Source organism: Paenibacillus glycanilyticus, from assembly GCF_023715145.1.
In the GTDB taxonomy this organism is placed as follows: domain Bacteria; phylum Bacillota; class Bacilli; order Paenibacillales; family Paenibacillaceae; genus Pristimantibacillus; species Pristimantibacillus glycanilyticus_A.
In genome coordinates this window covers 55698-113368 of the sequence record NZ_JAMBNP010000001.1, presented here as the reverse complement: position 1 = coordinate 113368, position 57671 = coordinate 55698, and the positions used below count along the sequence as shown (strand labels likewise).

The 57671-nt window shown below is 53.0% G+C and carries 55 protein-coding genes and 1 riboswitch (2 of these 56 cut by a window edge); of the genes, 52 read left to right on the top strand and 3 right to left on the bottom strand.

Going from position 1 to position 57671, the window contains the following annotated elements; all coding sequences use genetic code 11:
• The 13 genes from M3194_RS00585 to M3194_RS00525 all read left to right on the top strand — a co-directional run.
• Positions 1-62, top strand: the 3' portion of a protein-coding gene (locus tag M3194_RS00585; RefSeq protein ID WP_251651096.1) for a YbjQ family protein. 250 nt of this gene lie to the left of the window's left edge; only the last 62 of its 312 coding nucleotides appear in the window; the start codon falls outside the window, past its left edge; its stop codon occupies positions 60-62.
• Between the two features lie 107 nt (positions 63-169).
• The gene (locus tag M3194_RS00580) at positions 170-550 is read left to right on the top strand and encodes a DnaJ family domain-containing protein (protein ID WP_251651095.1); all 381 of its coding nucleotides are present in this window, start codon (positions 170-172) and stop codon (positions 548-550) included.
• A 1-nt stretch (position 551) separates the two neighbouring features.
• Positions 552-860 carry a rhodanese-like domain-containing protein gene (locus M3194_RS00575; protein ID WP_251651094.1) on the top strand — a complete coding sequence of 103 codons (309 nt, stop codon included), beginning with the start codon at positions 552-554 and terminating at the stop codon, positions 858-860.
• A 155-nt stretch (positions 861-1015) separates the two neighbouring features.
• The gene (locus M3194_RS00570; protein WP_251651093.1) at positions 1016-3250 is read left to right on the top strand and encodes a heavy metal translocating P-type ATPase; all 2235 of its coding nucleotides are present in this window, start codon (positions 1016-1018) and stop codon (positions 3248-3250) included.
• Positions 3251-3281: 31 nt separating this feature from the next.
• A riboswitch (cobalamin riboswitch) is annotated at positions 3282-3501 on the top strand.
• A gap of 148 nt (positions 3502-3649) precedes the next feature.
• Positions 3650-4654: an ABC transporter substrate-binding protein gene (locus M3194_RS00565; RefSeq protein WP_251651092.1), complete on the top strand. Its 1005-nt coding sequence runs from the start codon at positions 3650-3652 to the stop codon at positions 4652-4654.
• A gap of 1 nt (position 4655) precedes the next feature.
• Complete coding sequence (locus tag M3194_RS00560) at positions 4656-5693, top strand: FecCD family ABC transporter permease (protein WP_251651091.1); 1038 nt, start codon at positions 4656-4658, stop codon at positions 5691-5693.
• On the top strand, positions 5690-6499 hold the full coding sequence (locus M3194_RS00555) for a heme ABC transporter ATP-binding protein (RefSeq protein WP_251651090.1): 810 nt from the start codon (positions 5690-5692) through the stop codon (positions 6497-6499). The genes M3194_RS00560 and M3194_RS00555 overlap by 4 nt, the downstream gene beginning before the upstream one ends.
• 29 nt (positions 6500-6528) lie before the next feature.
• Positions 6529-7593 carry a nicotinate-nucleotide--dimethylbenzimidazole phosphoribosyltransferase gene (gene cobT, locus M3194_RS00550; protein WP_251651089.1) on the top strand — a complete coding sequence of 355 codons (1065 nt, stop codon included), beginning with the start codon at positions 6529-6531 and terminating at the stop codon, positions 7591-7593.
• An 11-nt stretch (positions 7594-7604) separates the two neighbouring features.
• Complete coding sequence (gene cobU / locus M3194_RS00545; RefSeq protein ID WP_251651088.1) at positions 7605-8213, top strand: bifunctional adenosylcobinamide kinase/adenosylcobinamide-phosphate guanylyltransferase; 609 nt, start codon at positions 7605-7607, stop codon at positions 8211-8213.
• Positions 8210-9190, top strand: coding sequence for an adenosylcobinamide-phosphate synthase CbiB (gene cbiB, locus M3194_RS00540; RefSeq protein ID WP_251651087.1), 981 nt, complete (start codon positions 8210-8212; stop codon positions 9188-9190). The genes cobU and cbiB overlap by 4 nt, the downstream gene beginning before the upstream one ends.
• Positions 9178-9984, top strand: coding sequence for an adenosylcobinamide-GDP ribazoletransferase (gene cobS / locus M3194_RS00535; protein WP_311289162.1), 807 nt, complete (start codon positions 9178-9180; stop codon positions 9982-9984). Before cbiB ends, cobS begins: the two co-directional genes overlap by 13 nt.
• Before the next feature lie 22 nt (positions 9985-10006).
• Positions 10007-11098 carry a threonine-phosphate decarboxylase CobD gene (cobD, locus tag M3194_RS00530; protein WP_251651085.1) on the top strand — a complete coding sequence of 364 codons (1092 nt, stop codon included), beginning with the start codon at positions 10007-10009 and terminating at the stop codon, positions 11096-11098.
• Positions 11095-11805 carry an adenosylcobinamide amidohydrolase gene (locus M3194_RS00525; protein WP_251651084.1) on the top strand — a complete coding sequence of 237 codons (711 nt, stop codon included), beginning with the start codon at positions 11095-11097 and terminating at the stop codon, positions 11803-11805. Before cobD ends, M3194_RS00525 begins: the two co-directional genes overlap by 4 nt.
• Before the next feature lie 62 nt (positions 11806-11867).
• Here M3194_RS00525 and gluQRS read toward each other — a convergent pair whose 3' ends face one another.
• Positions 11868-12836 carry a tRNA glutamyl-Q(34) synthetase GluQRS gene (gene gluQRS, locus M3194_RS00520; RefSeq protein ID WP_251651083.1) on the bottom strand — a complete coding sequence of 323 codons (969 nt, stop codon included), beginning with the start codon at positions 12834-12836 and terminating at the stop codon, positions 11868-11870.
• Positions 12837-12961: 125 nt separating this feature from the next.
• Between gluQRS and corA the strand changes: the two genes are divergently transcribed.
• From corA to M3194_RS00455, 13 genes are all read left to right on the top strand, one after another.
• A complete protein-coding gene (gene corA, locus M3194_RS00515) occupies positions 12962-13909 on the top strand; it encodes a magnesium/cobalt transporter CorA (RefSeq protein ID WP_251651082.1) in 948 nt (315 codons plus the stop codon).
• 30 nt (positions 13910-13939) lie between these two features.
• A complete protein-coding gene (locus M3194_RS00510) occupies positions 13940-14761 on the top strand; it encodes a hypothetical protein (protein WP_251651081.1) in 822 nt (273 codons plus the stop codon).
• Positions 14762-14845: 84 nt separating this feature from the next.
• On the top strand, positions 14846-17335 hold the full coding sequence (gene hrpB, locus M3194_RS00505) for an ATP-dependent helicase HrpB (RefSeq protein ID WP_251652071.1): 2490 nt from the start codon (positions 14846-14848) through the stop codon (positions 17333-17335).
• Between the two features lie 30 nt (positions 17336-17365).
• A complete protein-coding gene (locus tag M3194_RS00500) occupies positions 17366-17656 on the top strand; it encodes a DUF1294 domain-containing protein (protein ID WP_251651080.1) in 291 nt (96 codons plus the stop codon).
• A gap of 61 nt (positions 17657-17717) precedes the next feature.
• Positions 17718-19799, top strand: coding sequence for a HelD family protein (locus tag M3194_RS00495; RefSeq protein ID WP_251651079.1), 2082 nt, complete (start codon positions 17718-17720; stop codon positions 19797-19799).
• 202 nt (positions 19800-20001) lie between these two features.
• Positions 20002-20727 carry a DsbA family protein gene (locus tag M3194_RS00490; RefSeq protein WP_251651078.1) on the top strand — a complete coding sequence of 242 codons (726 nt, stop codon included), beginning with the start codon at positions 20002-20004 and terminating at the stop codon, positions 20725-20727.
• Positions 20728-20731: 4 nt separating this feature from the next.
• A complete protein-coding gene (locus M3194_RS00485) occupies positions 20732-21178 on the top strand; it encodes a disulfide oxidoreductase (RefSeq protein ID WP_251651077.1) in 447 nt (148 codons plus the stop codon).
• A 190-nt stretch (positions 21179-21368) separates the two neighbouring features.
• Positions 21369-22037, top strand: coding sequence for a molybdate ABC transporter permease subunit (gene modB, locus M3194_RS00480; protein WP_251652070.1), 669 nt, complete (start codon positions 21369-21371; stop codon positions 22035-22037).
• A gap of 94 nt (positions 22038-22131) precedes the next feature.
• Positions 22132-23229, top strand: coding sequence for a nitric oxide synthase oxygenase (locus tag M3194_RS00475; protein WP_251651076.1), 1098 nt, complete (start codon positions 22132-22134; stop codon positions 23227-23229).
• A gap of 27 nt (positions 23230-23256) precedes the next feature.
• Complete coding sequence (locus M3194_RS00470) at positions 23257-24393, top strand: DUF3900 domain-containing protein (protein ID WP_251651075.1); 1137 nt, start codon at positions 23257-23259, stop codon at positions 24391-24393.
• A 14-nt stretch (positions 24394-24407) separates the two neighbouring features.
• Positions 24408-24767 (top strand): Lin0512 family protein, encoded by a 360-nt coding sequence (locus tag M3194_RS00465; RefSeq protein WP_251651074.1) that lies wholly within the window; start codon positions 24408-24410, stop codon positions 24765-24767.
• Positions 24768-24907: 140 nt separating this feature from the next.
• Entirely contained in the window at positions 24908-26206 is a 1299-nt protein-coding gene (locus M3194_RS00460) for a hemolysin family protein (RefSeq protein ID WP_251651073.1), read from the top strand.
• A gap of 150 nt (positions 26207-26356) precedes the next feature.
• A complete protein-coding gene (locus M3194_RS00455; protein WP_285889028.1) occupies positions 26357-27145 on the top strand; it encodes an undecaprenyl-diphosphate phosphatase in 789 nt (262 codons plus the stop codon).
• A 75-nt stretch (positions 27146-27220) separates the two neighbouring features.
• Here M3194_RS00455 and M3194_RS00450 read toward each other — a convergent pair whose 3' ends face one another.
• Positions 27221-28633 (bottom strand): hypothetical protein, encoded by a 1413-nt coding sequence (locus M3194_RS00450; RefSeq protein WP_251651072.1) that lies wholly within the window; start codon positions 28631-28633, stop codon positions 27221-27223.
• 216 nt (positions 28634-28849) lie between these two features.
• Between M3194_RS00450 and M3194_RS00445 the strand changes: the two genes are divergently transcribed.
• On the top strand, positions 28850-29128 hold the full coding sequence (locus M3194_RS00445) for a hypothetical protein (RefSeq protein ID WP_251651071.1): 279 nt from the start codon (positions 28850-28852) through the stop codon (positions 29126-29128).
• Positions 29129-29188: 60 nt separating this feature from the next.
• Here M3194_RS00445 and M3194_RS00440 read toward each other — a convergent pair whose 3' ends face one another.
• Positions 29189-29815: a DedA family protein gene (locus tag M3194_RS00440; protein ID WP_251651070.1), complete on the bottom strand. Its 627-nt coding sequence runs from the start codon at positions 29813-29815 to the stop codon at positions 29189-29191.
• A 196-nt stretch (positions 29816-30011) separates the two neighbouring features.
• Here M3194_RS00440 and M3194_RS00435 point away from each other — a divergent pair, with 196 nt between their 5' ends.
• From M3194_RS00435 to M3194_RS00315, 25 genes are all read left to right on the top strand, one after another.
• Complete coding sequence (locus M3194_RS00435) at positions 30012-31436, top strand: MDR family MFS transporter (protein WP_251651069.1); 1425 nt, start codon at positions 30012-30014, stop codon at positions 31434-31436.
• Positions 31437-31443: 7 nt separating this feature from the next.
• A complete protein-coding gene (locus M3194_RS00430) occupies positions 31444-32424 on the top strand; it encodes a serine hydrolase domain-containing protein (RefSeq protein ID WP_251651068.1) in 981 nt (326 codons plus the stop codon).
• An 82-nt stretch (positions 32425-32506) separates the two neighbouring features.
• Complete coding sequence (locus M3194_RS00425; protein WP_251651067.1) at positions 32507-34465, top strand: stalk domain-containing protein; 1959 nt, start codon at positions 32507-32509, stop codon at positions 34463-34465.
• A gap of 277 nt (positions 34466-34742) precedes the next feature.
• Positions 34743-36329 carry a PucR family transcriptional regulator gene (locus M3194_RS00420; protein ID WP_251651066.1) on the top strand — a complete coding sequence of 529 codons (1587 nt, stop codon included), beginning with the start codon at positions 34743-34745 and terminating at the stop codon, positions 36327-36329.
• A 45-nt stretch (positions 36330-36374) separates the two neighbouring features.
• On the top strand, positions 36375-37700 hold the full coding sequence (locus M3194_RS00415; protein WP_251651065.1) for a 5'-deoxyadenosine deaminase: 1326 nt from the start codon (positions 36375-36377) through the stop codon (positions 37698-37700).
• Between the two features lie 126 nt (positions 37701-37826).
• Positions 37827-38909, top strand: a complete 1083-nt coding sequence (locus tag M3194_RS00410) for an XdhC family protein (RefSeq protein ID WP_251651064.1) — start codon at positions 37827-37829, stop codon at positions 38907-38909.
• Entirely contained in the window at positions 38791-39432 is a 642-nt protein-coding gene (locus tag M3194_RS00405; RefSeq protein WP_251652067.1) for a nucleotidyltransferase family protein, read from the top strand. The genes M3194_RS00410 and M3194_RS00405 overlap by 119 nt, the downstream gene beginning before the upstream one ends.
• Positions 39433-39625: 193 nt before the next feature.
• Complete coding sequence (locus M3194_RS00400) at positions 39626-40783, top strand: BMP family ABC transporter substrate-binding protein (protein WP_251651063.1); 1158 nt, start codon at positions 39626-39628, stop codon at positions 40781-40783.
• A 249-nt stretch (positions 40784-41032) separates the two neighbouring features.
• Positions 41033-42580, top strand: a complete 1548-nt coding sequence (locus M3194_RS00395) for an ABC transporter ATP-binding protein (RefSeq protein WP_251651062.1) — start codon at positions 41033-41035, stop codon at positions 42578-42580.
• 86 nt (positions 42581-42666) lie between these two features.
• Positions 42667-43698 carry an ABC transporter permease gene (locus tag M3194_RS00390; RefSeq protein WP_251652065.1) on the top strand — a complete coding sequence of 344 codons (1032 nt, stop codon included), beginning with the start codon at positions 42667-42669 and terminating at the stop codon, positions 43696-43698.
• A gap of 16 nt (positions 43699-43714) precedes the next feature.
• Positions 43715-44644: an ABC transporter permease gene (locus tag M3194_RS00385; RefSeq protein WP_251651060.1), complete on the top strand. Its 930-nt coding sequence runs from the start codon at positions 43715-43717 to the stop codon at positions 44642-44644.
• A 17-nt stretch (positions 44645-44661) separates the two neighbouring features.
• A complete protein-coding gene (locus tag M3194_RS00380; RefSeq protein WP_251651058.1) occupies positions 44662-45555 on the top strand; it encodes an FAD binding domain-containing protein in 894 nt (297 codons plus the stop codon).
• A 167-nt stretch (positions 45556-45722) separates the two neighbouring features.
• Positions 45723-48035 (top strand): xanthine dehydrogenase subunit D, encoded by a 2313-nt coding sequence (gene pucD / locus M3194_RS00375; RefSeq protein ID WP_251651056.1) that lies wholly within the window; start codon positions 45723-45725, stop codon positions 48033-48035.
• Positions 48032-48559 (top strand): (2Fe-2S)-binding protein, encoded by a 528-nt coding sequence (locus M3194_RS00370; protein ID WP_251651054.1) that lies wholly within the window; start codon positions 48032-48034, stop codon positions 48557-48559. The genes pucD and M3194_RS00370 overlap by 4 nt, the downstream gene beginning before the upstream one ends.
• Positions 48534-49034, top strand: a complete 501-nt coding sequence (gene uraD, locus M3194_RS00365) for a 2-oxo-4-hydroxy-4-carboxy-5-ureidoimidazoline decarboxylase (protein ID WP_251651052.1) — start codon at positions 48534-48536, stop codon at positions 49032-49034. Before M3194_RS00370 ends, uraD begins: the two co-directional genes overlap by 26 nt.
• Positions 49035-49049: 15 nt before the next feature.
• Complete coding sequence (pucL, locus tag M3194_RS00360; protein ID WP_251651050.1) at positions 49050-50009, top strand: factor-independent urate hydroxylase; 960 nt, start codon at positions 49050-49052, stop codon at positions 50007-50009.
• A gap of 5 nt (positions 50010-50014) precedes the next feature.
• Positions 50015-50395, top strand: coding sequence for a hydroxyisourate hydrolase (gene uraH, locus M3194_RS00355; RefSeq protein WP_251651048.1), 381 nt, complete (start codon positions 50015-50017; stop codon positions 50393-50395).
• Between the two features lie 18 nt (positions 50396-50413).
• The gene (locus M3194_RS00350) at positions 50414-51814 is read left to right on the top strand and encodes an allantoinase (RefSeq protein WP_251651046.1); all 1401 of its coding nucleotides are present in this window, start codon (positions 50414-50416) and stop codon (positions 51812-51814) included.
• Positions 51815-51830: 16 nt separating this feature from the next.
• Entirely contained in the window at positions 51831-53087 is a 1257-nt protein-coding gene (gene allC, locus M3194_RS00345; RefSeq protein WP_251652064.1) for an allantoate deiminase, read from the top strand.
• Positions 53084-54322 (top strand): pyridoxal-phosphate-dependent aminotransferase family protein, encoded by a 1239-nt coding sequence (locus M3194_RS00340; RefSeq protein WP_251651044.1) that lies wholly within the window; start codon positions 53084-53086, stop codon positions 54320-54322. Before allC ends, M3194_RS00340 begins: the two co-directional genes overlap by 4 nt.
• 95 nt (positions 54323-54417) lie before the next feature.
• Positions 54418-55461: an adenosine deaminase gene (gene add, locus M3194_RS00335; RefSeq protein WP_285889027.1), complete on the top strand. Its 1044-nt coding sequence runs from the start codon at positions 54418-54420 to the stop codon at positions 55459-55461.
• 105 nt (positions 55462-55566) lie between these two features.
• Entirely contained in the window at positions 55567-56022 is a 456-nt protein-coding gene (locus M3194_RS00330) for a VOC family protein (RefSeq protein ID WP_251651041.1), read from the top strand.
• Positions 56023-56040: 18 nt separating this feature from the next.
• Positions 56041-56706: a ThuA domain-containing protein gene (locus M3194_RS00325; RefSeq protein WP_251651039.1), complete on the top strand. Its 666-nt coding sequence runs from the start codon at positions 56041-56043 to the stop codon at positions 56704-56706.
• A 98-nt stretch (positions 56707-56804) separates the two neighbouring features.
• The gene (locus M3194_RS00320) at positions 56805-57164 is read left to right on the top strand and encodes an ArsR/SmtB family transcription factor (protein ID WP_251652062.1); all 360 of its coding nucleotides are present in this window, start codon (positions 56805-56807) and stop codon (positions 57162-57164) included.
• A gap of 37 nt (positions 57165-57201) precedes the next feature.
• Positions 57202-57671, top strand: partial view of a metallophosphoesterase family protein gene (locus M3194_RS00315; protein WP_251651037.1) — the 5' portion only. The gene runs 37 nt beyond the window's last position; 470 of the gene's 507 nt are visible here — the first part of the coding sequence; its start codon is at positions 57202-57204; its stop codon lies off the right edge, out of view.

Genomic DNA, 57671 nt, shown 5'->3' with positions numbered 1-57671 from the left:
ACGAGGTTGTGCGTGACGGCATGCTGATGGTTGCCGTTAGCGGGACGGCCGTTCGAATCTAATAATAAAGAGAGAGAAGCTTCTGATTGCCGGGAGGCTTCTTTTTCGTTACAATGCTAGAAGAAAGCGGTGCGGACATAGGGGTAATGACGGAAAGGCGGGATCAGGCATGGACTTCATGTCCTCGTTGGTTGAGCAGCGCATTAAGGAATCGATGGCGAAGGGCGAGTTCGACAACCTGAAAGGGAAAGGCCAGCCGCTCACGCTGGATGATAACTCCCATGTGCCGGAGGAGCTCCGAGTCGCTTACAAGCTTCTGAGCAACGCCGGAATGATTCCGGAAGAGATGGTTGTGAAGATGGAGATCGTAAGTCTCCGCGATATGATCCGTTTGTGCCGGAATCCGGATGAGCAAGCCGTCTTGAAAAAGAAGCTGACCGAGAAGGAGCTGCGCTACAAAATCCTTATGGATGCCCGCGGCTTGCAGCAATCATCGGTCTTTCAGCAATATGAATCAAAGATCCTGAAGAAATTTGAAGGAGTGGAATAAAGTGTACCCAGAGATTACACCAGCCGAAGTAGAAGAGCGCCTGAAGAACGGCGAGAAGCTGCACCTGATTGATGTGCGTGAGGATGATGAGTGGGAAGCCGGACATATCGGGGAAGCGGTAAGCCTTCCGCTATCGCAATTTGGCGAGCGTTATGAAGAGCTGCCTAAGGAAGAAGCCTTGATTCTGGTCTGCCGCAGCGGCGGACGCAGCGGAAGAGCTTGCGATTTCCTCCATGCCCAAGGCTATAACGTAACAAACATGTCGGGCGGCATGCTCGCCTGGAACGGCGAAGTCGCGTACGGCAAATAAGGTTAAAGCGTGCTGACGAGAGAGCAATTGCCTCCGTCAGCACGCTTTTTTTCTGCTTATTTTTAAGCATGGGCATCCCATTCGAATCATATAGATTAACGCAGGAGCTTGTTCGATTGCAGCAGAACGGACAAGCGGAAGGCGGGTGATGGTCGATGGACGATAAGGGAATAACGATAGATTTATCCGTGCAAGGGATGAGCTGCACCGCTTGCGCGGCCAGAATAGAGAAGAACGTTGGAAAAATGCCGGGGGTTGAAGCGGTAGCAGTCAGCTATTCGGCGCGAACGGCCTGGGTACAATATATGCCGGGCATGATACAGCCATCGGCTATTATGGAGCAGATCGGCAAGCTGGGGTTCAAGGCGGATTTGCCGGAAAATGCGAAGGAGGGCTTCGACAAAGAGAGAAGCCGGCTTCGGCTCCGGCTGATGATCTCCTTGTTGCTGACGCTCCCGCTGCTGTCGGCTATGGTGCAGCATCTGGCTCCTTTTGCCCAGATTGAATTGCCAGCCATGCTGACTAATCCATGGCTTCAGCTTGGACTTGCTACCATTATCCAGTTTGTGATCGGGCTGCCGTTCTATATCGGGGCTTATCATGCCATTCGCTCCCGCGCGACCAACATGGACGTGCTGGTGGCAACGGGCACCTCCGCAGCTTACCTGTACAGCCATTTCCTTGTGTTTAATGCGGACCGTGACGCTTTATACGCGCATGAGGTGCCGTTATATTTCGAGACGTCCGCCGTTGTCATAACGGCTGTTCTGCTCGGCAAGTTTATCGAAGCGTCGGTCACCTCCAGGGCGCAGCAGGATGCATCGGGCTACAGCAAGCTGCTCAATACGATCGTCAGAGTGGAGCGGGCCGGGGTTGAAATGGAGATCAAGACGGAGTTTGTCCGCGAGAACGATTATGTTATCGTACAGGCCGGGCAGATTATTCCCGTTGACGGGACCATCACAAGCGGAGAGTCAGAGGTGGATGAATCCTTGCTGACAGGAGAGAGCGTACCTCTTGCCAAGCGCTCCGGCGACTCCGTATGGGCGGGTACCCAAAATGGCAGCAATACTTTGCGCATTCGGACAACCGCCGCCGGCTATGCCACCATGTTAAGCCGGATTGTGGATCTGGTCAGGCAGGCGCAGCGGTCGAAGTCCGTGATTCAGAGGCAGGTCGATACCGTATCGGCCTGGTTTGTTCCCGCCATGCTACTCCTTTCGCTAGGCACATTTGTGATCTGGGTCACGATTGCGGATCCGGGCAATTGGACGATGGCATTCCGTTGTGCCGTTGCCGTGGTGCTGGCTGCCTGTCCCTGCGCGCTGGGACTTGCCACGCCAATCTCCCTTGTTGTTGCATCACGGCATCTGGCCAAAAGAGGGATTGTCGTGAAGGAGGCGGGAGCCCTTGAACGGCTGGCCCAGCTGAATATGCTTGTCTTGGATAAAACGGGCACGTTAACCGAAGGCAAGCCAAAAGTAAGCAGTATCCACACGACGCAGGGAAGCAAACAAGGTCTCTTGAGGCTTGCCGCAGCAGTTGAATCAAGCTCGACGCATCCGCTTGCGATCGCGATCCGCGCCGAAGCGCTGCAAGCGGGTCTTGTTCCGCCTGCTGCGACCGAATTCACTTATCTGACGGGGAAAGGCGTTGAGGCTTCCGTCGAGCAGCGAAGAATGGGCATCGGGAATGCCGGATTTGCCGCAGCGAAGCATTGGAGCTTCGATAGTCCAACGGTCCACGGCTTTGCGGAGGAGCGGCAGAAGCAGGGAGAGACCGTACTCTATGTAGCGGATAATAATCGGGTAATAGGGGCGATTTCCTTCCTGGATGCGGTTAAGCCTTTCGCCAAATCGGCCGTCTCCCGGCTGCGCAAAGCCGGCGTAACGGTGCTTGTGGCGACGGGGGATCATCCGGCTCCGGCTCTGAGCGCAGCGCAGACGGCAGGAATAACGCCAACGCAAGTCTTTGCCAATATGCTGCCCGAGGATAAGCTAGAGCTCGTCGACCGCTTGAAGCGGCAGGATTACAAGGTTGGCATGGCCGGCGACGGCTGGAACGATGCTCCGGCACTCGCCGCGGCGGATGTTGGACTTGCGATGGGGGATGGAACGGATGCCGCATTAACGGCTGGCCACATCACTTTGCTGCAGCCGAGGATGACCGCCATACCGGAGGCTTTGCTGATCAGCCGTTTGACGGTTCGCAATGTGAGGCAGAATTTGACGTTTGCTTTTATCTATAACGCCTTCATTATTCCATTCGCCGCCTGCGGCATGCTCCAGCCATGGATGGCCGGCACGGCTATGGCTTTCAGCTCGGTATCCGTTGTGGGCAACGCTATCCGGCTTGGCGCCCGTCTTAGAAAAGTAGCTGGACAATTCTAGAATACGGGTGGTATAGTTACGTTGGTTGAAATGGAATAATCGTCAAACAGGTGCTGCAACAGCCGTTGTAAGCTTAATAGGGAAGTCCGGTTCAAATCCGGCACGGACCCGCCACTGTAAGAAGTCGTCTAAGCCTTCGCAAGAAGCAAGCTTAGGCCCGCGAGTCAGCATAAGTCACTGGATCTCCAATCTGGGAAGACGCTGGCCCGTACACTTCAAGTCAGGAGACCTGCCTGTTTGCATAACGCTGTACCTACGTGGAGTTAGGGAAGTGTTGGAATGAGGGAACTCGTCCTTATTTGCGTGCAAGCAAGGGGACTTCCGGCATTTCCGGCACTTTTGCCGGGAATGCCTTTTTTGTTTTCCGGTCAAGAAAAGTAGAAGGAGTGCTTAGAAACAATGGTAGAGAGAAACAAAAGGTTTACAAAATGGATGCTGGCGGTAATGCTGACAGCCATGCTGGTCTTTATGGCCGCATGCGGTTCCGATAACGGGAACGCGAATAACGCGACGGGGAATGCCAATGCGTCGGCGACGCCTGCCCAAAGCGAGCAGCCTGCCGAAAGTCCTGCTGCAGCGTCCGAGACGGTATATCCGGTTAAAGTTACGGATGCGACCGGTACCGAATTGACCTTCGAGAAAGCTCCAACGAAGGTGGTATCCCTTGCTCCGAGCGAGACGGAAGTGCTTTACGCGGTTGGAGCGGGCAATGAAGTGGCCGGCGTTGACAGCTACAGCAACTATCCGGAGGAAGCGGCTTCGAAGCCGAAGGTTGGCGACATGACCACGAATATCGAAGCGGTAGCTGCTCTTAATCCCGATCTTGTGCTTGCCTCTTCAACCATGAATACCGATGCGGTAGAACAGCTTCGCAAATTAAATATTACGGTGCTTGCGACAGATCCGCATACTTACGATGAAACGATTGCCAAAATCGAGACAATCGGTAATATTATGAATAAGAACACCGAAGCGGCACAAGTTGCAGCTCATATGCGCGAAGTGAAGCAGCAAGTAACCGATGCGGTGAAGGACGCTCCGAAGAAGCTTGTTTACCTGGAGTTCTCTCCGGGCTGGACCGTGGGTTCGGGCACGTTCCTCGATGAGCTGCTGACCATTGCGGGCGGAACGAATGTAGGCGCTGCTCAAGCTGGCTGGTATGAAGTGAGCGCGGAAGAAGTAGTCAAGCAGAATCCTGCTATTATCCTTTATCCTGATCTTGGAGAGGATCCGAACCCAATCGTGACCGGAATTACAAGCCGTCCAGGCTGGGAAGCGATCGACGCGGTGAAGAACAAGCAGATGTTCGAGGTTGGCAACGACGAGACGGCACGCGTAGGTCCACGTCTTGCGGATGCGCTTCTGCAAGTTGCGAAGGCTCTTCATCCGGATCTTGTGAAGTAAGATGAAAACAAAATTAGCGGTCTATGGAGGAGCAGCCTTGCTCCTTCTTGCTGTTTCTATCGTAGGAAGTTTGTCGATTGGTTCATCCACGATATCGTTTGCCGATGTATGGGGGATACTCTGGCATCAGCTTCCTTGGATCGATGACGCAGACAGCCATTGGAGTGCCGGAGAGATCGCCATTGTAACCCAGGTGAGATTGTCCCGGATATTGCTTGGCGTCCTTGTTGGTGCGTGTCTTGGGCTTGCCGGCGCGGGCTTTCAGGGCGTGCTCCGAAATCCTCTGGCTGATCCGTATACGTTAGGCGTGTCGTCCGGCAGTTCGGTAGGGGCGGCTTTTCTTATATTATTCGGTTATCAAGCTGTGCTTGGCGAGTGGACGATACCGCTCATTGCATTTGTGACGGGGACGCTCACGCTGCTCGGCGTATTTTTCCTTGCGCGCAGCAGAGGTGTCATGCAGATCGAGACTTTAATCCTGTCGGGTGTCATTATTCAATCCTTCCTTGGCGCTTTTGTATCGTTTATGGTCTCGATGTCGGATGACGTGATTAACCAGATCCTCTTCTGGCTGATGGGATCGTTAGCAATGAAAAGCTGGGCGGATGTATATGTCGTTCTTCCATGCCTGGTTATCGGTCTGCCGCTTCTGATTGCTTACGGACAAGCGCTGAATCTGTTTGTGCTGGGAGAGCGTCACGCGGCTCATCTGGGGATTCGGGTCGAGCGGACGAAGCTGATCGTCCTGATCGGCTCGACCCTGCTGACTGCAGCGGCCGTATCCGTCAGCGGAGTTATCGGATTTGTCGGGCTGGTTGTTCCTCATCTTATCCGGCTTATGGTAGGCCCGGATTACCGGCTGCTTATTCCGCTGTCTGCAATTGGCGGAGGCATCTTTATTCTATGGTCCGATACGATTGCCAGAATAGCTCTAGCTCCGAAGGAAATTCCGCTTGGCGTAGTAACCGCCCTGTTAGGAGCGCCATTCTTCGCTTATCTGCTGTACCGGCGCAAAAAAGGACAGGAGGGCTTCTTATGATCTCGGTTCAACGTATGAGCAAGAAGGTTAATGGCCGAGCGGTGCTGGAGAACCTTTCATTCGATCTGGCGCCTGGCTGTATTCATGGCATTATCGGTCCTAACGGCGTTGGCAAATCGACTTTGCTTCAGCTGTTATCCGGCGTAATGAAGCCTTCGTCCGGTGAGATCAGTCTCGCCGGAGTCAACATGCCGGATTATTCCCGCAAGGCACTCGCAAGACGCCTAGCCGTTCTGCAGCAAGGCGGTCTGCCTCCGGCTGGATTTACGGTTCGCCAGGTTGTTGAGATGGGACGATTTCCTTACCAGAACTGGTTCGGGGATGAGAGGGAGGATCATTCCTCGTTAATCGACTTTGCGCTTGATTCAATGGGACTGACGGAGTTGTCTAACCGCCAGCTCGATCAGCTTAGCGGCGGTGAGCGCCAAAGGGTTGCGCTGGCGAAGGTTATGGTGCAGGAGCCGGAAGTGATTTTGCTCGATGAGCCAACGACCTATCTGGATATCGGCTATCAGGTGCAATTGCTCGATACCGTCCGGCAGTGGCAGCGAGAACGCGGGCTGACGGTTGTTGCCGTGCTGCATGATCTTAATTTGGCTTCCTTGTATTGCGATCAGATTCTCGTCTTGCATCAAGGCGGAATCGCGGCAACGGGTTCCCCGGCTGAAGTATTGAACGCAGCTTTAATCCGTGAGGTCTATCAGACGGAAGCGTCTATCGTTAGCCATCCGTTAACCGGAACGCCGCAGGTTCTGCTGCAGCCGAAGAAGCAGGAGACCGTCCGTTTGTTTGAAAAGGTAAAATAGAACATTTTCTGTAGAGAGGGTAGGAACGTATGGCGAATGAATTAAAGGTTGCTTTGGACCATGTTATTGGACGGATTGCGCCTTTCCATGAACAGGCTGCGCTGGACGCCAAGGCACATTCCGACCAATTGACGAAGCCGACGGGCAGTCTGGGGAAGCTGGAGGATATTGCATTTCGTATAGCCGGAATAACAGGCAGCCTGTGGCCGGATCTGAGCCGCAAAGCGGTTGTTGTGATGGCAGGAGACCATGGCGTGTGCGAGGAAGGGGTCAGTGCTTATCCGCAAGAAGTAACGCCGCAAATGGTACTTAACTTCTTAAGCGGCGGCGCGGCCGTGAATGTGCTTGCTCGGCAAGCCGGAACCGATGTCTATTGTGTGGATATTGGAGTAAACGCTGATATCGAGCATCCGGATTTGCTCAGCCGCAAGATCGTACGGGGAACGGCCAATATGGCTAAGCAACCAGCAATGAGCGGAGAGGAAGCTCTTCGCGCGTTGCTTGCCGGCGTTCGAGTAGCCGAAGAATTGGCGGAGAGAGGTTACCGGCTGTTCGCTACGGGAGAGATGGGGATCGGCAACACTACTCCAAGCGCTGCGATTACCACGGTATTAACCGGATTATCGCCGGAGCTATCGGTCGGCAGAGGAACAGGCATTAACGACGAAGGCTGGCGCCATAAGATTGAAGTCGTTAAACGGGCTATTGAAGTCAATCAACCGGATGCTTCAGATCCAATGGACGTTCTCGCCAAGGTAGGCGGCGCGGAGATCGCAGGACTAGCCGGTTTTATCATTGGCGCGGCTGCACATGGCTGCCCGGTTGTCATTGACGGGTTTATTTCTTCGGTTGCGGCACTTGTCGCTGTACGGCTTGCAGAGCAGGCGAAGCCGTATCTGTTCGCCTCCCATCTGTCGCAGGAACAAGGGCATGCGGTCGTATTGGAGTCGATGGGCTTGTCACCGATGGTTCAGCTGGACATGCGGCTTGGTGAAGGCACGGGCGCCGTATTGTGCTTCCATTTCGTTGATGCGGCGTTAAAGCTGATGCAAGAAATGGCGACCTTCGCGAGTGCAGGCGTCTCCAGAGAGTAGGTGCCTTTCAGATGGCTATATTGATAACGGGCGGAGCGAGAAGCGGCAAAAGCTCCTTCGCCGAGAAGCTGGCTGCCCTGCTTGGCGAGCAGGGAATATATATCGCCACAAGCCGCATCTGGGATGAGGAAATGGCGGAACGAATTGCGCTTCACAAGGAAAACCGGATGCAAGGCGGCTTCCGGTGGGTCACCATCGAGGAGCCGTTAGAGCTTGCAAGCCGGCTTCGGCAGCTATCTGCAGAATGTTCGGAACTAACGAACCGCGGTGACAAGGCTCCCGTCGTCCTTGTGGACTGCTTGACGCTGTGGCTGACGAATGTGTTAATGGAGGCCGAGGAACGGGAAAAATCCACCGCCGTCGACGAGGCTCAGTTATGGCTGAATCGTCAGATAGGCGAACTGACCGCGGCAGCCGCGGACTATGCTTTTCCGCTTGTTCTCGTGACAAATGAGGTGGGGGACGGCATCGTTCCGGCTTATCCGCTCGGCAGAAAATTCCGGGACGAGGCGGGCAGGCTGAATCAACGGATAGCTGCCGTCTCGGATAAGGTGTTTCTTGTGACGGCTGGCATTCCGGTTGAACTTAAAGCGCTGCAGTTCCGGTGGGAGAGCTTATGATCTTTTATTCGCTGCAGGAAACGCTGCTGCTGATAGCGGCAGCTATTGCGATAGACTGGATCATCGGCGATCCGAAGTGGCCGACCCATCCCGTAATCTGGATCGGTCGGCTTATTCGCATGCTGGAAAAGCTTCTTCGCGGGAAGGAAGAGGGTCGGAGCGCCGGGCAGATTAAGGGCACCGGAATGTTCCTGACAGCCGTCATTCTACTCGTATCCTTTGGCAGCATGTGGGGAATAACGGCAGCCGCAGCCTGGATTCATCCGTGGCTAGGATATGCGGTCAGTGCCTGGTATATCTCAACGACTATTGCGGTTAAGGGCTTAAAGGATGCCGCGATGCTTGTCTACCGTCCGTTAATTGCCGATAACATAGGGGAAGCCCGCAAATACGTTGGTTATATCGTGGGCCGCGATACGGAGCATCTGACGCCTTCCGAAGCATCCAGAGCAGCTGTTGAGACGGTAGCGGAAAATACGGTGGACGCCTTTGTATCGCCTATTCTGTTCGCTCTTCTTGGCGCAGCACCGCTTGCAATGCTGTATCGGGCAGCGAATACGCTTGATTCGATGGTGGGTTACCGTAATAATACTTATGTAAACTTCGGATGGTGTTCCGCCCGAACGGACGATGTGCTCAATTATGTTCCGGCGCGAATAACAGGGCTGATGCTGACTTTGGCCGCACTCTTGAATAAAGGGATGTCCGCAGCCCGGTCATGGTCATCGGTTCGACGTTTCGCCCGCTTTCATCCAAGTCCCAACAGCGGAATCCCCGAATCCGCCGTAGCCGGCGCTCTTGGGATTGAGCTGGGAGGGCTTAATTATTATTTCGGCCAGCCTAGCGAGCGGGCAAGAATGGGTTGGCCGCTTAGAACGATGGTGCCTTATGATATCGTCTTATCCGTTCGGCTCTTGTATACGGTAAGTATTCTTATGATGGCTGGAGTGTTAGGTGTATGGTTATGTCTGCGTTGAAGCGTCATGGGCAGGCAGCTGCCGCAGCCCTGCAATTTCTTACTCGGATTCCGGTTCCGATAGCCGTGCCCTTTGAACCTGTCACGCTGGCACGGACAGTCATTTATTTTCCGGCAGCTGGCCTCGTCATTGGAGCTGTCCTGGCAGGAGGGTTTGCTGCCCTGGATTTGTTCTCGCCAGCGATGCCGGCAGCGGTGCTGCTGCTTGCCGTCTGGACAGCCTTAAGCGGCGGCCTGCATTTGGACGGCTGGATGGATACGGCCGACGGAGTGCTTAGCCACCGGTCCCGGGAGCGGATGCTGGAAATTATGAAGGACAGCCGCGTCGGCGCGATGGGCGTAATTGTCGCGGTGCTGCTGCTGCTGTTCAAATTTGCGATACTCGCAGAATGGATGGAGCAGGGGGAAGGACCTCTTGCGTTGTCCCTCCTGGTGGTGATACCCGTCTGGAGCAGATGGTGGATGGGCGCGGCGATCGCAGGATGGCCGAACGCAAGGCAAGGGGAAGGAATTGGGGCCTTATTTCATTTGGCTTCGCGACGTCAGGTGGCAGCGGGATTTGTACTAGCCGTGCTAGGGACAGCAGTTTGTACCACGCTTGACGGTCTTCGTTGGAGCGAGACGCTGCTGGTTCTGGCCGGCTGCGTGCTGCTCACCTTCCTTACCGGATCTATAATGGCAATGTGGCTGAATCGCAAGCTTGGCGGTTTAACGGGTGACACCTATGGAGCTTTGAACGAAGCGGTGGAAGCCGTCTTATTATTTGCGGGTTTGCTGGCTATTCACGTAATCTAGCGATGAGAAGAGGGGAACATCCATGCTTGAACGCTATGGACATGGGGGAGATTTACGGACAGCGGAAGAGACCTTCGGCTTCCCGGCCCGGCAATTTATTGATTTCAGCTCAAATATGAATCCTTTTGGCCCTCCTGATGGAGTAAGACGAGCCCTGGTTCATTATGCGGAACAGATTGACCGCTATCCCGATCCGGCCGTGCGGGGGCTGCGGGCGAAGCTGGCGCGGCTGCACCGAGTCGATGAACAGTCGATCCTGATCGGGAACGGCGCTGCTGAACTGATTGATCTGGTCGTTCGGGCTTTGCAGCCATCTGTTACTGCATTGGCCTATCCTTGCTTTACGGAATATGGGGACGCGGTCTTGAAGACCGGCGGTTCGATTACGCCGATCATGCTTTCTTCGGATAACTCGTTTCTTTTAACGGAACCGATGGTTCAAGAGTCGGAAGCTAATTTCTATATGATTGGCTCTCCGAACAATCCGACCGGACAGCTGGTTGATCCGTCACTCCTGCTTAAGCTGGTCTATAGCGGCGCGACGGTTGTTGTGGATGAAGCGTTTATGGACTTTGTCCCAGAGGAGGATAAGCATACGCTTATCCGGGAAGCTTCTGTCCATGAGCGGTTATTTGTAATCCGGTCGATGACCAAATTTTATGCCGTACCGGGCATTCGTCTTGGCTATATGGTGGGCTCACCCGAGCAGATTGCCGGATTGCGAAGACTTCAGGTTCCATGGAGCGTCAATTCCTTGGCTCAGCAGATTGGGGAGGCTGTGCTGGAGGAGAAGGAGTATGCGGCCCGCACGATGGACTGGCTGCTCGAGGAACGGCCATGGCTGATCGGGAAGCTGGAGGAGCTCGGCTTGCGGGTCATACCGGGAGAAGTGAATTATTTGCTCGTGCAGCTTCCTCAGCTGCCAGGGCTAACGTCCGCAAGCCTGCAGTACGAGATGGGGAGAATGGGAATATTGATCCGTGATGCCTCCCATTTTATCGGCCTCGATGAATCGTATTGCCGCTTTGCCGTTAAGCTGCGTCACCAGAACGAGTGGCTGCTGGAAGCACTCGAGCGCTGCCTCGCCCAATTCCGGGAATCCAGCGCCCGATGAGCCAGCCTTTCCGGCAAGGACAACGTTATGATTCACAGGTGTGGGAGGGCGTGAGGATCGCGCTTCTGGAGGATCGTCTGGAAATCTGTCATCCCCAACAATTAAGGACGTTAAGCAATGCCGTTCATACCGGCGGTCTGGCCGAAGCGAACGTAATCGTAAACTGGAAGGTTCCGCTTCATTATGCAGGCACTGATCCTGCCAAGGATACGGCAAGCCAGTTAAGCCTATGGGGATATTCGCCCGAACGCACAATCGGTTTGCTTACGGCGGCGAAGCTGACACATGCTTCAATTGCAGAAGTGGAGGGCGACTGCTTCAAGCTGCTGTGCGTCACGACGGCAGGAACGCGTAACGCGGCGCGTGCAGGCCTCCCGCGGGCAACGTTCTCCGCCTATTCCGCAGGGACGATTAACACCGTGTTGCTTGTGGATGGTCAAATGACCGATTCGGCCATGACCAACGCGATTATCACCTACGCGGAAGCAAAGGCGGCAGCTCTTAGCGATCTGTTTCTGACCGATTCAGAGACAAACGGGATTGCTACCGGAACAACGACGGATGCTGTTGTAATCGGGGTAAGCGGGAATCCGCTCTATCGGGCTGTACATGCTTATGCGGGAACGGCGACAACCATAGGCAATGCCATTGGCCGTCTCGTCTACGAGACGGTGACAGAGGCATGCCGAACACAACACGAGAGCTGATTCCGGCCGTCACGTCGAGCGTGAAGGGCTGGAACCAGCTCTCGTGTTTTTCGCTGAGCCGTTTAGATGAATAATTGCTTCATCAGAGAGTCATTAATGGTAATAGACTCATCGGGAATCCGGCTCTGATCGAATTGTGTGACGAGCTCATGTGCGCTGAGCGGCTCGAACTGGTCGGTTTGCCCGGCCAGCCAGGCTAGCCAGCCTACAATCCGCTCGGGCGGCACACCGGCTGTCTTCAGTCCCGCAAGAGAGGTGTCGCCATGACGTTTGGCAAGCCGCTTGCCGTCTTCCCCCATCAGCAGCGGCACATGGGCAAAGCGGGGGGCAGGTTGGCCAAGCGCTTCATAGAGCAGAAGCTGACGTGGTGTCGAGTCCAGAAGATCCGCACCGCGAAGAACATCCGTTATTTTCATTGCCGCATCATCTACAACAACAGCGAGCTGATAGCTGATTATACCGTCCGCACGGCGTACAACAAAGTCGCCGCCCGCACCCGGAGGGAACGCCTGCGGACCCGATATCCCGTCTTCGAAGATGACCGTTCTAGCATCGCCAGCTTTAAACCGCTGTGAAGGCTTCTTGACAGCCATTCGTTCCAGCTGCTGTTCCGGTGTCAGATGACGGCAGGTTCCGGCATACGTCGGACCTTCGGAGGATAATCCATGCGGTGCGCTGGCCACGGCAAGCAGCTCCGCACGGCTGCAGAAGCAGGGATACAGCATTCCTTTTTCCAGCAGCTTGTCCATTGCCTCTTCATAGAGCTGGATTCTTTCGCTTTGCGTATAAGGGCCATAAAGGCCTCCGATGTCAGGTCCTTCATCCCAGTCGAGGCCAAGCCAGCGAAGATCGGCCAATGCTTGATCGGCAAGCTCGCGCCGGCATCTCGGGCCGTCAATATCCTCCATCCGCAGCACGAACTGTCCGCTTTGGCTTCTGATCTGAAGCCAGGCGAGCAGTGCCGCCCAAGCGTTGCCGACATGCATCAGACCGGAAGGAGTGGGAGCGAAGCGTCCGCGTATATTCGACATATCGATCGACTCTCCTTTATTGACACCGATGATAGCATGTCTATTTTGCGCGGCGCAACTTTTTTACAGAATGGCCGGAACGCGTTAGAATAAGAGAATCGCTTATCACGATGGAGGATACAGCTATGATTCGAATTAAAGGTTATACGAAAGAAAAAACATGGGTAAACGACATTGCGCTGGATGATCTGAAAAAGATTGATCTGGACTGGTATTGGGTCGATTTCAGCGAGCCGGAAGCCTCGGAGACGAAGCTCCTCGATACCTACTTTCATTTTCATCCGCTTGCTATTGAAGACTGCTGCCACCTGCTCCAGCGTCCGAAGCTGGACCATTACGATGATACGCATTTTTTCGTGCTGCATTCGGTAGAGCCCCGCAGCCTGCAGGTCGAGGAAGTGAATTTATTTATCGCTCCCCGGTTTATAGTGACCTACCATATGAAGAACTTGGCCGAGATTAATGATGCGTGGACCAAGATTTCAACCGCATCCAAGGTGGGCGAAGACGGATATTTGTTAGCGGCCTATATGATCATCGATGAGCTTGTCGATCAGTATTTCCCTGCGGTACAAGAGCTGGAGGAGCAGGTGCTGGATATGGATATCGGCAGCGAAAGCGCAAACCAGATGACAATGGATGAAATCTTCAATATCCGTTCGCGGCTGCTGCGTCTTCGCAAGACGATTCTGCCTATGCGGGATTTGCTGTACCGTACGCTGAATACGGAACGAATTGAGGGATTATCCGGATATTTGGCGTTCTACCGGGATATTTACGATCATCTGCTGAAGCTGACGGAGATGACCGATGCCTCGCGCGAGATGACCTCCGACTTAAGGGACAGCTTTATGTCCTATAACTCCAACCGGATGAACGCGATTATGAAAACCCTGACCGTCATTACAACCATCTTCATGCCTCTGACGTTCTTGGCCGGAATCTACGGAATGAACTTCGAGCATATGCCGGAGCTTAGCTGGCACTGGGGATATTTTGGCTTGTTAGGGTTTATGGGAATCGTTGGCGTGTCCATGTACATCTGGTTCCGCAGAAAAGGCTGGTTTGATTAGGAGTAGAATAGCAGGGAATCGGGGTACATAATGGAGAATCAATCTGGTGCAGCTATCGATCGGAGAAGAAAGCTGATTATCGCCGGTATTATGGCAGGTCTGTTTCTGCTGTTAGGTCTGCTATTAGTTGTCATGATCTATGCGCTTCAGGCAAAAAGCGGGCCAATGGGGGATTTTCATGCACCTACCGCATACGTTTATGAAGAGCTGGAGGCAGCGAACGGGATGAAGCTTCATGTCCTTCAGACAAGCCCGTCTAACATCACCTTGGCTTCGATTCAGAACAATGTAGCGCTGTCGCCTCATTATGGGATAAACGGCGGCTTCTTTTATGAGAAAGCGCTGCTCAGCATTGCCGTTGTGGACGGGATGCCGGTCAACGGAGCACTTGAAGCCTACGGAGCGGGTGAGGAAAATGCAAAGTATGCACGGGGAACGTTGGTCTGGGATGGCGTTTCGGGCAAGCTTTCCGTGCAAGTCGTGCGCGAGGCATCCGAATTAAAGGTGATGGATCCTGCACGGTTCTGGGCGCAAGGCGGAATTAGCATGGGCATAGGACAGGATCAGAACTGGCTGACGCAGATCGGGACCGAGCAAGCGCCGTTACCGGATGCCAATCGTCTTCGTTCGGCAGCGGTATATGATCTGAACGGTAAGCTGTACTTGATTGTCAGCAGCACGAAGGGAACGCTGCAAGAGTTCCGCGATGCGATAATCGAGAAGGTAGGAGACGGCAGACTGGAGGATGGTATATTTCTGGATGGAGACGGCTCATCGCAGCTCCGATCCGCGGAGAAGGTACTGACTGGAGATAACCGGCCGGTCGTCCAGATGATGGCGTTAGTGAAATAATTCACGTCATTAAACAATATAGTTAATCTCCTTAATTATTACATATTTAACTAGATTAAATAATGGAGAAGGATCGGATAAATGATGAAGCAATTGCCGATAGATGCCGTACTGCCCGAAGTTCTGGAGGCCTTGCGGGCAGGAACCGGCGCGGTTCTGGTCGCTGAGCCGGGAGCAGGCAAGACGACGCGCGTACCGCTTGCTCTGCTGCATGAACCGTGGCTGGACGGACGCAAGATTATTATGCTGGAGCCGCGCAGGCTTGCTGCTCGTTCCGCTGCAAAATTCATGGCGGCAACGCTAGGCGAGCAGGTTGGAGAAACGGTCGGCTACCGCGTGAGATTAGATACGAAGGTAAGTGCGAGAACGAGAATCGAGGTCGTAACAGAAGGAGTCTTGACCCGAATGCTGCAGGAGGATCAGGCACTTGAAGGAGTAGGGGCAGTCTTGTTCGACGAATTTCATGAGCGTCATCTTCACGGCGATCTGGGATTAGCGCTGGCGCTTCAATCCCAGATGCTGCTGCGTGATGACCTGCGTCTCCTCGTTATGTCAGCGACGCTGGACGCCGAAGCGGTATCCGGACTCCTAGGCGGAGCACCGGTAATCAGGAGCAGCGGACGAGTATTCCCGGTGGAAACCTTCTACAGAGGCATGAGATTGGAAGGGAAAATTGAACCGCAGGCTGCTTCCGCGATTGAGCAAGCGCTGCGTGACCATGACGGGGATGTATTAGTCTTTCTGCCAGGCGTGGGAGAGATCCGCCGAACAGCCGGCCTTCTTGCCCAATCGGGACTCGCTCCTCATATACGGATCGCCGAGCTGCATGGCAACCTGCCGCTGGAGGCACAAGATGCGGCTATCGCTCCTTGCCCGGCTGGCGAGCGCAAGGTTGTTCTAGCCACGTCGATAGCCGAATCCAGCTTGACGGTGGAAGGCATCCGGATTGTAGTAGACAGCGGTCTGATGCGCGTACCGAAATTTTCGCCCCGCACGGGGATGACCCGGCTTGAGACGACATCTGTGTCGCAGGCCTCTGCCGATCAGCGGAGAGGCCGGGCAGGACGGCTTGCGCCAGGGGTATGTTACCGGCTGTGGACCGAGCAGGAGCATCCCTACCTGCCGCAGCATAACGCGCCGGAGCTGCTTGAGGCCGATTTGGCGCCCCTTGCTCTGGAGCTGTCCGTATGGGGAGTTGCCGATCCCGGAGAGCTGATGTGGCTGGATCCTCCTCCTCAGGCTGCATACCGCCATGCGCTTGATCTGCTGAAGCTGCTGCATGCGCTGGATGCAGAAGGCCGTTCTACGGCATGGGGGGCCAGAATTGCGAAGCTTGGTCTCCACCCAAGGCTTGGCTTTATGCTGCTTAAGGCAGAGGAACTGAATCTGGCAGCTGAAGCCTGTGAGCTTGCTGCACTATTAAGTGAGCGTGATCTATTGCCGCAGGAGCGCAACGTGGACATGCAGCTTCGACTAGAAGCGTTAAATGGGAGCATTGGCAGGCTTGAGGCTGATCGTGGCGCTGTTCAGCGGATCAAGGCTCAGTCGAAGCAATGGCGTCAAATGTTAAGCTCAAGTGACGGGCAGGGACTGGAATGGAAGCAAGGGAGTAGAGCATCGATCGGTTTGCTGATCGCGCTCGCATATCCGGATCGGATTGCGCAAAGACGCCCGGATGGCCGTTATCTGCTGGCGAATGGCAGAGGCGCAGTGCTGCCCGAGCTTCAGCCTCTGTCCAGAGCGGCTTATCTGGCTGCTGCGGAGCTGGATGATTCAGGGAGCGAAAGCCGGATTCGGCTGGCTGCGGAGCTTGAGCTGGACTTGCTGGAGCAGGTTGCGGGCGAGCAGTTCCAAACAGAAGAAGCCGTAGAGTGGGATTTCGACGCGCATGCCGTACGTGCCCGCAGGAGAGCCCGGCTTGGAGCTATTGTCTTAAAGGAAGCGCCTCTGCAGCAGCCTTCTCCGGAACGGGTTGCAGAAGCGCTCGCGGAAGGGATAGCGCGCGAGGGGCTTGGACTGCTCTCCATGTCAAAATCAGCGAAGCAGCTGCAGGCTAGAATGCTTCTAATGGCGAGGCATAACAGCAGCTGGCCGGATGTATCCGAGGAAGCTCTGCTCGCATCCGTTCGGGATTGGCTGCTGCCTCATCTCTATGGCATGAAGAACCGCGCTGATTTGCAGCGGCTTAATATGGTTCAGCTGCTGGAAGGTCTTCTTACCTGGGGCCAGCGGCAAGAGCTGGATGAACAGGTGCCGACCCATATGAGGGTGCCTAGCGGCTCGCGTATTCCGATCGATTACAGCGATCCGGAAGCCCCGTTTATAGCCGTGCGGCTTCAGGAGCTGTTCGGGCTGCGGGAAACGCCTCGGCTGGCTGGCGGCAGGCTGCCGCTTACGCTGCATTTGCTATCGCCTTCGCAGCGGCCGGTACAGGTGACCAGGGATTTAAAAAGCTTCTGGAACGACGCTTATTTTGAAATCAAGAAAGACCTCAAAGGCCGGTATCCCAAGCATTATTGGCCGGATGACCCGTATGCGGCGCAGCCGACGAACCGGGTAAAGCCGCGCGCTTAAGCCGCGCGGATCAGGAAGGAGCGTAATCTTTTGCAGCTACTCATTATTTATTTGCTCGTGATTAATATCCTTGCGTTTTCTCTTATGGGGATGGACAAGAGCTATGCCAGACACAAGAAGAGGCGCGTGCCGGAGAAAAGGCTGTTTGGAGTCAGTGCATTAGGCGGAGCGCTTGGAGCATGGATCGGCATGCAGGTATGGCGCCACAAAACCAAGCATACTTCTTTCCGGATCGGAATCCCGCTGCTGTTTGTATTTAATATGGTTGTTATCTATTATTTGCTCGGCTTATTCGGAATGAACTTTGATTCGATTGCTTAAGGCGATTGTCCTGTGGTATATTGATTATTCGTTTTTAGGATCTTTTTAGGAGGTAACTGACATGACCACGGTTCAAAGTGCCTATCAAGAAGAGCAAGAGAGGCTGGCTCGATCGCTTGACGATATTAAGAGTCAGCTGGCAGGCATCGGTCCCCGTTATACGGGTGATGATTTTACGGAGCAAATGCTCGATCTGCAGCGCGAGGAGCGCAAAAGAAGACTTGAGGTTGCCTATCGGGAGCCTTATTTCGGACGTATTGATTTCGAAGAACTGCCAAATGGCGAGCAGAAGCCGCTATATATCGGTAAAGCCGGCGTTGCCAAGCAAGGCAGCAACGAGCTTCTTGTTGTCGATTGGCGTGCGCCTGTAGCCAGCTTGTTCTATTCGTTTACCGGCGGGGAGGATGCGGCAACCTATGTTGCGCCGGAAGGCGAGATAGAAGGCTTTGTGCATCTGAAGCGCAACTTCATGGTGCGGCAAGGCGAGCTTGTCCGCATGGTTGACAGCTACGTGCGCGGGCAGGACGAAGAGTCCGTAACGGATGAATTCCTCCTATACCGCCTGGGCGAGAACAAAGACAATAAGCTGCGGGATATCGTATCCACGATTCAGCATGAACAGGATAGCATTATCCGTTCGGAGCGGAACAAAGCGCTGTTCATTCAAGGGGTCGCAGGGAGCGGAAAAACAACCGTAGCTCTTCACCGGCTCGCGTTTCTCCTCTATCAATATGCCGACCGGGTAAAAGCGGAGCGAATGATTATTTTCGCCCCCAACCGCATGTTCCTTGAGTATATTTCCGGCGTGCTGCCCGAGCTTGGCGTAGGCGATATTCAGCAAACGACCTTTGCCGATTGGTCTCTCGAGCTGCTTGGCCATGAGGTGTCGCTGCGAAGCGCGTCGGATGCCCTGGCATACTGGTTCGAGGAACACCGTTCAGCGGCAGAGATGGCGAACGCGGCCGGCCGGGTTAAGGGCTCCATCGCTTTCAAAGAAGCGGTCGATGTACGAATCAAGGAGCTGGAACAACGGATCTTGCCGGTCATCCCGTTCGAGCCGATTCCGGGGCTGGTATTGTCGCCTGAGCAAATGAAGGAATGGTATGAAACGGATTATGGCGATGAGACGCTGATGCAGAAGCGCGACCGTCTCGTGAGCCGCATTCGCCGCTGGTTCGAATCGGAGCTGAAGATGCGCAGAGTGACGGATAAGAAGGTACGCGCCAAAGCGCAGACCAAGCTGAACGCCTTCGCGAAAAAGATTCCGTCTTATACAGCCCCTCAGTTGTATGCGGCTCTCTTCCAAGGCAAACAGGCGGTTACGGTGATTCCGAAAGCGATAGCCTCCGCTACAGCCGCTTCCTTGCAGAATGGGCAGGTAGAAGCAGAGGATCTGGCTCCGCTTGTCTACATTCATCTGCGGCTGTACGGCCTGTCCATTCCGGCATACGATCATATCGTGATTGACGAAGCACAGGATTATTCGCCGTTCCAGCTGGAAGCGCTGCGGCTCTGCCAGCGGACGCCATCGATGACGGTACTGGGCGACCTTCAGCAAGGGATTCATGCTTATGTCGGGATCAACAGCTGGACAGAATTGACCGATCTATTTAATGAAGAGCAGACCGGCTTCTTCGAGCTTAACCGGAGCTATCGTTCAACGATGGAAATCATTGAATTTGCGAACCGTATTCTAGGGGCTATGGGCGGCGGCGTGAAGCCCGCAGTGCCCGTGTTCCGGAGCGGTGATCCGGTCGAGGTTGAGCAGGTTGACCAGACCGCATGGTACAAGCGGATTGTGCAGTCGGTAAGGGAATGGCAGGCAACGGGTCAATTCCAGACCATTTCGGTCATTGGACGCACCGCGCAGCAATGCGCCGAGCTGTATGAATTTCTGCTTCAGGAAGGGCTTGAAGCGTCTCTTGTCCAAAGCAAGCAACCGGAATACGGCGGCGGACTATCGGTTGTTCCGGTCTATCTGTCTAAGGGATTGGAGTTCGACGCGGTGTTAATCGCGGATGCAGGAGCGGACATGTATACGAAGGACGATGCCAAGCTTCTTTATGTGGGATGTACCCGCGCGCTTCATAAACTGAAGCTGCTTCACCGTGATTCCTTAACGTCATTAATTAACCCGGAATAAGCGATCAAATATGACAGTATTTCGTCATGTCTCAGCTTGTTATTGACATTAAAGCCCGTTGTAACTACACTGGCTACAAGTACAGGCAAATTCAAGCGGGAGTACGGATTGAGCATTCCCGCTAGACCTGCCCGGGCTTGTTGCGGCTGATGCCGGAACGGAGCCCGGGCCTCATTCAAATGCCGGGGAGGATTGGACAAGTTTGGGCAATCAAGCAAAAGCAAAAAATCGGCCAGGCACCTACAAGCAGCCGGTTAGGAAGCAATCCAACAAATCTTTGATTGTATTAACGCTGGCGATCGTAGCAGTTATCGTAGTCATTATTCTTGGTATCAATCATCAATCGAAGCAGCAGGCAGATCTCGCAAATAAGGTGTACGATATCGACTATACGGGCTTGCCTGTGAAAGGCAATGCGGATGCGCCGGTCAAAATTGTTGAGTTCGGCGATTACAAATGCCCGGTATGTCAATACTTCGCACAAAATGTAGAGCCGCAGCTAGAGAAGGACTTTATTGATACGGGCAAGGCCGCGTTATATTTCTCCAATTATACTTTTATCGGACCTGACTCTACTACAGCGGCGCTTGCCGCAGAAGCCGTGCAGCAGCAAGGCGGCGATGAAGCTTTCTGGACGTATTACAAAACGATCTATGATAACCAGAAGGACGAGAAAACGAATTGGGCAACTTCCGATTATCTCGTACAGCTTGCGAAAGACGCGAAGCTTTCACTCGACTTCGATAAGCTGAAGAAGGATATCGACGATAAAACCTATCAAAGCGACGTAAATAAAGACAACGCAAGCGTAGGTCCGCTGAATGTAACGGGAACGCCAACTCTCTTTATTAACGGCGTGCAATATAAAGGCAACCTTGATTACGCTAGTATTAAAGCGGCAATCGATGAAGCCGTGAATAAGGGGTAGGAACTTGACAACGACAACCGAATCCGAAATCTATGAAAGCTGGTTCCAGCGCTATGGTTTATATTTGGCTTGGCTTGTCGCTTTAGTCGCTACCGGCGGGTCGTTGTATTTTAGCGAAGTGAAAGGATTTATCCCTTGCGATTTGTGCTGGTACCAGCGTATCTTCATGTATCCGCAGGTTATCCTGCTCGGGATTGCCGCTTACCGCAGCGACCGCCGGATTATCGGCTATGTGCTGCCGCTAAGCGTCATCGGAATGTTGATCTCGATTTATCATAATTTTGAGATTTGGTTTCCGAAGATGGGCGAAATGATGCCTTGCCGCTCGGGAATTCCTTGCAATTACGATTATCTGAACTGGCTCGGTTTCATTACGATCCCGCTTATGGCTCTGACTGCCTTTATTTTAATCATCGTATTCTTGCTGCTTGGCCGCCAGAAAAGTGAATAGTTAAACTATCGGATCGCCTCATTCCTCTGCAGGCAGGAGAAGCCCACATCAGCTTCTTCCTGACAGCCGGGGATCGGGCGATTTTTCGTTTGTCTGCCGGATGTAACATTTACACCTGGCATGCGGCTTGTCTATAATGTAAAGCATCATGGGATTTGTATCGGAGTGAATCGGGTTGGCGGAGTGGACGATGGAAGAGTGGGCGGCACCACTCGTGCTTTCTTTGAAAATCTGTATAACAGCCAGCGTGTTTGTTGCCATATTGGGAGTATGGGCTGCCTGGTGGATGACGCGCAGGAAGCGGCGGGGAAGGCTGTTTATCGAGACCGTCTTTATGCTGCCGCTCGTACTGCCGCCTACCGTTATCGGCTTTCTGTTGTTAGTCGCCCTTGGCCGGAGAGGCTGGGTAGGAATCGCTTATGAGTGGCTGTTTAACCAGTCTATTATTTTCACCTGGATCGCGGGTGTTGTCGCAGCGGTTGTTGTTGCTTTTCCGCTTGTTTACCAAACAATGAAGACAGGCTTTCAAGGCGTGGAACGACATCTTGAGGATGCCGCAAGATCTGCGGGGGCGAAGGAATGGCAGGTATTTCGTTATGTCACTCTGCCGCTTGCCGGCCGTTCCTTCGTATCCTCGTATATCCTCGGCTTCGCCAGAAGTCTGGGGGAGTTCGGAGCAACGCTGATGATTGCGGGGAATATCCCTGGCGTAACCCAGACAACCCCAACGGCGATCTATACGGCGGTGGAAGCCGGACATATGCCGCTGGCATGGTCCTGGACGGCAGCGATGATTATTTTATCGTTCCTTATGCTAATTGTGACAGGCCGGTTAAACGAATCAATGAACAATAAGTGAACATGCTTATTTTCGGCTCCTGTCAGGTGGCAGGCACCTGAAAAATACGGTATCGTAAGAGGAAAGTGGTTATACGGAGAGTAGGCGCAAGAGCATGATTGCAACGGAGATCTATAAAGAGGCGGAGCAGTTTATCGCCGTATGTTACGCGGAGCTAGGCAAGACGGAAGAGGAAGCAAAACGCCGTCTTGAAGAAATAGAGCAGTCGATCGAGAAGCACGGAAGCTATGAGCATACAATGGAGGAGCTGCGGCATGGTGCTAGAATGGCCTGGCGCAACAGCAACCGATGTATCGGCAGATTGTTCTGGCAATCGCTTGAGGTTATTGATGCACGTTCCTTGCAAGCCGCTGATCAAATTGCCCAGCAGATATTTAATCACATAAAATATGCGACGAATGAAGGGCGCATTCGGCCGACAATCACCGTATTTGCTCCTGAGCAAGGGGAGCGGAGGATCCGGATCTGGAACCATCAGCTCGTTCGATATGCGGGATACGAGAGGAACGAAGGCGCCGTTGGCGACCCTGCTTCCATTGATTTCACCCGGGTATGCAACGCCTTGGGCTGGAAGGGAGCGGGTACGGCCTTCGATGTGCTGCCGCTTGTGATCCAGGTGAATAACGAGCCTCCCCAATGGTACGAGCTGCCGGAGGGGCTTGCGAAGGAAGTGCCGCTGTCGCATCCGGAAATTGAACGTTTCGAGGAGCTGGAGCTGAGGTGGTACGCGGTTCCGTTCATTTCGGATATGAAGCTGGAGATTGGCGGCATATCGTATACGGCGGCGCCTTTTAACGGCTGGTACATGGGGACGGAGATCGGGGCGCGCAACCTGGCGGATTTCAACCGGTATAACAAGCTTCCCGAGGTCGCGAGGCTGATGGGACTTCATACGTCGACAAACACGTCGCTATGGAAAGACCGGGCGCTTATCGAGCTGAACGTGGCTGTCATTCATTCGTTCAAGAAGCATGGCGTCAGCATCGTGGACCATCATACCGCCGCGGAGCAGTTTATGCGCTTTGCCGAGCAGGAGCAAAATAACGGACGGCCGCTGACCGGCCGCTGGTCATGGCTTATTCCGCCGATGTCGCCGTCGACAACGCCGGTCTGGCACCGTGGATTCGATAATACGGAATTGAAGCCGGCATACAGCTATCAGAAGGCTCCGTATGCACGGATGGATAACTAAGCTTAAGTCATGGGGGAAACGGAAAAAGTGGATTTCAGAATGGAGTACTTATCCTTCTTCGTCATTGTAACGGATGGCGAGGATAGCTCTTCTTCTAAGCGATACAAGCATTTTCAGACCTTGGAGGAGGACGACTACGAGGACAGCGAAATCAAACGCTTCCTGGACGGAGAGTTCACCCGGATTGTGAAGAGAAAGGTTGAGCGCAATCCAAACACGGAGAATGCGCCTACGAAGATCGGACGATTCATGGTAGAGCCGGGTTATGAGCTGGGGAGCAACCAGAACTATAACTTGTTCCAGCGTCTGAGGGAAGCCGACAGCAAAGAACGATTTATCGGCATTGCCGACGAGCTTGTACATATTTATATGGATACTACGGCAGTGCGCGGCGGTGCGTTCATTATTGCGAGAGCCAAGCTCAACACTTATTTCGACGAGCCGTTCCTGTTCCTGCTCAAATGCGATTTCGAACCCAAGATCGCGCGGATTTCGGATGAGCGAAGTTTGATCTCCCATGTCGAAATGGCCATTAGCGCGAGAGGCATGAAGTCGATTCAATATCCGCATATGCCGGAGGAAGGCTCGCTTGATCATTGGGAGCTCAAAATCCATCAGGCGTCCCATGCCCGATATTTTGAAGATTTCCTGAAGTTTGTCTCCTACGAGAAGCCGCTGCCTGAAGTCATGGGCGAGCAGGTGCTTGGCATGGTCCAGCAGTATATGGAGGATAAGTGGCAGGCCGAGCCGGAAAGCACGGAAAGACGCGAGGAAGAAAATGCGATCGAGGTATGGGCGGCCAGCGAGAAGCGGGAGCTGCAGGAGTATTGGACGCATGAGCAAGTCTCGACGGCATCGGCAGCCTTAGTCGAGCAAAAGCCGGATCTTCCGTTTTCCTTCAAGCTTGGCGGTATAACGGTGAAAGGGCTGCTTGCGGATTTCGGGATAACTTTGCATTTCGCGAAACATAATGGACGTTATGTAGCCGTCATTGAAGGCGAAGCGTTCCAATTCGAGAAAGGCGTCTCCCCGGTCGAGCTTTTGCAGCCGCCGGATTTGGAGCAAATCCTGCCGATAATCGGCACCAACGTGAAGCAGGAAGAACCGGCTATTCAGCCGTATGTAGACGATTCACCGGGTCAGGATGATGACGTACCTTGGTAATGGAGGGATAGACAATGGACCATTTATTTTTTATCGAGATTGGCATGGGCTGCGATCTGCATGGCCAGAACATTACGAAAGCAGCGGTGCGCGCGGTCCAGAACGCGATTCATCATAATTCAATGCCGGGTCTGCGAGCTGTACTGCCGGGCGGCACATTGGACAATATGAAGGTACATGTTAAGCTGGCGGTTCCTTGCGATAAGGAATTGCTTGATGTGGAGCAGGTCAAGGCAGTTCTGCCTTATGGCCATGTTACCGTGGAGATCATGGATGGCGGAATGATGACAACAAGCGGAGTCGTGCTTCCGGATAAGGATGACAAGAATGATCTGATCTACATCGTTAACGCGTCGGTGGAAGTCGGGTACTAGATAACGACGAACAAAGCTAAACCGTATCGGGATCCTTGGAGGATCCGGGATACGGTTTATTTTTGCAGGATTCATGATTGGCCGAGCGGGGTAAAATACAAGTAATTACGAACAGTGCCGAAGAAAAGAAGGAGACGCTTATGGTTCTGAAACTAATTTTGTTTGCGGTACTGCTGTTATGTTCTGCTTACTTCGTAGCAACAGAATTTGCAGTTGTCCGTCTCCGCCCAAGCCGGGTGAATCAATTAGTCGCGGAAGGTGTCCGCAATGGGGCAACGGTACAAAATGTCATTACGCATTTGGACAGCTATTTGTCAGCCTGCCAGTTAGGGATAACGATTACCGCGCTTGGATTAGGCTGGCTTGGCGAGCCGACCGTGCACGAATTGCTGGATCCTTTGTTTCACCGTCTGCATATTGGCGGGGAACTGGTTAACGTGATTTCCTTTATTTTATCCTTCGCGATTGTGACTTATCTCCATGTGGTTCTTGGTGAGCTTGCGCCAAAAACGGTCGCCATTATCAAGCCCGAGCAAATCAGCTTGGCCGTTGCTCCTTTTATTATCTTCTTTTATAAAGTCATGTTTCCGTTTATTTGGCTGCTTAACGGCTCTGCGAACGGTGTCGTTAAATTAATGGGCTTCAAGCCAACCGGTGAGCATGAGGCGCATTCGGAGGAAGAGATCAAGAGCATTATGTCGGAGAGCTACGAAAGCGGCAAAATCAACAAAAGCGAGCTCAGCTACATGAACCGGATCTTCGAATTCGATGAACGTCTTGCCAGAGAAATCATGGTTCCGCGGACCGATATGGTGTGCCTGTACATCGAGAATTCCAAAGTCGAGAATATCTCCATCATACGGCGCGAGCAGTATACGCGTTTTCCGGTCGCGAAAGGCAGCAAGGACAACATTATCGGGATCATTAATACGAAGCAATTCTTCATGCAGTACTTCGGCAACGATGAGACGGATGTCGGGATGCTGCTCCAGCCCGTCATGTCCGTTCCCGAGGTTATGCCCATCAAGAAGCTACTCCGCAAAATGCAGCAGGAGCGGGTGCATATCGCAGTTCTGCTTGACGAGTACGGCGGTACTTCGGGATTGATTACGATAGAGGATATCATAGAGGAAATCGTGGGTGAAATCCGCGATGAATTCGATGCGGACGAAGTAAAGGAAATTGATGCCATTGAGCCAAACCGATTTATAGTTGACGGCAAAGCATTGATCGTGGAAGTTAACGAAGCGGTTGGCAGCAATCTGGAAAGCCATGATGTGGACTCGATTGGAGGCTGGCTGTTCAACCAATATCCCGATCTTCAGGTAGGGGAGCCCCAGGAGTACGAGGAGCTTACTTTTATCATTCGGGAGAAAGAACGGCATCGCATCCGCAAAATCGAAATTATCCGGCATGAAGTTAACCTCGTTAATGATTAAGAACTACCATGCCGCATTCCGCAACCCCGGGATGCGGCTTTTCTCCTAAAACGATGGTTGCTTTCGCTTGTTTCATCCTTGTGCTATGATAATAAGGTTGATTATCTCAGAAAATAAGCGAAAGAAAATTTAGGAGATGGAGGACTACATTTGGGAGATTTATTTAATGCCATTATTATGGGCATCATTGAAGGGCTTACGGAATTTTTGCCTGTCTCTTCAACAGGCCACTTGATTCTGACAGCAGATTTGTTAAACTTCCAGGATGACCGCGCGAAGGTCTTTGAGGTTGTTATTCAATTTGGCGCCGTACTTGCCGTCCTCGTGTTGTACTGGAGAAAGTTTCTAGGCTTGCTGAAATTCGATTTCAGAAAAGGATCTGGCGTTAACGCCATTCACTTCCTGCTTGCCATGATTCCCGCCGGGGTAGCGGGCGTTTTGCTTCATGGATTTATCAAAGATTATTTATTCAGCTCCGCAACGGTGCTTGTCGGTCTCGTAGCAGGCGGTATTCTGATGATCGTAGCAGACCGGATTAAAAGGAAAATTACCGCGGAAGAGCTGGATGACATTACATACAAGCAAGCTTTTGCAATTGGTATGTTCCAGGTTCTCGCATTGTGGCCAGGCTTCTCCCGTTCCGGTTCGACGATCTCGGGCGGTATGTTCTTTGGCGCAAGCCAAAAGGCTGCAGCTGAATTTACGTTTATGGTATCTGTGCCGATTATGGCGGGAGCCAGCGGCATCGACCTGATCAAGAGCCGCGAGTTCCTTACGGCATCGGATGCTCCGCTATTCATTATCGGATTCGTTGCCGCGTTTATCGTTGCGATGATCGCGATCGTAACCTTTCTGAACCTGATCAAGCGTCTCAGCTTGTCCTGGTTCGCGTATTACCGCTTCGCTCTTGCCATTGTTTTTGCATTTATTATTCTGTAGAAGCTTGAGCTTGCATGAATAGAAAAGGATGATCCGTTGGCATCTCGCCTTGGGGACCATCCTTTTTTTCATTTCTTACACGAGGAACATAGCTACAATCGTCGTTACGCAAAGGCCGATTATAACCGGCTTCAAATTGCGGCGCGCAAGCTCGAACGGGCTGACACCGCAGATTGCGGCCGCCGGGATAAGCGCCCACGGTACCAGCGTGCCTCCGCCAACCCAGATCGCGGCAACTTGGCCGAGAGCTGTCAGGGTAGCAACTCCGGAGCCAATCGCCCCGCCGAACAGCTGGGCAATCGAGCCGGCAAGCGAGATGCCGGAGAAGCCGGAGCCATCCAGTCCCGTAACCGCGCCTACAAGTGTCAGGGTGATAGAGCCAACCTCGTTGTTTACCGGTACATTATTCGCAAGGGCGACGCCAAGATCGTTGACAATGCCTTGCGAGCCTGCAGGAAGCGTATCGCCGAAGATCGCGGTGAAGCCGGAGTCGCCAAGATAGAAGAAGGCGGCAATCGGGATAACCGGGCCAAATACTTTAAAGCCGAACAGGAAGCCTTCGATTAAATAATTAGTCGTTTTCTCCAGCCCCTTGTTCTTATGAGCCAGCATCGTAATCAGCAGCAGGATAAAGATTGCCGTGCCGCCGACCAGCGCGGTCGCATCGCCGCCTTGCAGATTCAGCACGAACATCGTTACAACGTCTGCTGCGAATAATAACGGGATCAGGACCGCAAGCGATAATTTGGCTTTGTAGGATAACACGTTTTTGTACTCGAGATCCTCTCCGCCGGTAAGCTCCTTATCGCCTTCGACTTTGGTAATAATCCCGTCATTCCATTTGCCTGTCTTCATGTCCCGGCGCATCATCCAGAAGGCCGCAATGGTCGTGACGAGACCCATTACGATCACAAGCGGTATACTTGCCTCCATCACTTCACTGACCGGCAGACCCGCCGCATCGGCCGTCAGCTTGGGAGCGCCTTGGATGATATAGTCGCCCGACAAGGCAATGCCATGGCCGAACAAGTTCATGGCCATCGCCGCGCCTAATGCAGGCAAGCCAACCCTCAGCGCAACCGGCAGCAATACGGCGCCTATTAGCGCCACAGCGGGCGAGGGCCAGAAGAACCAGGAGGTAACCATCATAATAAGTCCGATCCCCCAGAAGGCCAGCGTAGGCGTCCGCAGGAAACGGGCAAAAGGGGAGATCATCACTTCGTTGATGCCGGTCCGGATGAGTACCCGGCTCATGGCGACAATTATGGATATAATGAGGATAGTGCCCATTAGTTCTTTAATGGCATAAATAAAGCTGTTAAACACGCCGCTGACGGAGTCGCTCAGCGATTCGGTTGCCAGTAGGCCAAGCGCGAAGATCCCGACGATGCAAATGAGCGACGTATCGCGCCTAAACAGCATAAAGCCGATAATAGCAACGATAAAGACGAGATACACCCAATGCAGCGCCACTAAATCAATGGCCATAGGAATCACCCTCTCATGGATACACGGAAGCGCTATCCGCTGCCGTAATGTACAGTATGCAAGGCGGAGGATAGGCGTTCATCACGGCAGCCATGAGAATGTGCGCAGCCCGAATGTTGATTTGTTGACGAATGCCGCAAACCGTATACAATATAAGACAGGCTATTTACCAAAAATAAACGGAACTATGGATGACCGGAAGGAAGAATACATCAGATGGAAAATGTAAACATATTGGATGCTTCAATGACTTACACGAAGGAAGAGGGCTATGTCGGCCGCATTCAATTCGAGATGGCAGGCCAGCCGAATCAATACGAGATGACGATTCACAGCCGGAAGAGAACCGAATGGGGCTATGGGTTGTTCTTTCTCCATGAGTCCGGAGACGAGGACCAGCTGCTTGCGGTGGAGGACCTGCTGGAAGAGGACGACGAGCTGTTTGATTACCTGGTGAATGCGGCGGAAGAGAAATTAGATCCGAAGTTTAAATAAAATAAAAAATAACCTCCGGCTTGCCCCAATAGGGCCGGAGGTTATTTTTATATGCCGGTATTACATCGGGCGCTCTGCCTTTTCGTTCTTCTTGGCGGTACGGCTGCGGATATACAGCCAGGCTGCAGCGCCGGCAGCAACGGCAATTAGCGCGTAGACCACGAGCATGCCGTTATCGGCAATCGTATCGCCGATCGATTGGACGCGGTCGCCGACAAAGGAGCCGATAATAAAGTAAATCAATGTCCAGACGAATGCGCTTGGATAAGCAAATAAAGCAAACCGTCTGAAGGTCATCTTATTGGTGCCTCCCACAAACGGCATCACATGCCGCAGAACGGGGAGCACAAGGCCGATGCTTAGCGCGAAGCCGCCGTATTTATTGCTCATGTTTTGCGCTTGATGGACGAATTTGTCCATATTCTTTTTCTTCATAAACCAGTCGAACACTTTACTGCCCGCGAAACGGCCAATCGAGTAATTAAAGGTCATTGCCGAGCATATTCCAAGGAAGACCATCGTATAGGCCGGAACCGGACTCAGAAGCCCCGACGCAGCGAACGCTCCGCCCGTCATAACGACAACTTCGTTTGGAACGGGCAGCCCTATTAAGCCAAGGCACAGGACAAGGAAGAGCGATACATAGCCGAACTGATCAATAATGGATACTAAAAAATCATAACCCATTTGTATATTCATCCCTAACGTTATCAACGTATTTGTTCAAGAAGCACTCTAATTAAGTTAACATAAATATTGGTTTTCCGGTAGGCCAAAAGGTTGTGTCTGCTGCCAAAAAGCTGAAAAAGCATTGATCTTTTCCAAGCACAAGGCTCATAATAGATTGTTTGCCAATTCATAAGACGTAAAGAAAGGAGAAATAATGAGTACAAGAATGAACAGACGCACCGTAACCATAGCCTTGTATGTCGCGACATTTCTTGCGGCTATTGAAGGAACCATCGTTAGTACCGCGATGCCAAGCATTACGGACGAATTGCAAGGGATCCAGCAGTACAGCTGGATCATCTCCGTGTATTTGCTCGCCACGGTAATTACAACGCCGATTTACGGCAAACTGTCCGATTTGTTTGGGCGCAAAAGAATGTTTATCGTTGGAGCGGGCATATTTCTCGCAGGCTCCATGCTTTCCGGCCTTGCAGCGTCGATGCCGCAGTTAATTGCTTTCCGGGCGGTTCAAGGCCTTGGAGCGGGAGCCCTGACCACTATTCCTTATACCATTATCGGTGATCTGTATCCGTTCGAGCAACGGGCTAAAGTCCAGGGCTGGATGTCGAGTATTTGGGGCATTGCCGGAATCACGGGACCACTTGCGGGAGGGCTGCTCGTCGATTATGTGTCCTGGCGCGCTATTTTTTATATGAACCTTCCGTTTGGGATTGTAGCGCTTGTGCTCTTACTGACCTCAATGATGGAAGTCTCCGCGAAGCATAAGCGGTATATCGACTATCCGGGCATTGCCGCTTTCGCCGCGGGAATGTTTGCCTTCCTGTACGCGTTGACGATTCTTCGCGAGCCCGATGCGGCTTCGTCAACCGCCGAGATTGTATGGCTCCTGGCAGCCGCGGCTGTCCTTCTGACCTTGTTTATCTTCATTGAGAAGCGATCGCGGGAACCGATTATTCCCCTCCAGCTATTTAAGCTTAGGACGATCAGCACGGTCAACCTAGTCAGCTTCCTGCTCTGCGTAATCAATGTGGTTGCCATTTTTTATCTGCCGCTCTGGATCCAAGGCGTTCTTGGAGAAAGCGCGACATACTCCGGCATTGCCATGATTCCGCTGTCTATAGGCTGGCCACTCGGGGCTATTCTAGCCGGTAATTTTATTGCCAGGTTCGGCATGCGAAATATCGCGGTTCTAGGCTCCTTATTCCTGATTGCAGGCAGTGCGGGCTTTATGTTTATGACTGCCCATACGTCAATCGTGTTGTTCATGATTTACACCTTCTTGTCCGGACTATCGTTTGGACTGTCGTTAACAAGCTTTACTGTGGCGGTGACCTCCGCCGTTAGCTGGGAGCTGCGCGGTGCGGCAGTTGGCAGCAATAACTTTATACGGACGCTTGGACAGACGGTGGGGATTGCCTTGTTTGGCCTGCTGCTGAACACCGGAACTACGGAGACGATTGATGCCTTCAAGCTCGAGCATAGTCTGCACCGTATTTTTATCCTATTAGGCATCTTGTCCGTTCTTGTGCTGCTGGTCATGCTTGCGCTGCCAAGGGCAGGCGCGGAAGACGGCCGTGCCGCTTCAGATTCGGCGGATGCATCCTCCCAGAAAGGCTGACGCTTGCATGACAACAACTAGTAAGACGGATGATTCTTATTTACGCGCGGTTTCTCCATCCGCTGCAGGTCTGGACGAATCAAAGCTGGAAGAGATTATGGAATGGCTGGAGCCATGGAAGATGACTTCCGTAATGATACTGAGGGATGACGCAATAGCTTGGGAGTGGCATGCCAAGGGGGAGGATACGGTAGGACCGCTGTTATCCTGTACCAAAAGCTTGTTATCGGGTTTAGTCGGAATTGCCATATCCGAAGGGGATATCCGGAGTGTCGACCAGCCCGTAGCGGATTACTTCGACGGAATAGCTGACCGCTCCATACATATCAAGCATTTGCTTACCATGACCTCAGGCTGGGATTGGCCGGATTTCGACAAGCCCTACAACGCGATGAAGAAGTCGGCCGATCCGATCCGGTTTGTGCTGGAACGTCCGATAATAAGCGATCCGGGTAACGCGTATCTCTATAACTCTGGCGGCTCACATCTCTTGTCCGCCATACTGACGGCCGCAACGGGGCAAAGCGCTCTTGATTATGCGACCAGCCGTTTATTCCAGCCGATGGGCTTTCGGCAGGCAAAATGGACCTCTCACAAGGGGATTAACGAAGGGGGGACCGGATTGCAGCTGTATGGCCGGGATTTAGCCAAGCTAGGCCTTTTGTATTTGCGCGAAGGAGATTGGTTTGGCCGGGAGCTGATTCCCTCTTCATGGATTCAGGAGTCGACGAAGAAGCATCACAGGGGACTTCTTCACTATGAGCCTCCTATTTACGGGGCTTACGGGTATCATTGGTGGCAGTCGTCGGTGGAACATAACGGAGCGTTCGATTGTTATTTTGCCTTTGGCCACGGCGGCCAATATTTGCTTGTTGCGCCTGAAGAACGACTGGTAATCGTGGTGCGAAAAGCACTGGCAGGCCGGAACGAGGCCGTCAAATCTCGTAATCTCATCTTTGACCATATTGCAGGAGCCATAAAAAAATAGGCTTTCAGGTGCAACCTTTTGCGCTGGGATGCGTTATACCTATGTCTGTTCAAACCATCCCGATCGAGAAAAGGAGAATCCAATGTTTAAGAAAGTCAGCTTAGTCGTTCTTGCCGCATTGATGATGTTTGCTATCCCGGTAGCAGCGCAAGGCAATGCCAATGGGCAGAATCAATTAATCCTTCTTCAGAAAACAAAACAAATGTACCAAAACGGCAAGCTTTATCTGGCCGCACAACCTCTCACGGAATTGAAAGGTACGACTTATATTTCCGCTACTGCAATTGCAGGCAGGCTCGGGGCGTCTGTCCTCTACGATGCAAGCAAGAAGGAGTATGTGCTTCGCAGCGCATCCAATGAGCTTCGTTATGCGTTGAATAAGTCTTCCTATAAGGTTAACGGTACGGTCACAACGTTTACGGGTACGCCTTTTGTACAAAAGGGAAGTCTGATGATTCCGCTCCGTTCGGTTCTGAAGCCATTCGGAATGACGTTGACTTCAATCCCTGCGCAGAAGAAGATTGTTCTGAGCTGGACGACTAAGCCGGTAGCCAAATTCAACATTACGTCCGGCGTTGTTTATGCCGGTCAAACGGAAGTCACCTATGGCGACATGTCTTACTCGCCAAGCGGTGCAGCCATCGTGAACGAACGTTGGGAAGGCAAACAAACAACATTCGAGGAAGCGGGGACTTTTACCGTAACCAAATGGGTTCAAGATGCGAACGGCGTCTGGAGTGATCCTTATACGGTTACGATTAACGTATTGCCGCCTAATCTTCCGCCTGAAGCGCGTTTTGCCACGGACAAGTCCTATTACAAGATGGGCGAACTCATTCAATATAATGATATCAGCACGGATGACGAGAACAAGATTACGAAGCGTGAATGGGCGAATAACGCCAAAGCTTTCTTCGAACCAGGCGAACAGACGGTAACGTTGAAAGTAACGGATGCTCATGGCCTCACCAGCGAGTTCTCGCAGACGGTTACGATTACGGATGAAACACTTTATACGAAACAAGAATTCGATCAGCTGTACACCGAGCAAGGCGAGAAATTCACGATTGACGGCGCTGGCGTATTGAAGCTTCCGACTCAGCCGTATACGGTTGTATCGAACGGGCAGCAAACGTTTATCCGCAGCAACAGCCCCGAGATGATTAATGACGAGGGGATTTATTATCAAGATACCGCAAACGGCAATGTCCGTTTCCTGATTCACAATCAGAATAACCGTCCTAATCCGGTTAAAGTCTATATCGTCGCAACAAACGAAAACTCGAGTGCTGCTACCGTAACGGACGAACGTATCGGTCTTGGCGGCCCTGCACCATATGTAACACAAGCAGGCAAAGCGGCAACGGCGAATTATCTGTTGTCCAGAACCGTAAATCCGGTTGGTACGGTTACAACCATTCCGGCTGGACAAAGCCGCGTTGTTCTGACTCCGCTTAACAGCAAAGAAGTCGTTAACGGCCGTATCATTACGCTGTATGCAGATGTAACGACATCCGCGCCTATTAAATTCAGCGTCATCGTTGTGGATGCAAGCAAAGACGTGCTTCAGGCGCTTCCGCAGCTTCCGATCCTGCCGCGCGACGGCAAGCATGTACGCGGTACCTTCGAGCAAGCGAACCGCAGCATCAACGTTCTGCAGACGATCGGCGACGTTCCGTCCCGGATGATTCTGGCCGATAAAGTAGTAGATACGCGCCTGTCCGGCATTGATGTTCTGACAGGGGAAGCGATGTCCAATGACGGCAACAACGGAGCTATGTATGTTCTTAATTTGTGGCATGTGAAGCCGCATACGCTTATTGCCTTGAATCCGCGAGGCGGCCATTACGGCGGTGCCTTCCTGGTCAACAATAAGCTGGTCTATGCAACCAACACGACCATTTTGAACAATGCCAACGAAGCGGGCGTCCTTTACCGGACGGGAGATACCGAGGAATCGGTTACGATCGCATTTACGCCGGCTTCCGGCAGTAACCTGCCGATTAATCTATTATTCCTGCCATTGCCTGCTGAGAAGTAAAGCTAGATTTCCATTAGGAAAGCCGATAAGAGCGAATTTCGCTTTTATCGGCTTTTTTTATGTTTGGGGAAAGGTATAGAATTTAAATATGCCATAGTTATGTTATGTATTTGGGTATAATGCCCAAATTAAGCTATAATATGAATAGGATAATGCAAGTTTAAGAGTTTATATCGTTAAATATATTTACATTCCTATTGATTAAAGGCATTCCCTGATTTAAGATGTTATATAAAATGACGTCGGAAGATGTTTACATTGTGAGCGGAGGTGCGCTATGCATTTGACAGTTGAACAGGCGCTAAACGTGTTCCCTTTATCGGAAGGGAAGCTGGTTGCCGGGACAGCAGGGCGCAATCGGATCGTGAAATCCGTCAATGTGATGGATGCCCCGGATATTACCGATTGGATCAAGGAAGGGGAGATGCTCTTTACAACCGCCTACCTGATCAAGGATCATCCGCAGGATGCCACGGAGCTGCTCGCCAAGCTGAACCAGCGGGGTTCATCGGGACTTGGGATAAAGCTCGGCCGATTCTGGGATGCTATTCCCGATCAATTAATTGCTTTTGCCAACGAGCTAGGTTTTCCGTTAATAGAGCTTCCCTATCAATTTACGTTCTCCGACCAGATGAGCGGCTTGTTCAAGGAGGAGCTGCGGCGCAATACGGGCGTATTGCAGGATATATTCGACAAGCAGGTCCGGCTGATGAGAATGGCGCTCAAGACGGATCATATTAATGAACTGTTTGATGCCGTTGCCGACATTATTGGTTTCCCGATGGCTGTCGTTGGGTCAAGGGGGCAGATTGTCTATAACAGCTCGCAGGTGCCGGATGCGGAATTAACGGGCAGCTGGCCATGGCCGCAGCAGCAGAAGTGGATGAAGAGCAAGCAGTGGCAGGCGTTCCGGATACCTCTGATGAAGCAATCGCGCTGTACGGGCTTTGTCTTGTTTTTTAATCCTCAGCTGTTCTTGTCCACGATAGAAGAGAGTCTGTATCTGCAGGCGGCAGAGCTGTTATCCTATCAAATGAATTTTAATTATGAAGATTACTTTGAATTATCTGTTCAGAAGGACTTTGGCGTGCTGATCAAACGTTACCTGCGAAACGGCCTGCCGATTGATAAAGTCGTCGAATACGCGGACCGGTGGGAGCTTGAGGTGTTTCAGAATCCTTACACTTGCGTGCTCAGCGACGCTCCGCATGCCTCCGCCTTGCACCGAATGGAGAAGCTGGAGAAGCTGAAATCGGATTTTTTAAGCCATACGAAACTTCAAGAATTGAAGGGCATGCATATTGTAATGGAGGAAGGACTTTTTTCCGTATTTCCGGTTATTGAAGGTCAGGCGGATGGGAGCCTGGAATCCGCGTTAGGCGCATGCTTCGCTTCCATCCAGCGTGAGGGCGGAGAGAGTCCGCGAGCAGCGGTCAGCAGCAGGAAGAAAAGAGCGGAGCAGCTCTACGAGGCCTTCGACGAATGCAGGCAGACGCAAAGACTGTCATCGGAATGGGGAGTCGGGCAATCCATTACGTCCTTTGATACAATGGATCTGGCTATTGTGTTCGAGCATGTATCCCGGGACCGGATGGAGGCATTCTGTCATCGCTGGCTTGGCGGTCTCGTTAGCAAGGATCCGGATTATGCGAGTGAAATGCTGCGGACCCTTGAGACCTACCTGGAGCAGGACGGGCAATTAAACGAAACGGCGAAGAAGCTGTATATTCACCGCAATACGGCAACCTACCGGATTGAGAAGCTGAGCGAAATTCTAGGTGTGGATTTCAAAAAAATGAACGATCTGCTCCGGCTCAAAATCGCTTTCTTATTCCGCAAGCTTCTTATTAACGAACAATCTTAATCGGCCATCATCAAACGAAATGGTTTCAGTAAAGGAGCGGTACGCATGAGTTCGACATTAATCCGCAATGCCGTCATTATGACGATGAACGCAGCAGATGATATCGTGATTGGCGATGTGCTTGTGAAAGGAAATAAGATCGCTCAAATTGGTCCGAATATTCAGGAAATTGAAGCAGATCGGATGATCGACGCAAGAGGAAAGGTGCTCCTGCCGGGTTTTATTCAGACTCACATCCATCTGTGTCAGACATTATTCCGCGGGAGAGCTGACGATTTGGAGCTGATTGACTGGCTGAGACAACGGATCTGGCCGCTGGAAGCTGCCCATAACGAAGAATCGGTCTATTATTCGGCTTTGCTTGGTATCGGGGAACTCATTCGCAGCGGCACAACGACCATTCTCGATATGGAAACCGTGAACCATACCGAGTCGGCGTTCCAGGCCATTCTCGAGAGCGGCATCCGAGCTGTCTCCGGTAAAGTCATGATGGATCATGGGACGGAGGTGCCGCTTCCTCTTCAAGAGAAGACGGAGCAATCGCTGAAGGAAAGCGTGGAGCTGCTTGAGAAGTGGCACGGAGCAGCGGGCGGCCGGATCGAGTACGCCTTTTGTCCGCGGTTTGTTGTCTCCTGCACGGAAGAGCTGCTGACCGGCGTAAGAGATTTGTCAGCCCAATACGGCGTAAAGGTACATACCCACGCGTCGGAAAACAGGGAAGAAATCTCGATTGTGGAGTCGGAGCGCGGCATGCGCAACATCGTTTACCTGGATCATATCGGTCTCGCGCGGCCGAATCTTATTCTGGCGCACAGCATCTGGCTGGATGAAGAGGAGAAACGGATCATTCGGGAACGCGGAGTGAAGGTTACGCATTGTCCCGGTTCGAATCTGAAGCTTGCATCCGGTGTTGCGCAGGTACCGGAACTGCTGAAGGAAGGCATTAACGTAGGGATTGGCGCGGACGGAGCGCCTTGCAACAACAACCTGGATATGTTTCAGGAAATGCGTCTGACGGCCTTTATCCAGAAGGTGAAGCATGGTCCAACCGTAATGAATGCCAAGACCGTTCTGCGCATGGCAACGATGGGCGGAGCGCATGTGCTTGGCCTGGAGGATAAAATCGGTAGCATTGAGGTTGGCAAGCTTGCGGATTTGCAGTTGCTGGATTTGGAGGACTTCCATGTCTATCCGTCCTTTGACGCAGACTGGTATTCCAGAGTGGTGTACGCGGCAACCCGCGGGGATGTGGATACCGTTTGGATTGACGGACAGATCGTGATGGAGAGCCGCATCATGAAGACGGTAGACAAACCGCTGGTGCTGCGGGAAGCAGACCGGACGCTGAAGGAATTGCTGGCAAGGCTTTAATTAGCTAGTCGGAAGCAAAGGGTTCGATGCATGCAGGCTTTTGCTAAAAGAGGCATAAAGTTGGATAAACAGTCTGTTCCAGGCTGTTCATCCGTTCATTCCATACTTATTTAGGAGGGATTGCCGATGGATATGATCAACATCTTGCGGGCGATCCGGCAGCTTGAACAGCCGGCGGTTCTGGCAACCATCATCGAGGTTGAGGGGCACGCTTACCGGAAGGCGGGTGCTGCGATGCTGCTCATGTTAGACGGAGATACAGTCGGCACGGTCAGTCCGGGCTGCATAGAATCTGATCTGCTGGAGCGCGTCCCTCTTATTCTGGAAGCAGGCAAGCATGAAGTGGCGGAGTACAACATGGAGCCTGATGAAGATCCCATCTGGGGCGAAGCTGTAGGCTGCGGCGGGATAATCCGCGTTTTGCTTGAGCCTGTTGCTGGCGCGCTGCGCAAGGTCCTGACGGATGCGCTCGATCAATTGGACAATGGAAGCGAGATGCAGCTTGTCCGAGGTCTTCGGGGAGAGGAGCTTGGGTATGAGCTTGCAAGCATGGATGCCGATAATCTTTCTTCCGGGCAGTCCTATGACTGGCAATTCAGTCTTCTATTATCCAACCGGCAGCGGGTAATTCTGTTTGGGGCTGGGCCGGATGCCGATCCGATCTATCAGCTCCTGACGCAAAGCGGCTTTCATTTGGTGGTTGCCGATTGGAGGCCGGGATTGCTTGCCGCCTTCTCGGGAGCTGAGAAATATCTGGGTACACCGGAGCGTCTAAAGGAACAGCTGCAGCTGAATGGGGAAGATGCTGTAATTGTCTGCAGCCATCACCTCCATTACGATCGCGAAATGATAGAATGGTCACTCGCTTCCCGGCCGCGATATATCGGTGTGATGGGCTCAACTAAGCGCATTGGCATGTTGTTTAACGGTGAAGTACCTCCCGCTAACGTAAAAGCGCCAATCGGATTATCCATTGGTGCTGAAGGACCCTATGAGATTGCGGTCAGCATTGCCGGCGAATTGATAGGGCTCCGCAAGGAATGGCGCAACAAACAAATGGTTGAGAGGTCTAAGGGGGGGCGGCATGAACATATCCGGCATTTATTTGGCGGCGGGGCAGAGCAGCCGTATGGGCAAGCCGAAGCTGCCGCTCGAGCTTTTCCCGGGCATAGCGCTCGGCAGTTTGGCGCTTCGTGCTCTGCTTTCTAGCGGAATCGGGCGGGTTCATATTGTGGTCCGCCCGGATGATCCGCTTGCCTGGCTAGCGGACATGAGGAATAATTCGCGCTACGCCAATCAACTTCATATTGTCGTCTGCGAAGAAGCCAGCCTTGGAATGTCCTATTCCATCCGCTCCGGTGTAGACGCCGCGCTGTCCAGCTTCCCGAAACCCGATGCGGTCGTGATCGGGCTTGGTGACCAACCCTTTGTCACGGCTGCCATGGTGCGGCGTCTTCTTTCTATTATGGGAGAGCGCCCGGAGATTGATTTTGCGGCTTCCTCTGTGGATGGGGCTGTTATGCCTCCCGCTATCATCCGAAATACGATGTTCAACGCACTGCGCGGGTTGAAGGGGGATATGGGGGCGCGCAAGCTGTTTGGATCGCCGGAGTATAACGGAGAAATTGTGGCGTATGACGGTGAAGCAGCGGAGTTGCTGCTTGACGTGGACGATGAGAAAAGCCTCCGTTTGGCAGAGAGGCGTTATCGCGACAATCGCGGTCGCAGATAAAGATGGGGTTGAGTGTAACGTATTGTTACATAAACACAGGATAGACGTGCATCATGCACAATGAGTTTTCGTTATTTTATATCTCCTTCCAATCTCATGTCAGATATATTGACGTTATAATGACACGGAAGTATATTGAGACTACATCATCCATTCCGGTCGCGATGATGATAGAGAGTTGGGGAGGAACGATATGAAACATCTTGCAAGAGCACGCACAGTGGGGTTGGCTTTACTCGTACTTATGGTCGTTATTTTGTCCGCTTGTTCCAGCAACAGCAATAATAAGACAAACGAGGCTGCGAATACCGGCAATGCACAGACATCAACAGATCCGGCAGCAACAGACAGCGGCAAGAAGCTGCCGCGGGTCGCATTCGTATACATCGGGCCTCCGGGGGACGGCGGCTGGACCTTCGAGCATGACAATGGAAGGAAGTACATGGAAGAGAAGCTTGGCATTAAAGCTGACACGGTAGAAAACGTACCGGAAAGCGCGGACGCAGAGCGCGTTATTACAGAGCTGGCTCAAAACCATGACATTATCTTCACGACAAGCTTTGGTTATATGGATCCAACCCTGAATGTGGCGAAGAAGTTCCCGAAAGTCATCTTCATGCATACTGCCGGCTACAAAACAGCGGACAATATGGGGACTTATTTCGGTAAAAACTACGAGGCCAGCTATCTGAGCGGTATTGCGGCAGGCAAGATGACGAAATCGAACGTGATTGGTTACGTGGGCGCATTCCCGATTCCCGAAGTTATCTATAACATTAATGCCTTTGCTCTTGGCATTCAGAGCGTAAATCCGGACGCCAAGGTTGACGTGGTATGGAGCAACACTTGGTACGATCCGACGGCCGAACGCCAAGCGGCGATCAGCTTGCTGGATAAAGGAGCAGACGTCCTGCTTGCTTATCAAGATTCCCCCGCAACACTGCAAGCGGCTGCCGAGCGAGGCGCGCTCGCTGGCGGCAATGACTCCGATATGACCCGTTATGCACCGGATGCTTACTTAACGAACCCGACATGGAACTGGGGTCCTTATTATACGAAAGTCGTACAATCTGTCATCGACGGAACATGGAAGAGCGAGCAGTACTCCGGTGATATAGTAGACGGCATGGTTGGCCTTGCTCCGCTTGGACCTAGCATTCCAGGCGATGTGAAGAAGCTGGTTGAAGACGCGCAAGCGAAAATCTTAAAAGGCGAGCTGAACGTATTCAGCGGTCCGATTACAGACGCATCCGGCGCTTCCAAGCTGGAAGCCGGCCAAACGATGAGTCTTGAACAGATTCTTGAGATGAACTGGTTCGTCAAAGGCGTAGAAGGAACGATTCCTCAATAATCGCAAAGACAAGACTAAACGGCCAAATCAACAAATCCCTTTCCCAAGGGATTTGTTGATTTATAGGCCTCCATCTATCTACAAAGCGAGTGCATACGAAGCAATTCTTTTAAGCTAAAGCTTACGAAGCAAGAATTGCTTCGCAATTCTTTAGGCTAATGCTTACGAAGCAAGAATTGCTTCGCAATTCTTTAGGCTAATGCTTACGAAGCAAGAATTGCTTCGCAATTCTTTTAAGGAGGATACGGAATGCTCGAAACCTACTCCGTTGAAATGCAGCGCATCGTCAAGCAATTCGGCTCCGTCGTTGCGAATGACCAGGTTGATTTCAAGGCAAAAGCGGGAGAAATTCACGCGTTGCTAGGTGAGAACGGTGCTGGCAAAAGCACGATGATGTGCATGCTGTCCGGCGTCTACCGGCCAACCAGCGGCGAGATCTATATTCATGGGGAGAAAGCAAAGATCCGCTCACCCAAGGATGCCATGAAGCTCGGAATCGGAATGGTCTTCCAGAACTTCCGGCTGGTACAGACGTTAACGGCCGCGGAGAATATCATACTGGGAGAGAAAACATCCTTCTGGCGCGGTCCGGGATGGATGAAGAAGAAGCAGGAAGAGATTGATGCGATCGCAACCAAATTCGGACTGACCTTTCCGGTTGACCGTCCGATCTGGCAATTGTCCGTCGGCGAGCAGCAACGGGTAGAGATCGTTAAGACGCTGTACCGCGGCGCCGATCTGATTATTTTGGATGAGCCTACTTCGGTGCTTACTCCAGGGGAAGCGGAGCAGCTATTCGTAACCCTTGATCAGATGAGGGCAGAGGGGAAGACCGTCATTATTACGACCCATAAGCTGAAAGAGGTCATGGCGATCTCCGACAGCATCTCCATCATGCGCAAAGGCCGTTTGACGCATACGCTGGAGAGACAAGGCACGAACGAACGCGAGCTTGCAAGACTTATGGTTGGGAAAGAGCTAACGGCCATGAAGCCTCTGGCAAGCCGTCCGAAAGGCAAGCCGCTCCTTATTGTCGATCAGCTGGACGTGTATGCGGATCATGGACGCAAGGCTTTGAATCAAATGGAGTTTCAGGTGCATGAAGGCGAGATCGTCGGGGTTGCAGGCGTAGCGGGCAACGGACAGAAGGAGCTGGCGGAGGTGCTTACGGGACTCCGATCCTGGCGCAAGGGCGCTATTACCTTTAACGGCAGCCCGCTTAAGAACGCATCAGTCCGCGGTGCTATCGAAGCCCGCATTGCCCATGTGCCGGAGAACCGGATGAAAAGCGGTCTTGCCGGAAGCCTGGGTATTGTGGATAACCTCTTGTTTAAATCCTATCGAACAAGTGAGCGTTCCCGGCTTGGCTTCCTGCGTTTCAAAGCGAACCGCGACTGGTCGCAAACGCTTGTCGAACAGTTTGACGTGAAGACGCCGGGACTTGATACACCGGTCAGACAATTATCCGGAGGCAATCAGCAGAAGCTGCTGTTTGCCAGAGAAGTTGAGCAGGATCCGCTCTTCATGGTGGCGGTTCATCCTACGCAAGGGCTTGATGTGGGCGCGACGGAGGGCGTGCACCGCCTGTTGACCGAGATGCGCGGAGAAGGAAAAAGCATCCTTCTTATTTCGGAAGACTTGGATGAGGTTATGCAGCTGTCCGACCGCATATTAGTAATCTATAACGGTCGCATGGTCGGCGAGATGGCGAGAGGGGAAGCAACCCGCGAGCAGATCGGCTTATACATGGCCGGCGTGCGGGATGCGGAAGACGAAGAGGAGGAGAAGGTCGTATGAGCAAGCAGCCGGTTCAAAGCACCATCGCCGTCGAACAACCCGATATTACGCCGCGCCGCAGCAAGCTGCTGTCCTTGAGAATCGAAATGGATCCTTCCAGGAAGGAAAGTCCATGGTGGATGACGATCATCTCCGTGCTGCTTGCTTTAGTTTTCTGCGGCATCTTTATTGCAGCCAATGGCATGAACCCGATCACGGTGTATTCCAAAATGATTACCGGGGCATTTGGCACCACGTTCGGCATTACCGAAACGCTGGTCAAATCTATTCCGCTTCTCTTATGCGGAATCGGAGTTGCGATTGCTTACCGCATCTCGGTCTGGAACATCGGGGCGGAAGGGCAATTCCTCGCCGGAGCGATGGCCGCGACGGCGGTGACGGTATATTTTCCGAATATGCCCGCATACTTGGTGATCCCGGCCATGCTTGTGTTCAGTATAATCGGCGGCGGTATTTGGGGGCTGTTAACAGCCATTCCCCGCACGTATTTCCAGGTGAATGAGCTCATCTCATCCCTGATGCTCAATTACGTGGCACTGCTCGCTTTGAACTACTTCGTCTTTGGTCCATGGAAGGATCCGAAGGGCTTTAATTTCCCGGGTACTCCGGTATTCACGGAGGCGCAGTCGCTTCCGGTGCTTGGCGATACAAGGCTTCATCTTGGCCTCGTGTTCGCGATTATCGCAGTCCTGCTGTACGCCTTCCTGATGAAATACACCCGCTGGGGTTATGAGCTCCGTCTAATCGGCGCGAACCCGGAAGCGGCGAAGAACGCAGGGATCAAGATCAGCCGTCATATTCTGCTTGTTATGCTGATCAGCGGCGGTATGGCCGGTCTGACTGGCATGGCGGAAGTATCGGGTGTCACCCACCGCTTGATGTACGGGATTTCCCCGGGTTATGGGTACACGGCGATAATCGTCGCATGGCTTGCGAAGCTGAACCCGCTGGGTCTTGTTATCTCCTCATTCCTGTTTGGCGGACTGATTGTCGGAGGCTTCAGCGTTCAAACCATTGGCCTTCCTTCCTCCATTTCATCGATGATTCAAGGGGCGATTCTGTTCTTCCTGATCGCGGGCAGCATGGCCAGCAAATTCCGAATCCGGAGAAACGGATAGAAGGGGGAGGTAGACCATGGATATCTTCGTACAAATCGTAGTAGCAGCCATCTCTTCCGGCACGCCTCTCTTATTCGCAACGCTAGGCGGCATTCTGATTGAACGTTCGGGCATTATTCAGCTTGGTGCAGAGGGACTCATGCTGATGGGGGCGGTTATCGCCTGTATGACTTATCTGAACACCGGCAATCTGGCGCTTACCTTGATGGCTGCATGCGCGATCAGCGCGGTGCTTGGCGTCGTTCATGCTTTCATGTGCGTAACGCTTAGGGCCAATCAGATTGTCAGCGGTTTGGCACTAACGTTATTCGGGACGGGGCTTAGCGCTTATCTTGGAAAAAGCATTACCGGCCAGCCGGTTGCAGGCGCCGTTCCGAAGGTGAATCTAAATTGGCTTGAAGATGTACCCGTAATTGGCGGAATATTCGCGCATCTTGATATTTTGACCTGGTTCAGCTTTATTCTTGTTATCGTTTTGCACTTATACATTCATCGCACGTCATGGGGATTGCATCTGAGAGCAATTGGCGATAACCCGCCAACGGCTGACGTTATGGGCATTCGTGTTCAGACCTTCCGTTACGGCTATATCATTGCCGGCTCGATGCTGATTGGCCTTGCCGGAGCGGATCTGCTTATGGTGTATTCGCCGACCTGGATTGAAGGCATGACGGCAGGCAGGGGCTGGATCGCCGTAGCTCTTATCATTTTTGCAAGATGGAATCCGATCCGCGCGTTATTCTGTGCTTATTTCTTCGGCGCTTTGGATACCATCGGCTTCCGCATTCAATTGATAGGCAGCGAGATTCCGTCCTACTTCCTGAAAATGATTCCTTACATCGTGACCATTCTGGTTCTCATGTTCCTGGGCTGGCGTAATCGCAACAAGCCGTCGGGATCACCGGAATCGCTTGGTACACCATATATTCGCGAACAACGATTTTAACGAAAGGGGATGGCGTAATGGCTGCGAATGCACAAGGAGTAGCTGAAGCACCTTTCGTCTGGCATCCGGCAACCGCTGCGGAGGCTTGGCAGCTGAAACAAACGCTTGGTACGGAAGGCGTGTATACCGCAGGAGGCACGCTGCTGCGGACACAATGGGAAGCGGGGCTGGCGGCCATGCCGAACCATCTCATTAACGTAGGGGAAATAGAAGAGCTGCATGGCATTCATATCGATTGCGAGAGCGGAACGGGCACTTTAGGAGCGATGATAACTCTGTCGGATCTGCGTACCAGTCCGCTGGTACATGCGAGTTTCCCGCTTCTGACCGAAGCGGCCCGCAGTATTGCGGCCCCGTCGATCCGTAATTTGGCCACAATCGGCGGCAACGTTCTATCCCTGGTAGGAGATTCGCTGCCGGCCTTGCTCATCTACGATCCCGTATTGCATTGGCATGACGGCTCGAATGGACTGCAGGAATCTTTATCCGAATGGCTGTCCACCGCTGCCGTTCATGCAGCGTGGAGGGAACGGCTGCTGATTGCCATCGAGCTGACCCAACCAGCCCTGGATTCGAATACGAAGCGATTCGTCGCTTACCATAAAGTCGGAAGAAGGGACGCCTTTACTCCATCAGTAGTAACCGCGGCATTAAGCGTACAGCTCGATTCGGACAACCGGCTGAGCGATGTGCGGCTTGCGCTTGGCGGCGGTCAAACGATTCCGCATCGGTTGGAGTTGGTTGAACAATTCCTGACCGGCAAGATTGCCAATAAGAAAACCATTACCGAGGTCTACGCGCTTGTTGTTGAGCACTATGAACCTAAAGGTGACGCTTTTGTACCCGTCAGCTATCGCAAGAAAGCGGCAGCGAATTTGATCGCTTCGGAACTATGGAAAGCGGTAAGGTGAAACGGCTTTGCGTCCCCAGGCGGCAGAGCGCGTTTCATTCCGGAGAATTCTAAGTCTGATTATAGGGAGAAGCCTATAAAAATCTTAGAATTCGAGGTGAAACGGCTGCTGCTGTTCTTCGGCAGCAGAGCGCGTTTTTAAGGTAAAGAGAGGATGGGTGGTCAAATATGCTGTTGAATCGGAAAGGAAGCGGGGCACGCTGGCGTGTTCGTCCAGACGGGCCTGACAAAGTAACCGGCAAGCTGGCTTATCTTACCGATATGACGGCTCCAGATATGCTTATTGGCCGCGTATTGCGGAGTCCTCATCCGCATGCGCGGATCACGGCCATACGAACGGAACAAGCCGCGGCGATGGACGGCGTTCACGCTGTCATTACCCACAAAGACGTACCGGGTCTTAACCGGTTTGGTATCGCCAATCCCGATCAGCCGGTCCTATGCGAGGATCGCGTACGGTATGTTGGAGACGCCGTAGCGGCAGTGGCGGCAGACTCGATAGAAATTGCCGAGCAGGCTCTTCGGTTAATTGAAGTCGATTACGAGTTGCTCGAGGTCGTGGAGGATGCGGAATATGCGCTTGAGGACGATGCTCCCAAGCTGCATCCGCAAGGCAATCTGCTCCACCGGAACGGATTCAAACGCGGCGATGTTGATGCCGGCTTCGACAGCTGCGCGCATGTCGTGGAGGAAACGTATTATACGCCGCGGCAGATGCATACGTACATGGAGACCGAAGGCGGGTTATTTATCCCTGGTGATGACGGAAGACTGACGGTTTATTCGCCCACACAGCACGGATTTATGGACCGGATGCAGCTGGCTCGCATTCTGGCGATACCGCAAAGCGATATCCGGATCGTATCCAGTCCGATTGGCGGTTCATTCGGAGGGAAAGACGAGCTGAACGTTCAGCCCTACGGAGCATTGCTGGCTCGGGCGACCAAACGTCCGGTGAAGCTTCATAATTCCAGATGGGAATCGGTTCGCGTGGGACTAAAGCGGCATCCGATGAAGATTTCGATGAAGACCGGCATTGACGAGAACGGCAAGCTGATTGCCCATCAAGCGAAGATTATCGCGGATACGGGTCCCTACGCCACGCTTGGAGCGGAAGTACTGAATTTTGCCGTTGAACATGTGATTGGCCCGTATCGCTATGAGAATCTCGATGTGGAAGGCTTCTCGGTCTACACCAATAACGGCTTATCCGGCGAGTTCCGGGGCTTTGGCGGCAATCAGGCGATATTCGCGCTGGAAGGACAATTCGATCGTCTGGCGGAAAAGCTCGGCATCGATCCTTGGGAGCTCAGGCTGCGCAACATGCGTAAATCCGATGATCCCGGCCCGTTTGACCATCCGATCGCTCTCACAGAAGGCGCGAAGCAAGTATCGGCCGCCATGACGGCAAGCGCCTTATGGCAGGAGCGCGGCAACCCGGGCAGAACCGAGGAAGAGCAAGCCGAGCCTTGGATCCGTACCGGTATTGGAGCGGCGTTCACGATGCACGGCGCAGGGCTTGGCTTCGGTATTCCCGATCCGGCAGGCGGGCGATTGACGCTCGCCGCGGACGGCAAAATCGAAGCGGTATTCGGATATGAAGAATTCGGCCAAGGACTTATCGCTTCCTTGGAGCAAATGCTGATTGAGCAGTTCGGCTTCGCATCGCAGGATATCCGCATCATTATCGGCGATACGGATGTCGTACCGGACAGCGGGTCGACAACCGCTTCCCGAGCAACAAGCATGATGTGGAAGTCGCTTCAGAACCTTCGGCCGTTGTTCGAGGAGGCAGTGCTCGGCAAAGCGGCAGAGATCTTGAAGCTTTCGGCAAGCCGGCTGCGGTTCGGCGAAGGCGGAGTCTATGCCATTGATGCAGATACCGATTCCTCCGAAGCGGAGTGCCTTATTACCTATCCGGCGCTTGCGGCCGGTTGCGTCGAACCGATCACCAGCACGACCCAATTCCACTTTCCGACCTCGGCAACCGAGAAGGTAGGCGCCCATTTTCTTTATACGTACTCGGCGGTTGCCGTAAAGGTAGAGGTGAATCAATTAACCGGTCGGATTCGGCTTCTGCATCAATATCACACGGTTGCCGCAGGACCCGTTATTAATCCGCAAGGGTTTCTCGGGCAGATTGAAGGCGGCAGCAGCATGGCGCTTGGCTTTGCGCTCACGGAAGACGCCGTCATGAGCGGCGGGCAATATTTGACGAAAAACCTGGATACGTATCTGGTCCCAACCATAGCCGAGCATCGGGGAACAATGGACGTCCATCCGATTGAAGAGCTGCCGGAAGAAGATACTTATGGTCCGCGAGGCATAGGAGAGGTGGGTTCGGTCACGCTGGCACCGGCTATTGCGGCGGCAATCTACGATGCGGTTGGCGTGCGGGTAACAAAGCTCCCGATTGATCCGGAGCTCCTGCTCGCACAATCTATCGATCAATTACTAGATAAGGCGGTGAGCGGAGAATGAAAGATTCGATGAAGCCCTTATCCAGGCTTGAGACGAGCTCGATTCCTTGTACGCTTAACGGTCAAGAGATCAGCTTGAACGTACCGCCGGCCAAACGTCTGCTTCATATTCTGCGCGATGACCTCGAGATGACGGGGACCAAGCGTTCCTGCGATATCGGAAGATGCGGCGCATGCATGGTGATGGTCGACGGTGTGCCGGTCAACTCCTGTCTGACCATGGCTTATCAATGCTCGGGCAAGTCGATTACAACGATAGAAGGCGTGTCCGCCGGGGGAATGGATCCCATCCAGCGTGCTTTTCTAGAGGAAGGCGGCTTCCAATGCGGCTATTGCACGCCGGGGATGATTATATCGGTGAAGGCGCTGCTGGATCATAATCCCGATCCGACTCCGCCGGAGATCGAAGAAGCGTTATCCGGCAATATATGCCGTTGCACCGGTTATGGGGGCATTAAGAGAGCCGTACAAAAAGCGATAGAGTGGAGGAGGGAAGCCTATGAATCTGAATCTGTCCACGATTAACGAGATGCCAAAGGAGCAGTTCGTCGAAGCTCTTGGCGCCATTTTCGAGCATTCGCCTTGGGTTGCCGAGCTTGCCTTTGACGCAAGGCCCTTCCGCACGGCAGATGAGCTGCATGACGCGATGGTGAAGGTAGTGATTCATTCATCGGAGGACAGAAAGATCGCGTTATTCCGGGAGCATCCGGATCTGGCAACGCGGATCAAGATCGGCGAGTATTCAACGTTGGAGCAGAAGGGAGCGGGACTCGACAGGCTGACGCCGGAGGAGTTCGAGGTGTTCACCAGAAGGAACCGCGAATATACCGGCAAGTTTGGTTTTCCGTTTATCCTCGCCGTTCGCGGCAAGGATAAATCCGATATTTTAGCCGCGATGGAAGCAAGGATTGATAACAGCCTGGAGGAAGAAGCGGACGAAGCGTTATGGCAGATCGCCCGCATTACGAAATTTCGGTTACATGACCTTATTACGGAATAGAAGGGATTGGTATTCATGCTTAAACTCCGCAGCGGTCGCACTCTTTATTATGGAAAAGGCGATGTGCTCACCTATCGTACGTATGCGAAGCCGTTATCCGTAACCGCAGTTCCTGAATCCGCCTATACCGGTGACAGCAATGTCATCTTTGCCCATAATATAACGTTTGCCGTAAGCAGCGAGCAGCTCCTGACTTCGTTTACCGAAGGCGATAATTCCCTGGTTGTGGCAACCGACTCGATGAAAAACTTTATTCTGCGCCATACCGCCGCTTACGAAGGCAGCACAACCGAAGGGCTGCTTTCCTTCATCAGCAAGAGGTTCATGGACAGATATCCGCATATTGACGCCGTCGAGCTGAGCGCGGACCGTATTCCGTTCCAGACGCTGGAGGTAGCTTCGCCTGGCCAAGAAGGACTGGAGCCAAGCCCGCTTGTCTACCGCCGATCGCATAACGATCATGCCAGCGCGTCGATGAAGCTGGGGCGGAAAGACGGGGCTCCCGTCATTGAGTCGCTTGAATGCGCGATTACCGATCTTCAGCTCATTAAGGTAAGCGGAAGCTCCTTCTATGGATTTGTCCGCGACGAATATACGACATTGCCGGAGAGCTACGACCGACCGCTTTTTATCTTCCTGGATATCACCTGGAAGTACGATCAAGCTGACGATGCGGTTGATGCCGAGCTTGGCCGGTATGTTCCCGCGGAGCAAATCCGGGATATTACCCATAACGTGTTCCATGAAATGAAATCGCCATCCATTCAATTCTTAATCTATCAAGTGGGACTTCGTATTCTTACCCGCTTCCCGCAGCTGGCCGAAGTGAGATTCGAGTCGAACAACAGGACTTGGGAGACGATTGTGGACAATACGGAAGCCGATCCGGCCGGCGTCTATACAGAGCCTCGCCCTCCATATGGTTTCCAAGGGTTTACGTTGACCCGGGAAGATCTGATATCGGACGGAGAGTGAAGCTTATGAGCGGAGGACGCATTACAACCCATGTGCTGGATACATCTTTAGGCAAGCCCGCCGAAGGGCTGCAAGTAGAGCTCTGGCTGATCGAATCTGCGGAAGGCTCAGCTGAAGGACGTACCCTCTTGCGGACGGCAATAACCAATGCGGATGGACGACTGGATGCGCCGCTGCTTGGCGGCGAAGAGATGCTGGCCGCCGTCTATGAGATTGTTTTCTGTGCGGGGGAGTACTTCCAGGATGAGAAAAGGCGCCATATTCTAGGCGGTGAACTGGTGTTCGACCGCATTCCGATTCGTTTCTGCGCGGCGGATGCAAGCTCGCATTATCATATCCCGCTGCTGGTCGCTCCCGGCGGCTACAGCACCTACCGGGGAAGCTGAAGAGAAGGAGGCTGCAGAATGAACCAGGTATTTGATCGCATGATCCGAAACGGAAAGGTTGTTCTTCCGGATGGCACTTATTCCATGGATATTGGCATTATCGGCGGCAAAATCGCAGCCATCTCCGAATCGCTCGCCGATTGCGCGGCCGATGATGTTCTGGATGCGGAAGGCAAATACGTCCTTCCCGGCATGATCGACATTCATGTTCACTTTAATGAGCCGAACTTTGGCCATTGGGAAGGCTTCGCAACGGGCTCGGCAGCTCTGGCTGCCGGCGGCTGCACCGCCTATGCGGATATGCCGCTTAACGGCAATCCGCCTACGGTAACGCCGGAAGCGTTGTCTCTGAAGGAAAAGCTGGCCGAGGGACATTCGGCGGTCGACTATACCTTCTGGGGAGGGCTCGTTCCCGGCAAGCTGGATCAGCTGGAAAAGATGGCGTCCGCTGGAGTACGCGGCTTCAAAGCCTTTATGTCCAATCCGGGCGGAGAAGGCGAAGGCCGCTTCCGCGAGGTGGACGACTTGACGCTCTATGAAGGAATGAAACGGATTGCCGCATTAGGAGGCTTTGTAGCCCTCCATGCGGAAAGCGACGCGATCACCTCCCGGCTGGCGGAACAAGCGGTTCAGGAGGGACGAACCGATGCCCGCGCATTTGTGGCCTCCCGCCCGGTTATTGCCGAGCTGGAGGCCGTGAACAAAGCAATCCTGTTCTCGGAGCAGACGGACTGCGAGGTTCATTTTGTCCATATCAGCAGCGTAGAGGCGGTTGAGCTGATCGATCGGGCGAAGAAACGCGGCGTTGCCGTAACGGTAGAGACCTGCCCGCATTATCTTCTTCTGACCGATGAGGATATGGCGAGCATCGGCCCTGCAGCCAAATGCGCGCCACCGCTTCGAAGCAAGGAGCAGAAGGAAGGGCTGTGGCGGCTGCTCGCCGAAGGCAAGCTGGACGTTATCGCCTCTGACCATTCCCCTTGCCCGCCGGAGCTGAAGCTTGACGAATCGTTGTCCTTCTTCGAAGCATGGGGCGGTATTGCCGGCGCGCAAAGCAGTCTCGAGATTATGCTGGACGAAGGCTGGGTGAAGAGGCAAATCCCGCTTCATCAACTGATGGATGTATTATCCGCTGGGCCTGCCAAGCGATTCGGGCTCTATCCGCATAAAGGGCATATTGCCGAAGGGGCCGATGCAGATCTCGTTCTGGTGGACCCTCGCCGATCCTACACGCTTGCAGAGAAGGACTTGTGGCAAAGGCATAAGGTAAGCCCGTATATTGGCCGGGAAATGACTTGCAAGGTGACTGCCACGCTGGTCAGAGGCCTGACCGTTTATTCCGAAGAAGATGGCGTTCAAGAGGTAAGGCAAGGACAATTATTGCTGAAGCCCGTCAATGCCCATCAACAAACCCCATAAGAGGAGGCTGTTTATGATGAGGATACCGATGGAACAAGAAGCCGCCTCCTTTGTTTCCCGTCTTCTTGATGAGTTGTCCTCCTTTGGCGCGGATGATCAGGGAGGCGTTACCCGGCTGCTATATACACCGGAATGGCTGCAGGCTCAGCTGTTCCTAGCGGAGCGTATGAAATCGCTCGGCATGGATGTCCGCTTCGATAGAGTAGGCAATCTATTTGGCCGTTTGGAAGGAAGCAGCAAGGAAGCGCCGGTTATTCTAACCGGGTCGCATATCGATACGGTACGCTCGGGAGGCCGTTACGACGGAGCGTATGGCATAGCGGCAGGGATTGCGGCCGTTACGTATTTGAAGGATACGTACGGACAGCCGGTGAATACCTTGGAGATTGTTTCCTTCTGCGAAGAGGAAGGCAGCCGATTTCCTCTTACCTATTGGGGGTCCGGCAATATGACCGGCGTCTATGACTGGCAGAGCGGCGGTATCGTCTTTGACTCTGACGGGATCAGCCTCCAGGAGGCAATGGAAGCAGCGGGATTCGGCAAGCCGGAACAGGAAGCAAGTGCCCGCGGGGATATCGGGGCCTTTGTTGAGATTCATATTGAGCAAGGACCGGTATTGGAGCGGCAGCGCAAGCGAATCGGTATCGTGGAAGCCATAGTCGGTCAGCGCCGGTATGTCGTAACGGTACGCGGCGAGACCAATCATGCCGGAACAACTCCGATGTCCATGCGTCATGACGCGCTGGTTGGCGCGGCGGAGATGATTCTGCAGCTTGAAGCCGATGCGCTGTTATGCGGGGAACCGCTTGTCGCCACGGTTGGCCGGATCGAATGTATACCCAATACGCCAAATGTGGTGCCTGGGGAAGTTAGCTTTACCGTTGATATCCGTCATATTGATGAAGCCGTTATCACGAAGTTCTGCGACAACGCAATCGCAAAATTTAATGAAGTTGCCAAATGGCGCGGGCTCGAGCTGACGATTGTGCCGTGGCTTGCGGCTAAGCCCGCACCGATGAACCGGGAGCTTAGCGATAAGCTGGAGCGGATCTCCAATGATCTGTCTCTTCCTTATCGCAGAATGGTGAGCGGAGCGGGTCATGATGCGCAAATGTTTACCCCGCATTATCCGACGGCGATGCTGTTTGTTCCGAGCAAGTCAGGCATCAGCCATTCGCCGCAGGAATATACATCGCCTGAAGAGCTGGCCGAAGGCGTCTCCGTATTGGCCGCTTTACTATATGAGTTAGCTTATGAGGGGATACTGCCATGAAACGTTACGACGAACTAGCGCCATCTCAAAGAACGATAATGACCCCTGGTCCCGTTGAAGTGGATCCGAGGGTGCTCCGGGCGCTCTCATACCCGATTCTAGGCCAATTCGACCCTGAATTCACAGCTTATATGAACGATACGATGGAGATGCTCCGCTCCTTGTTCCGTACGACGAATCATTGGGCATTCCCGGTTGACGGAACGTCCCGCTCGGGCATTGAAGCCGTATTAACCAGTCTGATAGAGCCGGGCGATAAGGTTCTTATTCCCATCTACGGCCGTTTCGGCAATCTGTTATACGAGATTGCAGAGCGTGTCGGTGCCGAGGTCGCTTTTATCGAGAGGGAATGGGGCACCGTCTTTGATCCTGAGGAGGTTATCCGCGCGATTCACCGGGAAAAGCCTGCGCTTGTGCTAATGGTGCACGGGGAGACGTCTACCGGGCGGATGCAGCCGCTTGCGGAGATAGGCAAGGTATGCCGAGAGCTAGGCATTCTCTTTGTTGTAGACGCGGTAGCTACCATTGGCGGCGTACCGGTAAATACCGATGAGTGGTTTATGGATGCGGTGATCGGAGGCACGCAAAAATGTCTCTCCGTGCCGTCCGGCATGGCCCCGATTACGTACAATGACATCGCAGCGGCCAAGATTAATGCCCGCAAGACCATCGAACGTGGCTTGCGTACAGGAACCGACAGCGTAAGCAGCACGTCTGTCAGTCGCCCCGTCATTCGAAGCAATTACTTTGACCTCGCGCAGCTGCAGGATTACTGGAGCCCGGCCAGACTTAATCATCATACCGAAATGACCTCTATGCTGTACGCTTTGCGCGAAGGCCTGCGTCTGGTGCTTGAGGAAGGGCTGGAAGCGCGCTTCGCCCGCCATCGCGTTAACGAGTCGGCATTGGTAGCCGGCCTAGAAGCGATGGGACTTACCTTGTATGGCGACCCGTCCAGCAAGCTTCCGGTCGTAACATGCGTCAGCATACCGGAAGGCATTGACGGCGAATCCGTCCGGAGCATGCTGCTTAACGCGTTTGGCATTGAAATCGCGAGCTCCTTCGGCAGCTTGAAGGGGAAAATATGGCGAATAGGAACGATGGGTTACAGCTGCCGCAAGCAAAATGTCCTTCAATTGCTAGGCGCCCTGGAAGGCGTATTAATCCGGCACGGGGCAAAGCTTCATACCGGAGCGGGGCTGCAGGCCGCACTGGATGTTTATGATCAAACATAGTAAAATACGAAGACGGTGTCCACCTTTCGGCTTGCTGCAGGAAGGGAGATGCCGTTTTCAGTTATCCGTTATTAACCATAAGGAAGGTGTACATATTGGATCAACAACTACAGGAACAAATCAGACTGCTGCCCAAGATCGATCTGCATGTGCATTTGGACGGCAGCGTAAAGCCGGAGACCATCCGGGAGCTCGCGAAGGCACAGGATAAAGAATTGCCTGTAGGAGCAGAAGGCGACCTTACGCCATGGATGCAAATTGATGAGAGCTGCAACAGTCTCGTTGAATATTTGAGCAAATTCAATTTTGTGCTGCCGTTTATGCAGACCGCCGAGTCGCTGGAGCGTATTGCCGAGGAGGTTGTTGAGCAAGCGGCTGCTTCCGGCTGTCTCTATGTGGAGGTTCGGTTTGCCCCCATGCTTCATACGCTCGAAGGGTTGTCCGCGGGGGAAGCTATTCTGCATACGATTGCCGGATTGCAGAAGGGCGAACAAACGTTTGGTGTTAAGGCTAGAGTCATCGTGATCTGCATGCGCCATGATTCCGTAGAGAAAAACCTCGAGGTCATCGAAGCCGCGCGCGAGTATTACGGCAAAGGCGTGGTTGCCGTTGATCTGGCCGGCGACGAAGCGGGCTTCCCGCCAGCGCTGCATCAAGATGTCTTCGACCTGGCAAGCCGCTATAAGCTGCCGATCACCATTCATGCCGGTGAAGCGGGAAGCGCGGGCAATGTGAGAGAATCCATTACGAGACTAGGCGCCCGCCGGATTGGGCATGGCGTTCGCATGACGGAGGATCCTGCCGTCATCGAATTAGTGAAAGCCACCCGAACGCCTCTTGAGATGTGTCCGGTCAGCAATATTCAGACTAAGGCGGTTACGGGCTGGGATGCTTACCCGATCCGCACGTTTATGGAACAGGGAATTCTGGTTACGGTGAATACCGACAACATGACCGTATCGGGAACAACGATGAATCTTGAATACGAAATGCTGGCGGAGCATTGCGGCTTTACGATCGAGGAGCTTGCGCGGCTGGCTGTTAATAGTGCCGAAGCGGCCTTTCTTGAGGGAGAGGAAAAAGAAGAGCTGAAAGCCGCTGTCCATAACGCTCTGATTAAGCTTCATGTCTATCTCTAATCTTTTTTTGCGCGGGATGGCAGGGATCGTTGAGTCAACGGCGAACCCCCAATAAGGCGGGTAGCTCCTGCCAACTTTATGCGTATGGAAGGAAGGGGTATTAAGATGGGCCAATCGGCAATCGGAACAAAAATGATTACCCAAATCGGGATTCTTGTGCATGATATCGAGGCGGTAAGTGAAGCGTACGCGAATTTCTTCGGCGTGGACAAACCGGCATGGAGCTGGACGGATACCCCCGATAAAGCGCAAACCGAGTTTCAAGGCGCGCCGTCGCAGGCACGCGCCAAGCTGGCATTTTTCAACATGGATTCGCTTCAGCTGGAATTGATTGAACCAGACGCTCATCCAAGCACATGGAGGAATCATCTGGAGGAGCATGGAGAAGGACCGCATCATATCGCGTTTGTCATAGAAGGAATGAAAGAGAAGATTGCCATTATGGAGAGCAAGGGCATGAAGCTGCAGCAGAAGGGTGAGTACACCGGCGGGCGTTATGCCTATTTTGATTCCATCCCGCAGCTTAAAATCTTAATCGAACTGCTCGAGAACGATAAATAACACCGGGGAGGACATCTTATGCACAGACTACTGGCGGTTATCGGAGACTATTATCATCCCGAATCGGTCATCGCTGAAGGGCTGGAAGAGAGTCTGGCTTCCTGGCTGGCAAGCGGTAAAGTAAATCTGACTTATACCACCGTGGACCGGCTTGCGAAAGCGCTTCAGGATAAGCCGGACGCGGTAATTCTCTTCAAGGATGATAAGATCAACCCGGCCGACGAGAATCCGATCCATTGGCTTGATCCGGAGACGGAACAGGCGATGCTCCAATACGTGTATGAAGGCGGCGGCTGGTTATCCTGGCATTCCGGACTTGCGTCCTACCCGGAGGACGGCGCGTACGTCTCCATGACGAGAGGTTATTTCAAATACCATCCCGAGCAAAAGCGGGTTCGGTTCGAGCCTGTTGCCGTATCGGCTTCTGGAGAGCATGTTGCCATTCATCCTTCGCTTAGCTTCGAATCGGTAGAGGAGCATTATTTCGTCTATTGCGACGAATCGAATACGAACGTGTTCATGCGCTCCTTCTCCGAAGACGGGGAATCCATTGGCGGCTGGTCGCATTCGTATGGCAAAGGACGGGTATGCTGCCTGACGCCGGCCCACAACCATCACTCTCTGATCCTGCCGGAGATGAAGCAAGTGGTAGATGCGTGCGTTCGCTGGTGCGCACGGGCATAAAACCTCATATTGACGATTAAGCTCCTTATATAGAGGAGCTTCTTCTATTTCTGCTATAATGTCGGTATGTACATAAGGTGGTGCTCATTGTGGAAAAAATGATCGATGATCAATGCGAAGATTCCTGTCTGGGCACGGATCTGGAGAGCGGCAGTATGGCTAGCGCCAGAGTAGAGGAAAAGACGGCGATTGATCTGGCGGAGCTGTTCAAGGCGCTTGGCGATCCGACCCGGGTGAAGATGATTTACGCGCTGCTCGACCGCGAGCTATGCGTGCACGACTTATGCCAGGTGCTGGACATGGCGCAGTCGGCTGTATCCCATCAGCTGCGTTACTTGCGCAACGTGCGAATCGTCAAACGGCGCAAGGCCGGCAAGACGGTCTATTATTCGCTGGACGATGATCATGTGAAGGAAATATTTGTTCAGACGCTTCAGCATGTGCAGCATTATTCCTGAGTATCGGAAATCGAGAGGTCAAAGGAGTGCAGCGCCTATGAAAATTGTAGTCGTCTCCGACACCCATATGCCGCGAATGGCGAAAGCCCTTCCGCCGCGCCTGCTTGCGGAGCTGGAGAATGCCGATCTCATCTTGCATGCGGGAGATTGGACCAGCTCAGCCGTATACAGCGAATTAAGGAAATTTGCCCCGGTCAAAGGAGTAGCCGGCAACAATGACGGGGAAACGATCGTCAAGAAGCTGGGCTATAAGAAAATCGTGACGGCGGGCGGCAAACGGATTGGCCTCGTGCACGGCCATCTCCCGTCCTCCGGCAAGAAGGCAGAGCAGAATGCCGCTCTGGCTTTTACCGCCAATCAGGTGGATGCCATCGTCTTTGGCCATTCCCATATCCCTTTCATGAAGGAGCACAATGGGATTCTGCTCTTCAATCCCGGCTCGGCAACGGCGAGGCGCAAGCAGCCTCAGTATTCTTTTGGCATTATGAGCATAATTGAGGGAGAACT

What these genes read in the sequence shown, in the direction of transcription:
- corA (WP_251651082.1), top strand. Translation starts at nt 12,962, where the DNA reads ATGATTCGAATTAAAGGTTATACGAAAGAAAAAACATGGGTAAACGAC.
- M3194_RS00450 (WP_251651072.1), bottom strand. Translation starts at nt 28,633, where the DNA reads ATGGCCATTGATTTAGTGGCGCTGCATTGGGTGTATCTCGTCTTTATC.
- cobT (WP_251651089.1), top strand. Translation starts at nt 6,529, where the DNA reads ATGGCGAATGAATTAAAGGTTGCTTTGGACCATGTTATTGGACGGATT.
- M3194_RS00385 (WP_251651060.1), top strand. Translation starts at nt 43,715, where the DNA reads ATGGATATCTTCGTACAAATCGTAGTAGCAGCCATCTCTTCCGGCACG.
- M3194_RS00435 (WP_251651069.1), top strand. Translation starts at nt 30,012, where the DNA reads ATGAGTACAAGAATGAACAGACGCACCGTAACCATAGCCTTGTATGTC.
- modB (WP_251652070.1), top strand. Translation starts at nt 21,369, where the DNA reads ATGGAAGAGTGGGCGGCACCACTCGTGCTTTCTTTGAAAATCTGTATA.
- M3194_RS00440 (WP_251651070.1), bottom strand. Translation starts at nt 29,815, where the DNA reads ATGGGTTATGATTTTTTAGTATCCATTATTGATCAGTTCGGCTATGTA.
- cobD (WP_251651085.1), top strand. Translation starts at nt 10,007, where the DNA reads ATGCTTGAACGCTATGGACATGGGGGAGATTTACGGACAGCGGAAGAG.
- pucD (WP_251651056.1), top strand. Translation starts at nt 45,723, where the DNA reads ATGCTGTTGAATCGGAAAGGAAGCGGGGCACGCTGGCGTGTTCGTCCA.
- M3194_RS00560 (WP_251651091.1), top strand. Translation starts at nt 4,656, where the DNA reads ATGAAAACAAAATTAGCGGTCTATGGAGGAGCAGCCTTGCTCCTTCTT.
- M3194_RS00400 (WP_251651063.1), top strand. Translation starts at nt 39,626, where the DNA reads ATGAAACATCTTGCAAGAGCACGCACAGTGGGGTTGGCTTTACTCGTA.
- M3194_RS00510 (WP_251651081.1), top strand. Translation starts at nt 13,940, where the DNA reads ATGGAGAATCAATCTGGTGCAGCTATCGATCGGAGAAGAAAGCTGATT.
- M3194_RS00330 (WP_251651041.1), top strand. Translation starts at nt 55,567, where the DNA reads ATGGGCCAATCGGCAATCGGAACAAAAATGATTACCCAAATCGGGATT.
- uraD (WP_251651052.1), top strand. Translation starts at nt 48,534, where the DNA reads ATGAATCTGAATCTGTCCACGATTAACGAGATGCCAAAGGAGCAGTTC.
- M3194_RS00390 (WP_251652065.1), top strand. Translation starts at nt 42,667, where the DNA reads ATGGATCCTTCCAGGAAGGAAAGTCCATGGTGGATGACGATCATCTCC.
- M3194_RS00370 (WP_251651054.1), top strand. Translation starts at nt 48,032, where the DNA reads ATGAAAGATTCGATGAAGCCCTTATCCAGGCTTGAGACGAGCTCGATT.
- M3194_RS00420 (WP_251651066.1), top strand. Translation starts at nt 34,743, where the DNA reads ATGCATTTGACAGTTGAACAGGCGCTAAACGTGTTCCCTTTATCGGAA.
- cobU (WP_251651088.1), top strand. Translation starts at nt 7,605, where the DNA reads ATGGCTATATTGATAACGGGCGGAGCGAGAAGCGGCAAAAGCTCCTTC.
- gluQRS (WP_251651083.1), bottom strand. Translation starts at nt 12,836, where the DNA reads ATGTCGAATATACGCGGACGCTTCGCTCCCACTCCTTCCGGTCTGATG.
- M3194_RS00565 (WP_251651092.1), top strand. Translation starts at nt 3,650, where the DNA reads ATGGTAGAGAGAAACAAAAGGTTTACAAAATGGATGCTGGCGGTAATG.
- M3194_RS00465 (WP_251651074.1), top strand. Translation starts at nt 24,408, where the DNA reads ATGGACCATTTATTTTTTATCGAGATTGGCATGGGCTGCGATCTGCAT.
- M3194_RS00325 (WP_251651039.1), top strand. Translation starts at nt 56,041, where the DNA reads ATGCACAGACTACTGGCGGTTATCGGAGACTATTATCATCCCGAATCG.
- M3194_RS00350 (WP_251651046.1), top strand. Translation starts at nt 50,414, where the DNA reads ATGAACCAGGTATTTGATCGCATGATCCGAAACGGAAAGGTTGTTCTT.
- cobS (WP_311289162.1), top strand. Translation starts at nt 9,178, where the DNA reads ATGTCTGCGTTGAAGCGTCATGGGCAGGCAGCTGCCGCAGCCCTGCAA.
- M3194_RS00525 (WP_251651084.1), top strand. Translation starts at nt 11,095, where the DNA reads ATGAGCCAGCCTTTCCGGCAAGGACAACGTTATGATTCACAGGTGTGG.
- M3194_RS00415 (WP_251651065.1), top strand. Translation starts at nt 36,375, where the DNA reads ATGAGTTCGACATTAATCCGCAATGCCGTCATTATGACGATGAACGCA.
- M3194_RS00320 (WP_251652062.1), top strand. Translation starts at nt 56,805, where the DNA reads ATGATCGATGATCAATGCGAAGATTCCTGTCTGGGCACGGATCTGGAG.
- M3194_RS00555 (WP_251651090.1), top strand. Translation starts at nt 5,690, where the DNA reads ATGATCTCGGTTCAACGTATGAGCAAGAAGGTTAATGGCCGAGCGGTG.
- M3194_RS00570 (WP_251651093.1), top strand. Translation starts at nt 1,016, where the DNA reads ATGGACGATAAGGGAATAACGATAGATTTATCCGTGCAAGGGATGAGC.
- allC (WP_251652064.1), top strand. Translation starts at nt 51,831, where the DNA reads ATGAGGATACCGATGGAACAAGAAGCCGCCTCCTTTGTTTCCCGTCTT.
- M3194_RS00460 (WP_251651073.1), top strand. Translation starts at nt 24,908, where the DNA reads ATGGTTCTGAAACTAATTTTGTTTGCGGTACTGCTGTTATGTTCTGCT.
- M3194_RS00410 (WP_251651064.1), top strand. Translation starts at nt 37,827, where the DNA reads ATGGATATGATCAACATCTTGCGGGCGATCCGGCAGCTTGAACAGCCG.
- M3194_RS00430 (WP_251651068.1), top strand. Translation starts at nt 31,444, where the DNA reads ATGACAACAACTAGTAAGACGGATGATTCTTATTTACGCGCGGTTTCT.
- uraH (WP_251651048.1), top strand. Translation starts at nt 50,015, where the DNA reads ATGAGCGGAGGACGCATTACAACCCATGTGCTGGATACATCTTTAGGC.
- M3194_RS00475 (WP_251651076.1), top strand. Translation starts at nt 22,132, where the DNA reads ATGATTGCAACGGAGATCTATAAAGAGGCGGAGCAGTTTATCGCCGTA.
- M3194_RS00425 (WP_251651067.1), top strand. Translation starts at nt 32,507, where the DNA reads ATGTTTAAGAAAGTCAGCTTAGTCGTTCTTGCCGCATTGATGATGTTT.
- hrpB (WP_251652071.1), top strand. Translation starts at nt 14,846, where the DNA reads ATGAAGCAATTGCCGATAGATGCCGTACTGCCCGAAGTTCTGGAGGCC.
- M3194_RS00445 (WP_251651071.1), top strand. Translation starts at nt 28,850, where the DNA reads ATGGAAAATGTAAACATATTGGATGCTTCAATGACTTACACGAAGGAA.
- M3194_RS00495 (WP_251651079.1), top strand. Translation starts at nt 17,718, where the DNA reads ATGACCACGGTTCAAAGTGCCTATCAAGAAGAGCAAGAGAGGCTGGCT.
- M3194_RS00395 (WP_251651062.1), top strand. Translation starts at nt 41,033, where the DNA reads ATGCTCGAAACCTACTCCGTTGAAATGCAGCGCATCGTCAAGCAATTC.
- M3194_RS00340 (WP_251651044.1), top strand. Translation starts at nt 53,084, where the DNA reads ATGAAACGTTACGACGAACTAGCGCCATCTCAAAGAACGATAATGACC.
- M3194_RS00380 (WP_251651058.1), top strand. Translation starts at nt 44,662, where the DNA reads ATGGCTGCGAATGCACAAGGAGTAGCTGAAGCACCTTTCGTCTGGCAT.
- cbiB (WP_251651087.1), top strand. Translation starts at nt 8,210, where the DNA reads ATGATCTTTTATTCGCTGCAGGAAACGCTGCTGCTGATAGCGGCAGCT.
- M3194_RS00580 (WP_251651095.1), top strand. Translation starts at nt 170, where the DNA reads ATGGACTTCATGTCCTCGTTGGTTGAGCAGCGCATTAAGGAATCGATG.
- pucL (WP_251651050.1), top strand. Translation starts at nt 49,050, where the DNA reads ATGCTTAAACTCCGCAGCGGTCGCACTCTTTATTATGGAAAAGGCGAT.